The sequence below is a fragment of the Janthinobacterium goodfellowi genome (assembly GCF_051380695.1).
Taxonomy (GTDB): Bacteria; Pseudomonadota; Gammaproteobacteria; order Burkholderiales; family Burkholderiaceae_D; genus Janthinobacterium.
On the sequence record NZ_JBNYXN010000004.1, the window covers coordinates 173015 to 230685 of the forward strand.

General features: G+C 59.2%; 49 protein-coding genes and 2 tRNA genes (2 of these 51 running past the window's edge). 37 read left to right on the forward strand and 14 right to left on the reverse strand.

The genetic code is table 11. The annotated features are described in order from the left end of the window. From ACQ4WQ_RS16735 to ACQ4WQ_RS16815, 17 genes are all read left to right on the forward strand, one after another. Positions 1 to 1542, forward strand: the 3' portion of a protein-coding gene (locus ACQ4WQ_RS16735) for an ABC transporter ATP-binding protein (RefSeq protein WP_436498543.1). 150 nt of this gene lie to the left of the window's left edge; only the last 1542 of its 1692 coding nucleotides appear in the window; its start codon lies beyond the left edge, outside the window; it ends in the stop codon at positions 1540 to 1542. A 27-nt stretch (positions 1543 to 1569) separates the two neighbouring features. After that, positions 1570 to 2532, forward strand: coding sequence for a VTT domain-containing protein (locus ACQ4WQ_RS16740; RefSeq protein WP_070219237.1), 963 nt, complete (start codon positions 1570 to 1572; stop codon positions 2530 to 2532). 377 nt (positions 2533 to 2909) lie between these two features. Next, on the forward strand, positions 2910 to 3929 hold the full coding sequence (locus ACQ4WQ_RS16745) for a glucokinase (RefSeq protein WP_230538714.1): 1020 nt from the start codon (positions 2910 to 2912) through the stop codon (positions 3927 to 3929). Between the two features lie 398 nt (positions 3930 to 4327). Beyond that, positions 4328 to 5122 (forward strand): SMC-Scp complex subunit ScpB, encoded by a 795-nt coding sequence (gene scpB / locus ACQ4WQ_RS16750; RefSeq protein WP_326457792.1) that lies wholly within the window; start codon positions 4328 to 4330, stop codon positions 5120 to 5122. Continuing rightward, entirely contained in the window at positions 5115 to 7190 is a 2076-nt protein-coding gene (gene rluB / locus ACQ4WQ_RS16755) for a 23S rRNA pseudouridine(2605) synthase RluB (RefSeq protein WP_436498546.1), read from the forward strand. Before scpB ends, rluB begins: the two co-directional genes overlap by 8 nt. A gap of 344 nt (positions 7191 to 7534) precedes the next feature. Continuing rightward, positions 7535 to 8023 carry a ribosome maturation factor RimP gene (gene rimP / locus ACQ4WQ_RS16760; RefSeq protein ID WP_035828693.1) on the forward strand — a complete coding sequence of 163 codons (489 nt, stop codon included), beginning with the start codon at positions 7535 to 7537 and terminating at the stop codon, positions 8021 to 8023. Then, positions 8020 to 9585 (forward strand): transcription termination factor NusA, encoded by a 1566-nt coding sequence (gene nusA / locus ACQ4WQ_RS16765; protein ID WP_070222358.1) that lies wholly within the window; start codon positions 8020 to 8022, stop codon positions 9583 to 9585. Before rimP ends, nusA begins: the two co-directional genes overlap by 4 nt. 46 nt (positions 9586 to 9631) lie before the next feature. Further along, the gene (gene infB / locus ACQ4WQ_RS16770; RefSeq protein ID WP_034760145.1) at positions 9632 to 12490 is read left to right on the forward strand and encodes a translation initiation factor IF-2; all 2859 of its coding nucleotides are present in this window, start codon (positions 9632 to 9634) and stop codon (positions 12488 to 12490) included. 120 nt (positions 12491 to 12610) lie between these two features. Further along, complete coding sequence (gene rbfA, locus ACQ4WQ_RS16775; protein ID WP_436498549.1) at positions 12611 to 13033, forward strand: 30S ribosome-binding factor RbfA; 423 nt, start codon at positions 12611 to 12613, stop codon at positions 13031 to 13033. A 2-nt stretch (positions 13034 to 13035) separates the two neighbouring features. After that, positions 13036 to 13971: a tRNA pseudouridine(55) synthase TruB gene (gene truB, locus ACQ4WQ_RS16780; RefSeq protein WP_436498551.1), complete on the forward strand. Its 936-nt coding sequence runs from the start codon at positions 13036 to 13038 to the stop codon at positions 13969 to 13971. Between the two features lie 207 nt (positions 13972 to 14178). Further along, positions 14179 to 16011, forward strand: coding sequence for a translational GTPase TypA (typA, locus tag ACQ4WQ_RS16785; protein WP_070223676.1), 1833 nt, complete (start codon positions 14179 to 14181; stop codon positions 16009 to 16011). 120 nt (positions 16012 to 16131) lie between these two features. Further along, positions 16132 to 17127: a tRNA dihydrouridine(20/20a) synthase DusA gene (dusA, locus tag ACQ4WQ_RS16790; RefSeq protein ID WP_076569141.1), complete on the forward strand. Its 996-nt coding sequence runs from the start codon at positions 16132 to 16134 to the stop codon at positions 17125 to 17127. Continuing rightward, positions 17127 to 17588, forward strand: a complete 462-nt coding sequence (locus ACQ4WQ_RS16795; RefSeq protein WP_436498553.1) for a hypothetical protein — start codon at positions 17127 to 17129, stop codon at positions 17586 to 17588. The genes dusA and ACQ4WQ_RS16795 overlap by 1 nt, the downstream gene beginning before the upstream one ends. Before the next feature lie 535 nt (positions 17589 to 18123). After that, on the forward strand, positions 18124 to 19869 hold the full coding sequence (locus ACQ4WQ_RS16800) for a methyl-accepting chemotaxis protein (RefSeq protein WP_436499164.1): 1746 nt from the start codon (positions 18124 to 18126) through the stop codon (positions 19867 to 19869). A gap of 60 nt (positions 19870 to 19929) precedes the next feature. Continuing rightward, on the forward strand, positions 19930 to 20277 hold the full coding sequence (locus ACQ4WQ_RS16805; protein ID WP_070218202.1) for an energy transducer TonB: 348 nt from the start codon (positions 19930 to 19932) through the stop codon (positions 20275 to 20277). Positions 20278 to 20445: 168 nt separating this feature from the next. After that, complete coding sequence (locus ACQ4WQ_RS16810; protein ID WP_436498555.1) at positions 20446 to 21018, forward strand: hypothetical protein; 573 nt, start codon at positions 20446 to 20448, stop codon at positions 21016 to 21018. A 150-nt stretch (positions 21019 to 21168) separates the two neighbouring features. Further along, positions 21169 to 21552 carry a hypothetical protein gene (locus ACQ4WQ_RS16815; protein ID WP_436498557.1) on the forward strand — a complete coding sequence of 128 codons (384 nt, stop codon included), beginning with the start codon at positions 21169 to 21171 and terminating at the stop codon, positions 21550 to 21552. Between the two features lie 356 nt (positions 21553 to 21908). Here the strand turns inward: ACQ4WQ_RS16815 and ACQ4WQ_RS16820 are convergent, their stop codons facing one another. From ACQ4WQ_RS16820 to ACQ4WQ_RS16830, 3 genes are all read right to left on the reverse strand, one after another. Next, entirely contained in the window at positions 21909 to 22358 is a 450-nt protein-coding gene (locus tag ACQ4WQ_RS16820) for a hypothetical protein (RefSeq protein ID WP_436498559.1), read from the reverse strand. A gap of 258 nt (positions 22359 to 22616) precedes the next feature. Continuing rightward, on the reverse strand, positions 22617 to 23276 hold the full coding sequence (locus ACQ4WQ_RS16825) for an FxDxF family PEP-CTERM protein (protein ID WP_436498561.1): 660 nt from the start codon (positions 23274 to 23276) through the stop codon (positions 22617 to 22619). Positions 23277 to 23604: 328 nt separating this feature from the next. Continuing rightward, on the reverse strand, positions 23605 to 25710 hold the full coding sequence (locus ACQ4WQ_RS16830) for a TonB-dependent receptor family protein (RefSeq protein WP_436498563.1): 2106 nt from the start codon (positions 25708 to 25710) through the stop codon (positions 23605 to 23607). 287 nt (positions 25711 to 25997) lie between these two features. Here ACQ4WQ_RS16830 and ACQ4WQ_RS16835 point away from each other — a divergent pair, with 287 nt between their 5' ends. From ACQ4WQ_RS16835 to ACQ4WQ_RS16845, 3 genes are all read left to right on the forward strand, one after another. Continuing rightward, positions 25998 to 26444, forward strand: coding sequence for a response regulator (locus ACQ4WQ_RS16835; RefSeq protein ID WP_436498565.1), 447 nt, complete (start codon positions 25998 to 26000; stop codon positions 26442 to 26444). A 150-nt stretch (positions 26445 to 26594) separates the two neighbouring features. Then, entirely contained in the window at positions 26595 to 26981 is a 387-nt protein-coding gene (locus tag ACQ4WQ_RS16840; RefSeq protein ID WP_436498567.1) for a BPSL0067 family protein, read from the forward strand. Positions 26982 to 27010: 29 nt separating this feature from the next. After that, positions 27011 to 27445 carry an STY0301 family protein gene (locus tag ACQ4WQ_RS16845; protein WP_436499166.1) on the forward strand — a complete coding sequence of 145 codons (435 nt, stop codon included), beginning with the start codon at positions 27011 to 27013 and terminating at the stop codon, positions 27443 to 27445. Between the two features lie 82 nt (positions 27446 to 27527). Here ACQ4WQ_RS16845 and ACQ4WQ_RS16850 read toward each other — a convergent pair. The 4 genes from ACQ4WQ_RS16850 to ACQ4WQ_RS16865 form a co-directional block, all read right to left on the reverse strand. After that, positions 27528 to 27603, reverse strand: a tRNA-His gene (locus ACQ4WQ_RS16850). Positions 27604 to 27745: 142 nt separating this feature from the next. Then, positions 27746 to 28591 carry a glutamate racemase gene (murI, locus tag ACQ4WQ_RS16855; RefSeq protein ID WP_436498569.1) on the reverse strand — a complete coding sequence of 282 codons (846 nt, stop codon included), beginning with the start codon at positions 28589 to 28591 and terminating at the stop codon, positions 27746 to 27748. Between the two features lie 67 nt (positions 28592 to 28658). Continuing rightward, positions 28659 to 30200, reverse strand: coding sequence for a fumarate hydratase (locus ACQ4WQ_RS16860; protein WP_070218188.1), 1542 nt, complete (start codon positions 30198 to 30200; stop codon positions 28659 to 28661). A 71-nt stretch (positions 30201 to 30271) separates the two neighbouring features. Continuing rightward, the gene (locus ACQ4WQ_RS16865) at positions 30272 to 30892 is read right to left on the reverse strand and encodes a TIGR00645 family protein (RefSeq protein ID WP_096234101.1); all 621 of its coding nucleotides are present in this window, start codon (positions 30890 to 30892) and stop codon (positions 30272 to 30274) included. 294 nt (positions 30893 to 31186) lie between these two features. Here ACQ4WQ_RS16865 and acs point away from each other — a divergent pair, with 294 nt between their 5' ends. The 7 genes from acs to ACQ4WQ_RS16900 all read left to right on the forward strand — a co-directional run bounded on the left by acs (position 31187) and on the right by ACQ4WQ_RS16900 (position 39893). After that, a complete protein-coding gene (gene acs, locus ACQ4WQ_RS16870) occupies positions 31187 to 33193 on the forward strand; it encodes an acetate--CoA ligase (protein ID WP_436498571.1) in 2007 nt (668 codons plus the stop codon). 210 nt (positions 33194 to 33403) lie between these two features. Further along, positions 33404 to 33494: transfer RNA gene (locus ACQ4WQ_RS16875), tRNA-Ser, on the forward strand. A 221-nt stretch (positions 33495 to 33715) separates the two neighbouring features. After that, positions 33716 to 35005 (forward strand): tyrosine-type recombinase/integrase, encoded by a 1290-nt coding sequence (locus tag ACQ4WQ_RS16880; RefSeq protein ID WP_436498573.1) that lies wholly within the window; start codon positions 33716 to 33718, stop codon positions 35003 to 35005. Between the two features lie 10 nt (positions 35006 to 35015). Beyond that, on the forward strand, positions 35016 to 35639 hold the full coding sequence (locus tag ACQ4WQ_RS16885) for a DUF4102 domain-containing protein (protein WP_436498575.1): 624 nt from the start codon (positions 35016 to 35018) through the stop codon (positions 35637 to 35639). A gap of 601 nt (positions 35640 to 36240) precedes the next feature. Beyond that, complete coding sequence (locus ACQ4WQ_RS16890) at positions 36241 to 38220, forward strand: AAA family ATPase (RefSeq protein WP_436498577.1); 1980 nt, start codon at positions 36241 to 36243, stop codon at positions 38218 to 38220. A gap of 1 nt (position 38221) precedes the next feature. Further along, the gene (gene mcrC, locus ACQ4WQ_RS16895; protein ID WP_436498579.1) at positions 38222 to 39286 is read left to right on the forward strand and encodes a 5-methylcytosine-specific restriction endonuclease system specificity protein McrC; all 1065 of its coding nucleotides are present in this window, start codon (positions 38222 to 38224) and stop codon (positions 39284 to 39286) included. 457 nt (positions 39287 to 39743) lie between these two features. Next, positions 39744 to 39893 (forward strand): hypothetical protein, encoded by a 150-nt coding sequence (locus ACQ4WQ_RS16900; protein WP_436498581.1) that lies wholly within the window; start codon positions 39744 to 39746, stop codon positions 39891 to 39893. A 134-nt stretch (positions 39894 to 40027) separates the two neighbouring features. Here the strand turns inward: ACQ4WQ_RS16900 and ACQ4WQ_RS16905 are convergent, their stop codons facing one another. Further along, entirely contained in the window at positions 40028 to 40345 is a 318-nt protein-coding gene (locus tag ACQ4WQ_RS16905) for a helix-turn-helix transcriptional regulator (protein ID WP_436498583.1), read from the reverse strand. A gap of 1380 nt (positions 40346 to 41725) precedes the next feature. Here ACQ4WQ_RS16905 and ACQ4WQ_RS16910 point away from each other — a divergent pair. Both ACQ4WQ_RS16910 and ACQ4WQ_RS16915 read left to right on the forward strand, forming a co-directional pair. Beyond that, positions 41726 to 43324: a DUF6119 family protein gene (locus tag ACQ4WQ_RS16910; protein WP_436498585.1), complete on the forward strand. Its 1599-nt coding sequence runs from the start codon at positions 41726 to 41728 to the stop codon at positions 43322 to 43324. A 304-nt stretch (positions 43325 to 43628) separates the two neighbouring features. Further along, positions 43629 to 44552 (forward strand): hypothetical protein, encoded by a 924-nt coding sequence (locus ACQ4WQ_RS16915; RefSeq protein WP_436498587.1) that lies wholly within the window; start codon positions 43629 to 43631, stop codon positions 44550 to 44552. A gap of 451 nt (positions 44553 to 45003) precedes the next feature. Here the strand turns inward: ACQ4WQ_RS16915 and ACQ4WQ_RS16920 are convergent, their stop codons facing one another. From ACQ4WQ_RS16920 to ACQ4WQ_RS16930, 3 genes are all read right to left on the reverse strand, one after another. Next, the gene (locus ACQ4WQ_RS16920) at positions 45004 to 45222 is read right to left on the reverse strand and encodes a hypothetical protein (RefSeq protein WP_436498589.1); all 219 of its coding nucleotides are present in this window, start codon (positions 45220 to 45222) and stop codon (positions 45004 to 45006) included. Positions 45223 to 45879: 657 nt separating this feature from the next. Continuing rightward, complete coding sequence (locus ACQ4WQ_RS16925; protein WP_436498591.1) at positions 45880 to 46299, reverse strand: addiction module antidote protein; 420 nt, start codon at positions 46297 to 46299, stop codon at positions 45880 to 45882. Positions 46300 to 46330: 31 nt separating this feature from the next. Further along, the gene (locus ACQ4WQ_RS16930) at positions 46331 to 46660 is read right to left on the reverse strand and encodes a type II toxin-antitoxin system RelE/ParE family toxin (RefSeq protein WP_436498593.1); all 330 of its coding nucleotides are present in this window, start codon (positions 46658 to 46660) and stop codon (positions 46331 to 46333) included. A 141-nt stretch (positions 46661 to 46801) separates the two neighbouring features. Between ACQ4WQ_RS16930 and ACQ4WQ_RS16935 the strand changes: the two genes are divergently transcribed. Together ACQ4WQ_RS16935 and ACQ4WQ_RS16940 are read left to right on the forward strand one after the other, a co-directional pair. Beyond that, on the forward strand, positions 46802 to 47188 hold the full coding sequence (locus tag ACQ4WQ_RS16935) for a BPSL0067 family protein (RefSeq protein WP_436498595.1): 387 nt from the start codon (positions 46802 to 46804) through the stop codon (positions 47186 to 47188). A gap of 10 nt (positions 47189 to 47198) precedes the next feature. Continuing rightward, positions 47199 to 47633 (forward strand): STY0301 family protein, encoded by a 435-nt coding sequence (locus tag ACQ4WQ_RS16940; RefSeq protein ID WP_326458611.1) that lies wholly within the window; start codon positions 47199 to 47201, stop codon positions 47631 to 47633. Positions 47634 to 47814: 181 nt separating this feature from the next. Here ACQ4WQ_RS16940 and ACQ4WQ_RS16945 read toward each other — a convergent pair whose 3' ends face one another. Together ACQ4WQ_RS16945 and ACQ4WQ_RS16950 are read right to left on the reverse strand one after the other, a co-directional pair. Further along, a complete protein-coding gene (locus tag ACQ4WQ_RS16945) occupies positions 47815 to 49395 on the reverse strand; it encodes an isocitrate lyase (protein ID WP_326458610.1) in 1581 nt (526 codons plus the stop codon). A 337-nt stretch (positions 49396 to 49732) separates the two neighbouring features. Next, a complete protein-coding gene (locus tag ACQ4WQ_RS16950; protein WP_436498597.1) occupies positions 49733 to 51037 on the reverse strand; it encodes an MFS transporter in 1305 nt (434 codons plus the stop codon). A 152-nt stretch (positions 51038 to 51189) separates the two neighbouring features. Between ACQ4WQ_RS16950 and ACQ4WQ_RS16955 the strand changes: the two genes are divergently transcribed. Continuing rightward, positions 51190 to 51906 (forward strand): SDR family oxidoreductase, encoded by a 717-nt coding sequence (locus ACQ4WQ_RS16955; RefSeq protein WP_436498599.1) that lies wholly within the window; start codon positions 51190 to 51192, stop codon positions 51904 to 51906. A 13-nt stretch (positions 51907 to 51919) separates the two neighbouring features. Here ACQ4WQ_RS16955 and ACQ4WQ_RS16960 read toward each other — a convergent pair whose 3' ends face one another. Continuing rightward, positions 51920 to 53089 carry an Lcl C-terminal domain-containing protein gene (locus tag ACQ4WQ_RS16960; protein ID WP_436498601.1) on the reverse strand — a complete coding sequence of 390 codons (1170 nt, stop codon included), beginning with the start codon at positions 53087 to 53089 and terminating at the stop codon, positions 51920 to 51922. Positions 53090 to 53261: 172 nt separating this feature from the next. Here ACQ4WQ_RS16960 and ACQ4WQ_RS16965 point away from each other — a divergent pair, with 172 nt between their 5' ends. From ACQ4WQ_RS16965 to ACQ4WQ_RS16985, 5 genes are all read left to right on the forward strand, one after another. Continuing rightward, positions 53262 to 53690: a hypothetical protein gene (locus ACQ4WQ_RS16965; protein ID WP_436498603.1), complete on the forward strand. Its 429-nt coding sequence runs from the start codon at positions 53262 to 53264 to the stop codon at positions 53688 to 53690. 82 nt (positions 53691 to 53772) lie between these two features. Next, the gene (locus tag ACQ4WQ_RS16970; RefSeq protein ID WP_436498605.1) at positions 53773 to 54729 is read left to right on the forward strand and encodes a bifunctional helix-turn-helix transcriptional regulator/GNAT family N-acetyltransferase; all 957 of its coding nucleotides are present in this window, start codon (positions 53773 to 53775) and stop codon (positions 54727 to 54729) included. Positions 54730 to 54836: 107 nt separating this feature from the next. Next, positions 54837 to 55484, forward strand: a complete 648-nt coding sequence (locus tag ACQ4WQ_RS16975; RefSeq protein ID WP_436498607.1) for a TetR/AcrR family transcriptional regulator — start codon at positions 54837 to 54839, stop codon at positions 55482 to 55484. A gap of 107 nt (positions 55485 to 55591) precedes the next feature. Continuing rightward, positions 55592 to 56386, forward strand: a complete 795-nt coding sequence (locus tag ACQ4WQ_RS16980; protein ID WP_436498609.1) for an alpha/beta fold hydrolase — start codon at positions 55592 to 55594, stop codon at positions 56384 to 56386. Between the two features lie 147 nt (positions 56387 to 56533). Next, on the forward strand, positions 56534 to 57671 hold the 5' portion of the coding sequence (locus tag ACQ4WQ_RS16985) for a TonB-dependent receptor (protein ID WP_436498611.1). The gene runs 1064 nt beyond the window's last position; only the first 1138 of its 2202 coding nucleotides appear in the window; the start codon lies at positions 56534 to 56536; its stop codon lies off the right edge, out of view.

Genomic DNA, 57671 nt, shown 5'->3' on the forward strand with positions numbered 1-57671 from the left:
TCCGTCAGCTCCCTGGCCGTGATGGGCTTGTTGCCGCCGGATAACACCATCATCGACAAGCAATCGCGCATCCATTTCGGCGGGCGCGACCTGCTGCAACTGTCGATCGCCGAGCGCCGCACCATGTGCGGCAAGGATATCTCGATGATCTTCCAGGAGCCGATGTCGTCCTTGAATCCCGTGTTTACGGTCGGCTTCCAGATCGCCGAGGTATTGCGCCAGCACATGGGCATGAACCGCAAGCAGGCAAGGGCGCGCACGCTGGCGCTGCTCGAGGAAGTGGGCATACCCGACCCCGCCACGAAGATCGACGCCTACCCGAGCCAGATGTCGGGCGGCCAGCAGCAGCGCGTGATGATCGCCATGGCGATCGCCTGCGAACCGAAGCTGCTGATCGCGGACGAGCCGACGACGGCGCTGGACGTGACGATCCAGAAGCAGATCATGGACCTGATCGCGGCGCTGCAAAAGAAACACCAGATGTCCGTGCTCTTCATTACCCACGACCTGGGCCTGGTGGGGGAGATCGCCGACCAGGTGATCGTCATGCGCCATGGCGAAGTGCGCGAGACGGGCGAGGTACGCCAGGTCTTCGAGGCGCCGCAAGACAGTTACACGAAAGCGCTGTTGCATTGCCGCCCCTCGCTGGACGAGCGCCCATGGCGTTTGCCCGTCATCGCCGATTATATGGAGGGCAAAGCGGGCCCCGGCGTTGAGGTGAAACAGCGCACGCGCGGCTATACGCCGGGCGACGAGCCCGTGCTGGTGGTCAATAACCTCAGTAAAAGCTTTTATACGCGCGAGGGCCTGTTCGGCAAACGCGAATTCCAGGCCGTCAAGGATGTGTCGTTCACTTTACCGCGCGGAAAAACCCTGGGCGTGGTGGGCGAATCCGGCTCCGGCAAGACGACGGTGGGCCTGACCCTGTTGCGCCTGCATCAGGCCACGGGCGGCACGGCCATGTTCCATGGCAAGGACCTGATTGCCATGCCGAACAAAGAGTATTTGCCGTATAAACGCCGCATCCAGATCATCTTCCAGAATCCGTACGCCTCCTTGAATCCCCGCTTTACCGTGGGGCAGATTCTGCTGGAACCGATGCGCATCCACAAGATCGGCGCCGATGACAAGGAACGCATCGCCAAGGCCTACTGGCTGCTGGACAAGGTGGGCTTGCCGGAGCAGGCTTTCCACCGCTATCCGCACGAGTTCTCGGGCGGCCAGCGCCAGCGCATCGCCATTGCCCGCTGCCTGACCATGCAGCCGGAGATTCTGGTGTGCGACGAATCCGTGTCGGCGCTGGACGTGTCGGTGCAGGCGCAGGTGCTCAATCTGCTGCAGGATTTGCAGGATGAATTCGGCCTGTCCTACATCTTCATCTCGCACGACTTATCGGTGGTGAAATACATCGCCGACCAGGTGATGGTGATGCACAAGGGGCAGGTGGTGGAACTGGCCGATTCGGATGAGCTGTACCGCAATCCCGTGCATCCGTACACGCGCACCTTATTGAGCGCCATACCGAAGGGCGTGCAAATCTAAACACGCTTTTACGGTAAGATAGCGGCCATGCCCAACCTCATTTACCTGCTCGAACATTACGGTGTCCTGATTGTCTTTGGCATCGTGCTGGTGGAGCAGCTCGGCCTGCCGATTCCCGCCTTCCCCATTCTCGTGGTGGCGGGGGCGCTGGCCGTCGATGGTGACATGAATGGGGGACTGGTGCTGGCCGCCGCGCTGGGCGCCTGCCTGATCAGCGACTTCACGTGGTTCCGCGCGGGCCGCCATTTCGGCAAGCGCATCCTGCGGCTGCTGTGCCGCATCTCGCTGTCGCCCGATTACTGCGTCAGCCAGACGGAAGACAAATTCAAGCGCTGGGGCCCGAAAGCCCTGATCGTCTCCAAATTCGTGCCGGGATTCAATACCGTGGCCGCACCGATGTCGGGCGCGCTGGGCACGCCGCCGCGCCTGTTCTTCCTGTATGCGGGCCTGGGCGCCTTGCTGTGGAGCGGCACGGGCATCGCCGTCGGCGTGATCTTTCACGCCAGCGTGCAGCAGGTGCTGGACCTGCTCAGCACCATGGGCAGCACGGCCTTGCTGATGCTGGCCGCCTTGCTGGGCTTGTTCCTGTTGTACAAATTCCTCGAACGCCGCCGTTTCCGCCAGGCCTTGCAGATCGAGCGCATCGGCATCGATGAATTGCTCGAACTCATAGAGCAGGGCGAGGAGCCGCTGATGGTCGACGCGCGCAGCGCCACGGCGCAGGCGCTGGAACCGGCCGTGCCGGGCGCCTTGTTCTTCAATGGCAAGGAACCCGTGCCCGCCATGATCGCCATGGACAAGGACCGCCACATCATCGTGTATTGCAGCTGTCCCAACGACGTGACGGCCGCGCAAGTGGCCAAGCTGCTGCATCAGCACGGCTTTCACCGGGCCAAGCCCCTGCATGGCGGCCTCGATGCGTGGAATGCCGCCTACCGCTCGGACCAGCCGGCGCCCGCCAGCCTGCTGGGCGAAGGCTTGCCCTCCTGATTTGCGCATGCCTGCCGCATCGCGGGCAGGCAGTAAAACCGGTAGTAATAATACGAAAACACCGCCACCGGGCGACCAGGACGGCAGCGCCGCACCAGCGCCGCGCCATACAAAGCGGCTTTGCGCAAACTGCGGCATACTCTGTTTTCCAGGCGATTCCTGCTGCTGTGCAGCATGCTTTTGGCGGGCCTGCCGAGTGCGAGTACTCACTATAAAACATTCTTTGTGAGCAACTTTGGCCTTGCCTGTTGCATTTGGAGTGGAACTACCAATAAAGGCTTGTTTTGATGTACTTAAACTACAAACTTTGCTTGCCTCCGGGCGCATTCATCCTTTAAGCTTGGCGTCCCATGCGTCCCACTTCATCATTTAAAATCATGAGCGCTTCGTCTTCCCCCGTACTGCCGACTTCCGCCTTTGCCGATGGACCGCGCCTGCTGGCCGACGTGGGCGGCACCAATGCCCGTTTCGCCCTGGAAGTGGCCGCCGGCCACATCACCCTGGTGGAAGTGCTGCCCTGTGCCGACTACCCGAGCCTGTCCGCCGCCCTGCAAGCCTACCTGGCCTTGCCGCACATCGCTGCCGCAGGCGGGCAAGCCGTGCGCCATGCCGTGATCGCCATTGCCAACCCCGTCGACGGCGACTTCCTCAGCATGACGAACCACCACTGGTCGTTCTCGATCCGCGCCATGCGCGAAGAGTGCGGCTTCACGACCCTGGACGTGGTCAACGATTTCACGGCCCTGGCGCGTTCCCTGCCGCAGCTGTCGAGCGAGCAAAAACACCAGGTGGGCGCGGGCACGGCCCGTCCGAACACGGCCATCGGCCTGATCGGCGCGGGCACGGGCCTGGGCGTGTCGGGCCTGATTCCTTCGCACGGCGGCTGGATCGCCCTGCAAAGCGAAGGCGGCCACGTCAGCTTTGCGCCGTTCAATGAAACCGAAGTGAGCATCCTGCAATTTGCCTGGCGCGAATATGAGCACGTCTCGGCCGAGCGCCTGATTTCCGGCGATGGCCTGGAATTGATCTACCGCGCCCTGGCCGACCGCGCGGGCGTGCCGGCCGAAGACTTGCCGGCGGCGGAAATCACGCGCCGCGCGCTGGCCGGCGAATCCCAGCTGTGCGACGACGTCATCGAAGCGTTCTGCTGCATGCTGGGCACGGTGGCGGGCAACGTCGCCGTCACCCTGGGCGCGCTGGGCGGCATTTATATCGGCGGCGGCATCGTGCCGCGCCTGGGGGCGCGTTTCGACCGCTCCGGCTTCCGCGCCCGCTTCGAGCGCAAGGGCCGCTTCGCCAATTACGTGTCGCAAGTGCCGACCTTCGTCATCACGGCGCAGTACCCAGCTTTCCTGGGCGCATCGGCCATTCTCTCGGAGAAACTCGCCTCCCTGTGATGCGGGCAGCGGACGATGTGTCGTGCCAGGACCGGGTAAACCATGTGTTTTGCCCGGTTTTGCGCTTTTCCGCTTTTTATCAGGTACAATTGGCATCGTTGGATGAAACGACGACTGTCGCTCTCCTGTCTGGCTGCATCGTCGCCACGGGAAAAGCAGCTGCTCCGGAGTTCGTTTCATTGCTGGTTATTTAAGGCCAGCACCATGGATGGCAGGACTTTCACTGCATCCGCTTTAATCCCGCTTTGCGCGCATCGGCCAAGGCGTCGGAAAAACAGCCTCAACTAGTAACCCAGCACGGCGTCATCATCGATGTCTGCCATCTGTTACGTTGAAATGAACGTTTTTGATTTCTTTCTCTGCATACGAATTGCAACACACATCCGCACAGAATTGCTATGAATACAATTGAGGCTAAAAAAGTCCTCGAAACCGCGTTGCTGTGCGCTCGTGAATCGCTGACGATCCACAGCTTGAAGAAGCTGTTCGTCGATGCGGACGAGAATGGCCGCGTGCGCGGTGTCGGCGTCGGTGCCGACACGATCAAGCAGTTGCTGGAGGAGTTGCGGCAGGAGTGGGAAGGGCGCGGCATCGAGATCGTCAGTCTGGCTTCGGGCTGGCGCTTTCAAAGCCGCCCGGAAATGAAGATGTATCTCGATCGCATGACGCCCGAGCGGCCGCCCAAGTATTCGCGGGCGACCCTGGAAACCCTGGCCATCATCGCCTACCGCCAGCCGGTGACGCGCGGCGATATCGAGGAGATTCGCGGCGTTGCCGTCAATTCGCAGACGATCAAGATGCTGGAAGACCGTGGCTGGGTCGATGCCATCGGCTACCGCGACGTGGTGGGACGGCCGGCCTTGCTGGCCACCACCAAGCAGTTTTTGGATGATCTGGGTTTGCAATCGCTGTCCCAGCTGCCGCCTTTGCAGCAAATCAGCGAGATGCAGGGCAATGGGCTCGAAGCCCTGGAAGCGGCCCTGCAAGAAAATTTTGATAAAGCAACGAATGACGTTGCCCACCAGCTTGGTGCAGGTAGCAATACGGCTGTGACAGATGTAGATGTGACAGCAAGCCTTGATGCCGGCCCCGATGCTTCGCCCACGGACGAAGCCTACACTCACGACCCTGCGCCAGAACTAACGGTTGACGCTGCGCCAGGTCAGCACAGCCAAGAAACGAAGAATGAATAATCCGAACACACCCGAGACAGTAACCGCCAGCGACGAAGCCATCGTTGCCAAGCCCAAGCGCCGCACCAAGGCTCAGATCGAAGCCGATGCAGCCGCTGCTGCAGTTGCCGGCGACAGCGCCGCCGCCAAGCCGAAGCGCCGCGCGAAAGCCGACGTGGCCGCCGATGCGCCCGTCGCTGAAGCTGTCGCCGCCGACGCTGCGCCTGCCGCCAAGAAATCCCGCGCCAAGCCGGCCCTGAAGGCCGTGGCTGATGCCGCGGAAGCCGCTGCCGAAGCCGTTGCCGCCCCGGCGCCGCGTCCGCCGCGCGCCCGCGCCGCCGCCAAGGCCGCTGCCGCTGTCGCTGAAGTAGCACCGGAAGCCGTCGCCGACAAGCCGGCCGAAGCACGCCCGACCCGCGGTCCGCGCCAGATGCGCGGCGTGCAGGCGGAACGCGCGCTGCGCCAGCCGCCGCGCGCCGAAGCGCCGCAGGCGGCCGAAGCCGTTGCAGCAGCGCCGGCCGCCGAGCAGGCTGCCGCGCCTGTCGCCGATGTGTTCGATGCCGAAGGCAACCTCGTGTCCGGCCCGCGCCTGCCGCGCGGTCCCCGCAACGACGTGCCGGGCGCCGGCAAGAATGCCGGCAAGAGCCGCAAGAAGGGCAAGGGCCGCCAGGCTGCGCCAGGCAAGCTCAGCGACGCTGATGCCGTCTTCTCGTTCGTCACTTCCGACGCCTTCGACAGCGAAGAAGGCGGCACGGGCCGCGTACAGAAAGCGGCCGTGCGCCGCGATCTGACGTCCGACGACGATGCGCCGAAGCTGCACAAGGTGCTGGCCGAAGCCGGTCTCGGTTCGCGCCGCGACATGGAAGATCTGATCATTTCGGGCCGCGTCTCCGTCAATGGCGAGCCGGCCCACATCGGCCAGCGCATCCTGCCGAGCGACCATGTGCGCATCAATGGCAAGTTGATCCAGCGCCGCGTCAGCAAGAAGCCGCCGCGCGTGCTGGTGTACCACAAGCCGGCCGGCGAGATCGTCAGCCATAACGACCCGGACGGCCGTCCATCCGTGTTCGATCGCCTGCCGACCATGAAGGCCGGCAAGTGGCTGGCCGTTGGCCGCCTCGACTTCAACACGGAAGGCTTGCTGCTGTTTACCACCTCCGGTGATCTGGCCAACCGCCTGATGCACCCGCGCTACGGCATCGACCGCGAGTACGCCGTGCGTACCCTGGGCGAGCTGGAAGAGGGCATGCGCCAGAAGCTGCTGGCCGGCGTCGAGCTGGAAGACGGCCTGGCGCAGTTCTCGAAGATCGCCGATGGCGGCGGCGAAGGCATCAACAAGTGGTACCGCGTGGTGATCGGCGAAGGCCGTAACCGCGAAGTGCGCCGCATGTTCGAAGCCATCGGCCTGACCGTGTCGCGCCTGATCCGTACCCGCTACGGCGCCATGACCCTGCCGAGCGGCCTGAAGCGCGGCCGTTGGGAAGAGATGGATGAAAACACCGTGCGCGACCTGCTGGCCGCCTACGGCATCGAAAAGAAAATGCCGGTATCGGGCGATCCCCGTGCCGCTGGCGCCGCCAAGGGCCGCGAAGCGCGCAAGGTCAGCCGCGATGACGAGCCGAATGGCAACCGCATCGATGTGAGCAACCGCAACGCCGATCCATTCCCCGTCGCGCCGCGCCGTGGTCAGCCGCAAGGCCAGTTTGCCCGTCCGCAAGGCCAGGGCCGCCCGGGCGGCGCCGGCCGTCCAGGCGACGCGCGTGGTCCGGGCCGCGGCCAGCCGCAAGGTCCGTTCCAGGGCGGCCAGCCCCGCTCGTCGGCTTCGTTTGAAGGCGCGCCGCAAGGCCAGGGCCGTCCGCCGCGTGCGGCAGGCCAGGGTCAAGGCCGTCCCGGTGGCGAAGGCCGCGCGCCGCAGCGCGGTCCGCGCCAGCCCGATCCGCTGCAAACGGCCTTCGGCTTCGCCAACACGGGTCCGCGCCGCAATGCCGGTGGTGGTGCCGGTGGGCAAGCGCGTTCCGGCGGCCAGCCGCGTGGCGGCATGGATCGTGGCGGCATGGATGGCATGCCGCGCCGCCGCAGTAAAGGTTAATCGGGAAGAGTTTCTTCTTGCGCGCCTGCCGATCTGCGGCGGGTGCGCGCTCTTGTAACTGTTGTAAGCCGGGCCGCTCCTCGTGTGCGGCATTGCGGCGAAGTTAATAAGAGGTTATAATCTGCAGCCTAATAAAAGTTCTCCGCAGGGTTGTTTGGTGGGGAGTGCTTTCATCTGGTTGGGGAAATACAAGAAGATGGGCAGATGCCCATTTTTTTTTTGTTGAACCGTTTGTCATGGCTCCGCAAGGAGCCATATATGACTTGAATGCGTGTTTTTGCATGTTGTCGGCGCCCAATGCGGCGCTGTCATGCCGAAAACGGGCCTTATTTCTGGAGAATTTCTTGCAGCAGTTGGGATTAATTGAAAAGACAGTTACAGGTCTGGGCTATGAGCTCGTTGATGTCGAACGTGCCGAGCGCGGACTGCTGCGCGTCTTTATTGATTTCAGCGCCGCCGATGCCGCTGAAAAAGGTCCGATCACGGTCGAAGACTGTGCCACGGTGAGTCACCAGTTATCGCATGTGTTGACGGTAGAGAACGTTCCTTACGAGCGTCTCGAGATTTCTTCCCCGGGTCTCGATCGTCCGGTGCGCAAGCTGGAAGACTTCGTCCGTTTCGCAGGTCAGGAAATCATCGTCAAGCTGATGGTGGCGATGCCGGGTACGAACAACCGGAAATCGTTCCAGGGGATCTTGCAAGAACCCGTGGGCGATAAATTGTCGTTGGAATTTGAAGGTAAGGATGGTCCGGCGATGTTGGAGTTTACGCTCGCCGATGTGGATAAGGCACGCTTGGTGCCGCAGGTGGTTTTTAAGGGACGCAAAGCATGAGCCGCGAAGTTTTATTATTGGTTGACGCGCTGGCGCGCGAAAAAAACGTCGATAAAGATGTCGTCTTCGGCGCCCTCGAATTCGCGTTGGCGCAAGCCACGAAGAAACGGTATGAGGGTGAAGTAGACATCCGCGTTTCGATCGACCGCGAAACGGGCGAATTCGAATCGTTCCGCCGCTGGCACGTGGTGCCCGATGAAGCGGGCCTGCAATTGCCGGATCAGGAGATCCTGCATTTCGAGGCAAAAGAACAGATTCCCGATATCGAAGTCGATGACCACATCGAAGAACCGATCGAATCCGTCGAATTCGGCCGCCGTTTCGCCCAGGATACCAAACAGGTGGTCCTGCAGCGCGTGCGCGATGCCGAACGTGAACAGATCCTGGTCGACTTCCTGGAGCGCGGCGATTCGCTCGTCACCGGCACCATCAAGCGCATGGAACGCGGCGACGCCATTGTCGAATCGGGCAAGATCGAAGCACGCCTGCCACGCGACCAGATGATCCCGAAAGAGAATCTGCGTATCGGCGACCGCGTGCGTGCCTACATCTTGCGCATCGACCGCAATATGCGCGGCCCGCAAGTGATCCTGTCGCGCACCGCGCCGGAATTCATCATGAAGCTGTTCGAGCTGGAAGTGCCGGAAATCGAGCAAGGCATGCTGGAAATTAAATCCGCAGCCCGCGATGCCGGCGTGCGCGCCAAGATCGCCGTCTACACGGCCGACAAGCGCATCGACCCGATCGGTACTTGCGTTGGCATGCGCGGTTCGCGCGTGCAGGCCGTGACCGGCGAGCTGGGCGGCGAACGCGTCGACATCGTGCTGTGGTCGGAAGATCCGGCGCAGTTCGTCATCGGCGCCCTGGCGCCGGCGAACGTGTCGTCGATCATGGTCGATGAAGAAAAACACGCGATGGATGTCGTCGTGGATGAAGAAAACCTGGCAATCGCGATTGGCCGTTCCGGTCAGAACGTGCGCCTGGCCTCGGACCTGACCGGCTGGAAGATCAACATCATGACGGCCGAAGAATCGGCCGACAAAGCTGCCCAGGAAACGGCTGCCGTGCGCATCCTGTTCATGGAAAAGCTCGATGTCGACCAGGAAGTGGCCGATATTCTGGTGGAAGAAGGTTTCGCCAGTCTGGAAGAAATCGCTTACGTGCCAATTTCCGAAATGCTGGAAATCGAATCGTTTGACGAAGATACCGTCAATGAACTCCGTACCCGTGCGCGTGATGCGCTCGTGACCGAAGCGATCGCTTCGGAAGAGGGTCTGGAAGGCATGGACGAGGCGTTGGTGAATCTGGAAGGCATGGATCGCATCACCGCCGGCAAGCTGGGTCTGGCTGGTATCAAGACCGTTGAAGCATTTGCAGCACTGGCATACGACGAATTTGGCGCAATCCTGGCCTTGTCTGCGGACCGTGCGCGTGAACTGATTACAAGTGAATTTAAAGATGTGACCGACGATGAGATGAAGTTGGTTGACTCGAAATACGACGATCGTGCCAAGGCGTTGCAAGCCAAGGCATGGAGTCTGGCCGAATCCGCAAAGGCTTAATTTGAGTATCTTTATCATCTCCGCGACACATAGAAAAGAGGACTGAATGGCGAGTAACAACGTAGCCCAATTTGCCACCGAACTGAAGATGCCTGCAGATTTGCTGCTGACGCAGCTGCGTTCTGCCGGCGTCGAGAAAAGTTCGACGTCAGATCCATTGTCGAAAGATGATAAGGACAAGCTTTTGGATCATCTGCGCCGCACACACGGCGCAGCGGCTGACACAGAAAAGAAAAAAATCACCGTGACCCGCAAGGAAACGACTGAGATCAAGCAGGCTGACGCCACCGGCAAGTCGCGCACTATCCAGGTGGAAGTGCGCAAGAAACGCACTTTCGTCCAGCGTGACGAAGCTGCGCCGGTCGCGGCAGAACCGGTCGCGCCTGCCGCACCGGTGATCGATCCCGCCGACGTGGCGCGCCGTGAAGAAGAAGCCCGTAAACAGGCTGAACTGATCGCCCGCCAGGAAGCCGATCTGCGCGAAAAGCAAGAACGTCTGGCCAAGCTCGACGCGGAAAAAGAAGCCCAGGCGAAAGCCACGCAACAGGCTGAATTGGCTGCGAAGAAAGAAGCTGAAGCAGAAGCGAAGAAAGCGGCTGCCAAAGCTGCTGCCGCGCCTGCCGCCAGCGCCGCTGCGCCTGTCGTTGACGACGCCGCCGCCGAAGCGAAAAAAGCCGCTGCCGCTGAAGAAGCGAAAAAGAAAGCCGCCGCCGCTGCTGTTGCCGCCAAGGAAGCCGCTGACAAAGCGGAAGCCACCGAGCGCGCACGCAAGGCCGTTGCCGACGAAGTCGCCCAGATCAAGGCCATGATGAACGCGCCACGCCGCGCCATCAAGGCACCGGAACCCGTACCGGTTCCCGTCAAGCCGAAGGCGCCGGAAGGCACGCTGCACAAGCCTGCTGACAAGAAACCTGGCGACAAGCCGGGCGACAAGAAGCCTGCTGTTGCAGACAAGAAATCCATCAAGTCGGCCAATGTGTCGTCCACCTGGTCCGATGACGCGAAAAAACGCGGCACCACCGGTGGTCCTAAACCACGCGGCAATAGCGGCCCAGGCGGCCGTGACAGCTGGCGCGGTGGCGCGAAGGGCCGTCGCCCGACGCACCATGACGACCGTGAATCGAACTTCCAGGCACCGACGGAAGCCGTCGTCAAGGACGTGCACGTACCGGAAACGATCACCGTGGCCGAACTGGCACACAAAATGTCCGTCAAGGCATCCGAAGTCATCAAGCATTTGATGAAATTGGGCCAGATGTGCACGATCAACCAGGTGCTGGACCAGGAAACCGCCATGATTCTGGTGGAAGAAATGGGCCACAAGGCGTTCGCCGCCGAACTGGACGATCCGGAAGCGCTGCTGGCCGATGTGGGCGAACACGCGCACTTCGAAACCAAGCCACGCGCACCGGTGGTCACCGTCATGGGTCACGTCGACCACGGCAAGACCTCGCTGCTCGATTACATTCGTCGCGCCAAGGTGGCCTCCGGCGAAGCGGGCGGCATTACGCAGCATATCGGCGCTTACCACGTCGATACGCCACGCGGCATGATCACCTTCCTCGACACCCCGGGCCACGAAGCGTTTACCGCCATGCGTGCCCGTGGCGCCAAGGCAACCGACATCGTGATTCTGGTGGTTGCCGCCGACGATGGCGTGATGCCGCAAACGAAAGAAGCGATTGCCCATGCGAAAGCAGCCGGCGTACCGCTGGTAGTGGCGATCAACAAGGTCGACAAACCGGGCGGCAACGTGGACCGCGTGACGCAGGAACTGGTCGCCGAACAAGTCGTGCCGGAAGAATACGGTGGCGAATCGCCATTCGTGCCGGTCTCGGCCAAAACGGGCCAGGGCATCGACGACCTGCTGGAGCAAGTGCTGTTGCAAGCCGAAGTGCTGGAACTGACGGCACCGGTCGATGCGCCAGCGCGCGGCCTGGTAGTCGAGGCGCGTCTGGACAAGGGCCGTGGTCCTGTCGCGACGATCCTGGTGCAGTCCGGTACCCTGAAGCGCGGCGACGTGATTCTGGCGGGCTCTTCGTATGGCCGTGTTCGCGCCATGCTGGACGAGAACGGCAAGTCCATCGCTGAAGCGGGTCCTTCGATTCCGGTCGAAATCCAGGGTCTGACGGAAGTGCCGGTTGCCGGTGAGGAAGTCGTCGTCATGGCTGACGAGCGCAAGGCGCGTGAAATCGGTCTGTTCCGTCAAGGTAAGTTCCGCGACGTGAAACTGGCGAAACAGCAAGCTGCGAAACTGGAAAACATGTTCGACCAGATGGCCGAAGGCGAAGTGAAAAACTTGCCACTGATCATCAAAACCGACGTGCAAGGTTCGCAAGAAGCGCTGGTCGGTTCGCTGCAGAAACTGTCGACCTCCGAAGTGCGCGTACAAGTGGTTCACGCGGCCGTCGGCGGCATCACGGAATCGGACGTCAACCTGGCAGTCGCCTCGAAAGCGGTCATCATCGGCTTCAACGCCCGTGCTGATGCCCAGGCACGCAAGCTGGCCGAGTCGAATGGCGTGGACATTCGCTACTACAACATCATTTACGATGCGATCGACGAGATCAAATCGGCGTTGTCGGGCATGTTGGCACCAGAGAAACGCGAAACCGTCATCGGCCAGGTCGAGATCCGCCAGGTTATCCTGGTCTCGAAGGTCGGCGCGATTGCCGGCTGTCTGGTCACCGATGGCGTGGTCAAGCGTGCTTCTTCCGTCCGCCTGTTGCGCAACAACATCGTGGTGTGGAGCGGCGAGATCGACTCCCTGAAACGCTTCAAGGACGACGCGAAAGAAGTTCGCGCCGGTCTGGAGTGCGGCCTGTCGCTGAAGAACTACAACGACATTCAGGTTGGCGACACGCTGGAAGTGTTCGAAGTCCAGGAAATCGCTCGTACCCTGTAATCGCAGCAGCAATGAAAACCGCGCGGACATACCGTTGTCCGCGCAAACACGTGGGGCGCATTGGTCAACGGGCAACCGTTTGACTCATGCGCCCTGCGGCACTTAGGACAGCATAAAATCATGGCTAAACATAGCAAAACCATGCCAGCGCGCGGCTTGCGCGTGGCCGACCAGATCCAGCGCGATCTGGCTGAGATCGTCGCCTACGAATTGAAAGACCCGCGCGTGGGCACGATGATCACCATCACCGAAGTGCAGATCACGCCCGATTACGCGCACGCCAAGGTGTTTTTCACGATGTTGAAAGACAGCAAGGAAGCCATCAAGAACACCACCGAAGGCCTGATGGCCGCCTCGGGCTTCATCCGTGGCTTGCTGGGCAAGCGCCTGCACATCCACACTCTGCCGATGCTGCATTTCGTGCACGACAGCTCGACCTCGCGCGGCATGGAAATGTCGCTCCTGATCGACAAGGCCAACGCCACGCGCGCGGCCGACGCCGAGCCGGACGAGAAGTCTGCCGACAAAGCGGACGAGCAATAACAGTGGCGGGTCCGAAGAAACCACCGGGCATCAAGCGGGTGCGTGACCTCGTCGACGGCGTCTTGCTGCTCGATAAGCCTGTGGGCTGGTCCAGCAACGATGCCCTGATCAAGGCCAAGCGCGTGCTGAACGCGAAAAAAGCCGGCCATACGGGCACCCTGGATCCGTTCGCCACGGGCTTGCTGCCGCTGTGCTTTGGCGAGGCGACCAAGTTCTCGCAGGATTTGCTGGAAGCCGACAAGACCTACGAAACCCTGGTGCACCTGGGGCAGACGACGGATACGGGCGATACCGAGGGCGAAGTGCTGGAAACGCGCGACGTCAACGTCACCGAAGAACAGATCGAAGCCGTGCTGACGCGGTTCCGCGGGCCTATCCTGCAGACGCCGCCCATGTACTCGGCCTTGAAAAGGGACGGCAAGCCCCTATATGAGTATGCAAGGGCAGGCATCACCCTGGAGCGCGAAGCGCGCCCGGTGACCATCCACAAGCTCGAGTTCCTCGGCTATGAAGCCCCGTTCCTGAAATTGTCCGTGATGTGCAGCAAGGGCACATATATCCGCGTGCTGGGCGAAGACATCGGCCACGCGCTCGGTTGCGGCGCTCATCTGAACGCCTTGCGCCGTACGCAGGTGGGCAACCTGACGCTTGACGGCGTCGTCACCTTGGATGAGCTGACGGCGCATGCCACGCCGCTGAGTCTGCTGGCGCCCGTCGATGCATTATTGTCGAGTTTTCCCGCCGTCCAGCTGACGGAAGAATTGGCCAAGCGTTTCCTGCATGGCCAGCGCATCGCGCTGGGCAAGGAAGACGTCGCCGTGCCAGCCGAGCCGGGCAGGGTGCGCGTGTATCACGACAGCAAGCTGCTGGGCACGGGCCAGTTGCAGGAATACAGCATCCTGGCCCCGGAGCGCCTGATCGCCACGGCACACCAATAAGTCACAGCAACGTCATATTACCCAGCGACACTCTTCAAACAGTGTCGCTTTTTTAAACAATCCGTCCCCGACTGCGGGAGCCGCCAGCATTTTTAGATAGCGTTGCAACGCAACATGCTATACTACGCGGTTCCGGAAATAGATTAGCATTCGGGTATCTCGTACACCTTGTACGCACTCCGCAGTTTTTCAGTAACTACTACGACCATGTCAAATACAAAACGCGCAATTCGTAATATCGCCATTATCGCCCACGTTGACCACGGCAAAACCACGCTGGTGGATCAGCTGCTGCGCCAGTCCGGCACCTTCCGTGAAAACCAAGCGGTCGACACCCGAGTCATGGACTCGAACGACCTGGAAAAGGAGCGCGGCATTACGATTCTGTCGAAGAACTGCGCTGTTGAGTACGAAGGCACCCACATCAATATCGTCGACACCCCAGGCCACGCCGACTTCGGCGGCGAAGTGGAACGTGTTCTGTCGATGGTGGACTCGGTTCTGCTGCTGATCGATGCACAGGAAGGCCCGATGCCGCAAACCCGTTTCGTCACGCGCAAGGCGCTGGCACTGGGTCTGAAGCCTATCGTGATCGTCAACAAGATCGACCGTCCAGGCGCACGTCCTGACTGGGCCATCAACCAGACGTTCGAACTGTTCGACAAGCTGGGCGCAACCGACGAGCAACTGGATTTCCCTATCGTTTACGCTTCGGGCCTGAACGGCTATGCCGGCCTGACCGAAGACGTGCGCGGCGGCGACATGAAGCCGATGTTCGACGCCATCCTGGAACACGTTCCAGTGCGTGACGACAATCCTGAAGGCCCGCTGCAAATGCAGATCACCTCGCTGGACTACTCGTCGTACGTCGGCAAGATCGGCATTGGCCGCGTCAACCGCGGTACCGTTAAAGTTGGTCAAGACGTGCTGGTCATCAATGGCCCAGGCGCAACCCCGATCAAGGGCCGCATCAACCAGGTGCTGAACTTCAAGGGCCTGGAGCGCGTGCTGGTGGACGAAGCTGTTGCCGGCGACATCTGCCTGATCAACGGTATCGACGAAATCGGCATCGGTTCGACCCTGTGCGCACTGGACACCCCGGAAGCGCTGCCGATGCTGACCGTCGACGAGCCGACCCTGACCATGAACTTCATGGTCAACAACTCGCCACTGGCTGGCCGCGAAGGCAAGTTCGTGACCTCGCGCCAACTGCGTGACCGTCTGGAAAAAGAATTGAAAGCCAACGTTGCTCTGCGCGTAGCGCCGACCGACGACGACACGATCTTTGAAGTTTCGGGTCGCGGCGAGCTGCACCTGACGATTCTGATCGAAAACATGCGTCGCGAAGGCTTCGAGCTGGCCGTATCGCGTCCACGCGTGGTGTTCAAGATGGTCGATGGCGTGCGCCACGAGCCGTTTGAAAACCTGTCGGTTGACGTGGAAGAAGCCAACCAGGGCGGCGTCATGGAAGAACTGGGCCGTCGTCGCGGCGACCTGCAAAACATGGAATCGGATGGCAAGGGCCGCGTGCGTCTCGAGTACCTGATCCCGGCGCGTGGCCTGATCGGCTTCCAGGGCGAATTCATGACCCTGACCCGCGGCACCGGCCTGATGAGCCACGTGTTCCACGAATACGCACCAGTCGACAACACCCGTGGCGAAATGGCTGGCCGTCGTAACGGCGTGCTGATCTCGCAAGATGACGGCGCCGCCGTTGCCTACGCTATCTGGAAACTGCAAGACCGCGGCCGCATGTTCGTGTCGCACAATGACCCAGTCTACGAAGGCATGGTCATCGGTATCCACTCGCGCGACAACGACCTGGTCGTCAACCCGATCAAGGGCAAGCAGCTGACCAACGTGCGTTCGTCGGGTACCGACGAAGCGGTGCGCCTGGTACCGCCAATTCAGATGTCGCTGGAATACGCAGTCGAATTCATCGAGGACGACGAACTGGTGGAAATCACGCCTAAATCGATCCGTCTGCGCAAGCGCTTCCTGAAAGAGCACGAGCGTAAAAAAGCGTCGCGTGATGCGTAATCTGTTGTAGAGCATGGCCTGCGGGCCATGCCGCTTCCGGCCCGCTGCGCCGCGTCACCGTCACTGGTGAGGCGCGCAGCGGGTTTGTCATTTGCAGCTCCTGTTTTTTTTGTAGACACCATGACTTCCTCCTCTTTGCCCTCCCGCCGCCTGTCCGTCGCCCCGATGATGGACTGGACCGACCGCCATTGCCGTAAGTTCCACCGCGAAATCACGCGTCACACCTGGCTCTACACCGAGATGGTGACGACGGGCGCGCTCGTCTACGGCGACGTGGAGCGCCATCTGCGCTTCAACGAGGAAGAGCATCCGGTGGCGCTGCAGCTGGGCGGCAGCGATCCGACAGACCTGGCCACCAGCGCCAGGCTGGGCCAGCAGTGGGGCTATGACGAGGTCAACCTGAACTGCGGCTGCCCGTCCGAGCGCGTGCAAAAAGGGGCGTTTGGCGCCTGCCTGATGGCCGAGCCGCAACTGGTGGCGGACTGCGTGAAAGCCATGCGCGACGTGGTCGACATCGACGTCACCGTGAAACACCGCATCGGCATCGACGACAGTGAATCGTACGACTTCGTGCGCGACTTCGTCGGTACCGTGGCCGACGCCGGCTGCAAGACGTTTATCGTGCATGCGCGTAATGCCATCCTGAAAGGCCTGAGCCCGAAGGAAAACCGCGAAGTGCCGCCCCTGAAATACGATTACGCCTATCGTCTGAAGCGCGATTTTCCCCAGTTCGAGTTCATCATCAATGGCGGCATCAAGACCCTGGACGAGATCGATCTGCATTTGCAGCATCTCGATGGCGTGATGCTGGGCCGCGAGGCGTATCACAATCCCTACGTGATGGCGCAGTTCGACCAGCGCTACTACGGCGATGACGCGCCCGTGAAAACGCGCGAACAGGTGCTCGAGGCGATGATTCCGTACATTAGCGCGCAGCTGGAAAAGGAAGCGGGGCGCTTGAAGCTGAACAGCGTCACGCGCCACATGCTGGGCCTGATGCAAAACCTGCCCGGCGCGCGCGGCTTCCGCCAGACCCTGTCGGACTCGAAGAAGCTGGCCTCGGGCGACCCCCGCTTGCTGCTGGAAGCGGCGGCGCGTTTGTCGCTGCCCGCGTAATGGACGCCTGCCACGGCCTTGCGCGCGTGATCGAAGGCTACTTGCTGGCCGTCAGCGCCCTGAAGGATGACGGCAGCTTGTTTCTTTGCGAGTACCTGGGGCCCGTCGCGCCGCAGGCATCGCTCGACGCGCTGTGCCGCGCGCTGCGGATTGCGCCGGAGGGCTTGTCCTTGCAGCCGCTCGGGAGTGTGGTGTGCAGCGGCATCGCTTGCACGCCGCGCCAGTGGCTGCTCGAACGGTTCCGTCCCATGAGCGAGGCGGACCGCCAGCCGCTCGATGCGCGTTTATATGACGGTTTCGAGCGCGAACTGGCCGAACTGCTGCGCGGCGAGCCCCGCTGGTATCAACTGGTATCATCGGGCCAGATCAGCCTGGCCGGGCAATTGGGCGCCATCTGGAGCGTCTTTGTCTTCGGCACAGAGTGCCACGCCTATGTGATGCATTGCAGCTGGGACAGCTGATTCAACTTGTCTATACCGCTGCCGCTGCGCAGTGGTATTGTCCGTACTCCCCCTTCCTCTGAGTACCTCCTTCAAAACGATGCAATATGGCTACGCCATGTGTTGTAAATGCGCTGTTTCGGCGCACGCCCGCACTGTGATGGGGCATTTCTAAGAGGCAAGAATCGGCGTTGTTGCCATTTCCCCGAAGAAAGTTAATCTGCTATTTATTCAGGTACTTATTGCTTGCTTTGAGGCAAAATTTACACCTATAATTGATTATAGACAAATATTTCTCATATGAATGTTTGATGTTGATCTCACATCAACGGTGTCAAAAATTCAGCGTGTGGAGCAAGTTTGCATTCGCAGTCACTGGGTGTTTCAGGGCTGGCGAAGGACCAGGAAGTACCCCAGGCTGCGTGCAGCCGGATACCGCCAGCATACCAATGGGTAAGGGCGGATACCGGTGTACCGCAGCCTTCGTCTTGTCGTGCCGGGCAAAAATCCTTATCAATAGTTTCATTTACGAAGAGCCGAAATGAATTTAGCAAAAATGAAGGTTGGTACCCGCCTGGGCCTGGGTTTCGCCCTGGTACTGGTTCTGCTGGTGGCCGTGACCGTCCTCGGCATCGCGCGCATGGCGCAAATCCAGGAACGTCTCGATCACGTGATCAATGTCAACAACGTCGTCACCCGCCTGGTGATCGATATGCGTGGCAACGTCAGCGACCGCATCACCTCGCTGCGCATCCTCACCCTGATGACCGACGCGAGCGATATGGAGCCGGAAATGGCGCGTATCAAGACGCAGACCAGCACCTATCAGGAAACGCAGAAGAAGCTCGAAGAGAAATTCGCCGTCGAGTCGACTCCTGAAGAAAAAGCCCTGCTGACATCGATCAAGGAATACGAAGCGGCCGCCATGCCGGCCATCGCCAAGGCATCCGCACTGTGGATGGCCAACGAGGCGGAAGGCGCCACGCGCGTGATGATCAAGGAAATCCGCCCGGTACAGAAAAAATGGATGGAAGCGCTGGAGCAGCTGGCCACACTGGAAGACAAGCTCAATGAACAGATGCAATCGGATGCCCGCAAGGCCTTCGACAGCGCGCGCCTGTTCATGATCATCCTCGGCGTGCTGGCCGTGGCGATGGGCGTGGCGGCGGCACTGGTGATTACCCGCGGCTTGCTGAAACAGCTGGGCGGCGAGCCTGACTACACGGCATCGATCGCCGGCAGCATCGCCAATGGCGACCTGTCGATCGGCATCCACACCCAGCCTTCCGATACGTCCAGCCTGCTGGCGGAAATGAAGGAAATGCGTAACAGCCTGGTGGGCATCGTCGGCCAGGTACGCGTCGGCACGGAAACCATCGGCACGGCGTCGCGCGAGATCGCCGACGGCAATATCGACCTGTCGTCGCGTACGGAAATGCAGGCCAGCGCGCTGGAAAAAACGGCGTCGGCCATGGAAGAGCTGACTTCGACCGTAAAACAGAATGCGGACAATGCGCGCGAAGCCAACAAGCTGGCCGCCACCGCCTCGGACGTGGCCCTGAAGGGCGGCTCCGTGGTGTCGCAAGTGGTCGACACCATGAGCTCGATCAATGAATCGGCGAAGAAGATTGTCGACATCATCGGCGTGATCGACGGCATCGCCTTCCAGACGAATATTCTGGCGCTGAACGCGGCCGTGGAAGCGGCACGTGCCGGCGAACAAGGCCGCGGCTTTGCCGTGGTGGCGTCGGAAGTGCGCAACCTGGCCCAGCGCTCCGCTGGCGCCGCGAAGGAAATCAAGATCCTCATCGACGATTCGGCCGAGAAGACGGAACGCGGCACGCGTTTGGTCGGCCAGGCTGGCGTGACGATGGGCGAAGTGGTCGACAGCGTGCGCCGCGTGACGGACATCATGAGCGAGATCGCCAGTGCCAGCCAGGAACAAAGCGCCGGCATCGAACAGGTCAACCTGTCGATCATCGAGATGGATGGCATGACGCAGCAGAATGCGGCGCTGGTGGAGCAGGCCGCCGCCGCGGCGCAAAGCCTGCAGGACCAGGCGGCCGAACTGGCCCACGTGGTCAGCATCTTCAAACTGGTCGAAGGCGAAGAGAAACCGGCAGCGTATGTACCGGCACCCGTGGCCGCCGCGCCAGTGGCCGTGCGCAAGCCCGCGCCGGCATTGCGTCCGGTCAAGTCGCTGACCCGCAAGACGGAAGCGTCCGCTCCCGTGGCTGCCGCGGCGCCACGCAAGGCGGCAAGCGCCGGCAGCACCAGCAATGACGAGTGGGAAGAGTTTTAAGCGCGGCCAACAGCGCACAGGAAATTGTAATTACCGTATCTGATAATCATGGGGAAGCACATGTTTGAGAATAAGCGTTTGATGAGTGTTGCAGCAGCCTTGCTGGTGTCCGTTTCTTCCGCAGCCTTCGCTGCCGAAGTGCCGGCGTCGTTCGATGCCAAGAACTGCAAGGCGGACTATCCGAAAGCCTCGCTGATGAACGAAGAGCAGGGCACCGTGTCGATGTCCTTCCTGGTCAATGCCGATGGCAGTGTTGCCGATTCGAAAGTCGAGAAGAGCAGCGGCTTCAAGAACCTGGACAAGGCTGCCATCAAGGCCCTGTCCGCTTGCAAGTTCAAGCCGGGCACCAAGGATGGCTCCCCTGCGCAAACCTGGACCAAGGTCGATTACGCCTGGAAGCTGGACTGATCCACGCATTGCCGGGAGCGCCGCTCCCGGCATGACCATATCCGCTACGGGCGGCGCCTGCGAGGGTGCCGCCCGTATTGTTATGTGCGGCAGCCAACGGCGCTGTCGCCCCCGATTCTGTTACCCTCGAAACATACCTTCGGGATCTCTCACCACAAGAGGCTTATCATGCAGCGCATCCTGACACTTTCTTCCCTGGCGGCCACCGGCTTGCTGCTTTCCGCCTGCGCTACACTGGGCACGCCTGTGGGCTTGCAGGCGGGGCAGACCGTCGCCGTCGTCAACAGCTTGAGCTGGGACAATCCGCTGACGGGCAAGCGCGACGGCGTGCGCACCAGCTGGCCTATCAAGGATGGCAAGATTGCCCCTGAGTATTTTCCGCTGGCGCAATTGAAGCAATGCGATGCCGGCGGCAAGACCTGCGCCTGGGGCGTGATGCGCGCGCAGCGTAGCGTACCGACGCTGAACTATGTGGACGGCGGCGTGGACCTGGCCGTGAGCGTCTCGATCGACGTGGCGCGGCGCCAGGATGCGCGCCAGGGCGAGACGCAAACGGCGATGGCGATACCGCAGGATGTGGCGGCCCTGGCGGGCAAGCAACGCGTGCAGCCCAGCTGGAAATTGAAATATGGCAAGGTCGAGCAGGTCGAGCTCGATTACGGCATGCGCTACCAGGTGTGCGTGCAGCGCTACGATGCCGCCGGCAAGGCCATCGATAGCTGCGCGATTCCATTTATTTGAGGAAACATGCCGCGCGGGCCGCTTGTGGCGCCATCGCCACATTTCATGTTGCGGCGTGCGTCGGGGTGTAACAATCGGTAAAAGCACAGCAAAGCACGGCGTAATTTCTTATAGTACTTACTTGAGGTAGTACATATTAGGAGAATTGCGATGAAAACCCTGTTGGCAGTAATTTCGCTGGCCGCTTTGGGTGGCTGCGTCGTGGCCCCGCCAGGGCCCGCGTATTACGGTTCGCGCGCGCCGCAGGGAGCCTACAATCCCTACGACTGGCATACGGTCTCGTCCGAACCGGTGCAGTCGGGCCGCGTGATGAGCGAACCGCGCGTGGAATACACGAATGAGCCCGTCTACGTGCAGCAGTCGCCCGTCTACGTGCAGCAGCCCGTGTATGTGCCGGCGCCCGTGTACGCGCCGCAACCGTATTATTACAATCCTCCCGTATCGATCGGGCTGGACTTCATGTTTGGCTTTGGGCGCTACGGGGGACACCGCGGCGGCTGGGGCGGCTATGGGCGTTACCACGGCCGCCGCTAGACGCGGGGCGTAGTCCTTCTGGCGTGAGAAAACGCGCCGTGCTTCGTAAAGCACGGCGCGTTTTCTCATTGGCGACGACAAGCAGCGCCGCGCAGCGGAATCAGTGGAAATATACCGAACTCTGGTGCAGCACGTCCGCCGAGCACAGGATATACATCGCCGCCGCTGCCAGACCTATTTGCAAGGCGCCAAAGCTGATCGGGATGAGGCGGGACATGTCGTACTCCTGAGTGGTGTGAGGTGGGTTGTCAGGCTTTCATCATAGGTCGGATAGATGCTCTCGGGCATCGGATGAATGTCCGCTGCGATGTAGGACAACACCTCGTCGCTGAGGCCCCGCCTCGCTCTCTGGCGGCTTACCGATTTTTCCAGCGCAGCACCGGCTCTTCCGGCGCCGTGTCCGGCACGTTCGAGATCGCCAGCCAGTGCGTCAGGCGTTCCGGATGCTTGAGATTGATGCCCATGCCGTCGATGATGCCCACCTGTTCCAGCATGCGCGCGTCAATCTTGGCCTTCGACACCGTGGGCGCGCCCATGACCATGCGGTCATACGCCTTGCGCGCCTTGTGTTCCCATTTGTGCAGATTGCTTTCGTCGAAACGGTTCGCTTCGAAGTACACGGTCAGGGTGCCATCGAGGTTGCCAAAGCCGACAATGCCCGCGCCCTTGCGGATGGTGGTGGTGTTATCGATGTCAAATTCCGCCGTGGGCACGAAAATGCCGGCGCGGCCATCGATGTCGGGACGTCCCACGGGCGTTTCCTTGCCGTAGGAACTGGTTTCAGTAATGGTTTTTTCTGCGGACATGGTGCGTGTGTGGTGGCCGTGCCGGGAGCGCAATCGGGCCCGGCAGCGCCAGTCATCCTGTTCAAAAAATGCGTGCTGATGATCAGGGCGGGGTAGGGGCCCTGGCGGAGCGATGCTTGGCATTGCTTGATACCCCGCTATTGTAGCTCCAATTTAATTCTTCTTGGCAACATTTGATGGACTAATGCAACCGTTCCCCCATGAAAAAAGCCGCCCGGCCAGATGGCGGGGCGGCTGTTGCGCGGCGACTGTCCGGGTTCAGGCGGCTGTCTTGCGGCGTGCCATGAAACCAAGCAAGCCCAGGCCCAGCAGCATCATGGCGTAGGTTTCCGGTTCCGGCACGGCAGCCATCACCGAGACGTTGTCCAGATAGGAACCATAGGTCGGTGCGGAGACGGGGCCGATCGATTCGAAGCGCAATACGGTCGATGAGCCGAGCGCGGTCAGGTTCTGGCTGTAGGTTTGCCACACGCCGCTCGTGGTGCCGACCAGTGCCGTTGGCGTCAGCAGGGTCGAACCCCAATAGACATTCATCAGGCTGTTCGCGCCGCCAGCCGTATCGGGACGGCCCGAGTAGGCGAACGACAGCGCATAGGTGCCGCCGGCCGTGGTGGCGATGGCTTGCGATACGGAGGTCAGCCGGTCGGTATTGAGTTCCAGGTATTGCGTGCCGTTGGCGGCGACGGGATTGAATCCGCCCTGGCCGCCTTGCGTGGCGCCTTTCTGGATTTCAAAGGCCGAATTGCCGCTGGCAGATGACGTCCAGCCGGTGACGCTGCTGAGCGGAGCCCAGGCCGAGGCGATGACATTGTTTTCGAAACTGCCATTGACCACCAGTTCGGTCGCGGCGTTGGCGGCGCCAGCGGTGACCAGGGTGGCCAGTGCGGCGATTTTCAGGAGGGTGGCTGGCGTCTTCATGGTTTCTCTTTGGTTGGTTAAAAGATAATTTGATTTCTTAAATGACATTTAAAGAATATCACCAAAACTCACACAAAGAACAAGCGCTCGTTAAAAATATTTGTAATTGTGAAATCATTTATGTCTACAGGGAAATTAAATTTCATCGCGAATGAATTGCGGCGGCGGTCCAAGGTGAACGCGAGCTTGCAGTTACTTGCGTCACGGTATTTTTGTGACATCGGAACGTAAAAAAAACCTGCATCGGAACAACAACGATGCAGGTTTTTTCAGGTCGCTGCCATGCGCAGCGGCATATCGATTCGATAGGTACCCGCGCGCGCAGGGATCAGAACGCCAGCCGGCCCTGCAGGTAGACCATGCGCGGCGCGCCCACCAGCTTGCCCAGGTTGCCGTCCGAGGTGCGCGTGAAGTAGCGCTTGTCGGCGAGGTTGTTGACACCGGCCACCAGTTCCAGGCCCTTCTGGCCCGGCACTGTCCATTTCACCTGCGTGTTCCAGGTACGGAAGCCGGGAATGACGCCCAGGCTGCCGGCCGCGTTTTCCGCCACGGTATTGGCTTCGTCGGCGAACTGGCGGCTCTGGTGGCTGCTCGACAAATCAACACCCCAGGCGCCCAGCTGATAGTGGGCGCCGACGGTATCCGTGGTGCGCGAATAGAAGGGCACGTCGTTGCCCGCGTTCGCGCCATCTTGCAAGGTCGCCTTGGTGTACGTGTAGGTGGCGTAGGCGTTCAAGCCGGCCAGCGGGCCCGACTTGTCGAAGCGGTAGTCGATGGCCGTTTCCAGGCCACGGTGATGCGTGGCGCCCACGTTGTAGAAGACGACGTTCTCGCCGCTGCCGACGGACTGGATCTGGTTGTCGAATTTGATGTTGAACAAGGTCGCTTCGGCCGACAGCTGGCCGCTCTTCCAGCGTGCGCCCAGCTCGGCCGTCTTGGCCAGTTCCGGTTGCAGCGGGTTCTTGCTCGACTGCGCATTGAGCTGCGTATTTTGCACGGCGCCAAATGAGCTGTTGTAGTTGCCGAACAGGGTCACGTTGTTATTGAGCAAATAGGCCACGTTCAGCGAGGGCAGGGCCTTGTTGTTGAGCAACTCGATCTTCTGGTCGACCGGCAAGTGGTTGAAGCGTTCCGTCTTGATGTGTTCATAGCGCACGCCGGGCGTGATGCGCCAGGCGTCGATGGCGATCTTGTCGTCGATATACACGGCTTGCGCATCGGTCGAGTTGTCGGCGAAGCGCGTCGGCGCTTGCCGCACGCCGCTGGCGATGACCACGTTGTAGATGGCCTCGTCGGCGCGCTCGGCCAGGTAGCGGTAGCCGACGGTGACGTCTTGCGAGACCTTGCCGGTAGTAAACCGCTGCGTGTAGCGCGGCTCGATGGCCGTCGTTTCATAGTTGCGCGGCTGGTGGCCCAGGTTTTTTCCGCTGATCAGCGTGCTTTCGCGCGAGCTCTTGTTGTAGTAGGCGCGCACCTCGAATTCCTGCGTGTTCGACATAGCATTCAGGTAGCCGATGTCGAAAGCCTTGCGCTCGCCGCTCCAGAAGTCGGTCGGGCGTGTGTTCTGGAACGGGTCCTGCTTGTATTGCGCCGCGGTCAGGCCGCCCGGCGTGCGCGACGTCACGTCGTAGTAGGACAGCTTGCCGTACACCTCGGCCGTCGGGCTCAGGTCGTAGCGGAACTTCAGGGCGAAGTCGTTGACCTTCTCATCGCTGCCGACGCGCCAGTCGCTGCCGCGGATGCCGGAATACAGCACCGCCAGGCCCAGGCCGCTGTCGAGCTGGGTGCCGGCAAACACGCTGGCCTGCGTATTGTGACCCACTTCGCTGTACGTGTTGTAGCGCACGGTGGCGTCGCCCGTGATACCTGGCGTGGTGGGCACGCGGCGCGACTTGAAGTTGATGATGCCGCCCACGTTTTGCGGGCCGAAGCGCACGGCGCCGCCGCCGCGCACCACGTCGACCGTCTCGACATTGGCGAGGCTGACGGGCGCGAACGACAGTTGCGGCTGGCCATACGGCGCCACCGACATCGGGATGCCGTCGAGTAACACCGTGCTGCGCGGCGAGTAGCGCCCGGCCAGTCCGCGCACGCCGATATTCAGGGAAATGGCGCTGCCGGCGCTGCCCGAGTTGTCGCTGATCTGCACGCCGGGAATGCGGCGCATCACGTCGCTGAGGCTGGACGCGCCCGAGTTTTCGATGTCATCCTTCTGCACCACGGTGCGGGCGCCCGCGAAATTCTTCGTGCTGGCGGCCATGCTGGTGCCCAGCAGGTTGCTGCTGACCTGGATCGACTCCAGGATGGGACCGGCATTCTCGGCGCTGTTGGCATCCTGGGCCTGCGCGGCAAGCGGGGCGCCCAGGCAGGCGAGGGCGATGGCCAGCGCGCACGGGCGCAGCGTAAAGGGCAGTGCGAAAGGGGTGACAGCCATGCATGGATCTCCGTAATGACAATGTTTGCGCGGGCAATCGGGCGGCGCGACAACATCGTGGCGTGGACATCCGGCGCAAGGGGATAAGAATGATAATGATTCTCATTTTATCCGTCAATTGCGCAAACTGCTTAGGATGGGCTTTGCCCGGAGAAAGGCGGGAAATGTTGCTGGCGCGGTACAGGAAGGAGTCTGGGTTGCCGCTTGGCACCATTGCTGGGGTGCGGCGGCATTTTGCGTGCTTCTTGTATACTGCCGCTTTTGCAGACGTCAGATGTGAACGTACAATGAGCCAGACAACTGAAACGACACCAGGCAGTTCCTCCGTGGAACGCCGTCAGGGCGACCAGCCGGCAAGTGCTGTGCGCAAATTGAATCTGCTGGTGGTCGACGACAACCAGGAAGTGGGCGAATCGCTGGCCATGCTGCTCGAAGCGCTGGGCCACCATGCGGTGGTGGTGCGCAACTGGCAGATGGCCGTCGAGCAAGTCAAGCTGTGCGTACCCGACGCCGTCTATCTCGATATCGAGATGCCCGGCATCAGCGGCATCGAAATCGGCCGCCGCCTGCACCACAATCCCGAGACGGCCAACGCCGTGCTGATCGCCGTCACGGGCCACAGCCTGCCCATGTACATGGATGACGCGCTGGCCGTGGGCTTCCGCCACTTCCTCGTCAAACCCGTGCGCCTGGACGATCTGGCGACGACGGTGCAGTCGGTGCTGGCGGGATAGGTATCCTGCAGTAAAAGACGAAGAGAGCCGGCTGCAGCCGGCTTTTTTGCAAGAATGCGCCTGGGATTGGAAAAACAGTTGTGCTTGCTTAAAAGTGCCGTCCCTGATCCGGCATAGAGTGGCATGACATCTATCTCAAGGAGATGATTCATGCCCTATATTTATTCCAATGTCGCCGAGTTGAAAGGCAGGCCCGTTGTCGGTAGTCGCCACTGCGTCGCTTTGGTGCAGTACTATGCTCGCGCGCCAGTCACGGCAAACTGGCGCGAGGGTGAAGCGGTGTTGGGGAACGCCATCATCAAACCGGGAACCGCGATCGCCACATTTGTCAGGGGGTGTTACCCGAACCGACCACATGGCAATCATGCCGCCTTGTTCATCGGCCAGGCGATAGGCGGCATCTATATTGCAGACCAATGGAAAGCCGACGGCAAGACCGAAATTTCGGTGCGGCTGATACGCTCGCAAGGCAAGGACAAGCGCGGTAATTACATCCACGCCAGCGATAACGCCGATGCATTTTCCGTGATTGAATGAGGTTGGTCATGGCATACTCAAAAACGACAATGGCAGCACGGACCTGCTGGCCTGCAATGGCACTGCTGGCCATATCGTGCCTGCAATCGACAGCCAGCGCCGCGCCCGTTGCCTGCCCAGTGTCGATTTCCCAGGGCTCGCTGCAGCTTGCCGATGTACCGCAAGGCTGGACCAGCTATGTCGGTTCGCCACTTTACCTGCATGCGGCGGTGCCGATGAACGGGCCACCGGAGCAGTTGGGCGAGCTGTCGGACTTCCGGCAAAAGCGCTTGAAAAAAGGTTGGGTAGATACTTATCGGCTCGATGGCAAGTTTCCGGAGGGGAAATGGCTGGCCTGTCGTTACGGCGGCACGGGTCAGCTGACTTTGGCGATGCGGCTCGACGACAGTATCGACAGCTGTACTTTTACTTATCGGCAAGGTGAGCATGTCGGTGAGCGCAACATCGCCATCTTGTGCAGATAGCCATGGTGTTTGATTTACGCCATAAAAACCTGCTCTGAAATAGAAAAAGCCCGGTTCGAAAACCGGGCTCTTCTTTATTCTGTGGGGTGGCTGATGGGGCTCGAACCCACGACAACAGGAATCACAATCCTGGACTCTACCAACTGAGCTACAGCCACCACTGTCTTACTTACCTGTTTAGCTGTTTTGCTGAACAGGTGCCGAATTATACAAAGAACTCGGCAAAGTGGCAAATCTAAATGCAGTCTTTTTTAAAGAATCGAAAGATTGCTTGAAAACGCCCGCTTTTGCTCGCACCGCTCACACGGACAGGTGCGCGACGGGCGGCTGCAAGTCCAGCAAACCGGAGAAGGCTTGCGCCAGGGATTCGACCTTGGCCGTCGTGTAACCCTGCAGCTGGGGCGCATCGTTGCCGGTGCGGCGCAGGCTGGCAGCATCGAGCAAACGGGTCAGCTGGCGCGCCACGGCGTCGCCCGTGTCCACCAGGGTAATCGTTTCCTGCGTATGCGCACGTACCGTGCGCACGATGGCGTCCTGCACGAACGGGTAATGCGTGCAGCCGAGCACGAGGGTATCGACGCCTTGTTCCAGCATGGGTGCGATGTAGCGTTCCAGCATGGCGCTGGTGGCGTCCAACGGGTCGTTGCCCAGCTCGCACTGCTCGATACGGTCTGCCAGGCCGATGCAGGGCTGCAAGATGAAGGTGGCGCCTGTGGCGGCGCTCACCTGCTCGCGCAGGGCCAGCAGCTTGTCGCCGCGCAAGGCGCGTTCTGTGGCCAGCACGGCGATCTTGCCGTTGCGGCTGATGGCGGCTGCCGGTTTCAGGCCCGGTTCGACGCCGACGATGGGCAGGTCGGGATAGCGCGCGCGCAGTGCCTTGATGGCGGCAATGGTGGCCGTGTTGCACGCCACGACCAGTGCCTTCGCGCCTTGCTGCAATAGAAAGGCGGTGATCGCCAGCGAACGGTCGATCACTTGCTGTTCCGTCTTGTCGCCATACGGGGCGTAGCCGGAATCGGCAAAATAGATCAGGTCTTCCTGCGGCAGCTGCGCGCGGATATGGCGCAGCACCGACAGGCCGCCCACGCCGGAGTCAAAAATGCCGATGGGCGCGTCTGGGCGGGCAGTGCTTGCAATAGAAGTCATATAAAGCCGAAGAAGATAAAAAAACGCCGCGCTGGTGTTGCCGCGCGGCGTCTATGGTAGAGCTTGTTTAAGCAACCGTCACGGGAATCTTGCTGACGCTATTGAGTTGCTCGATCTTCGCCTGCCACTCTTTCGGGCCCGTGTTGTGCACCGACGTGCCCTTCGCATCCACGGCCACCGTCACCGGCATGTCGACGACGTCGAATTCGTAGATCGCTTCCATGCCCATGTCGGCAAAGCCCAGCACCTTGGCGTGCTTGATGGCTTTCGACACCAGGTAGGCGGCGCCGCCCACGGCCATCAGATAAGCCGACTGGTGCTTCTGGATCGATTCGATGGCGACCGGTCCCCGTTCGGCCTTGCCGATCATGGCGATCAGGCCCGTCTTTTCCAGCATCATGTCGGTGAACTTGTCCATGCGCGTGGCGGTCGTCGGGCCGGCCGGGCCGACGGCTTCGTCGCGCACGGGGTCGACCGGGCCGACGTAGTAGATCACGCGGTTCTTGAAGTCGACTGGCAATTCTTCGCCACGGGCCAGCATGTCCTGGATGCGTTTATGGGCGGCGTCGCGGCCCGTCAGCATCTTGCCGTTCAACAGCAAGGTCTGGCCCGGCGTCCACGAAGCGACTTCTTCTTTCGTCAGGGTGTTCAGGTCGACGCGCTTGGATTTTTCCGTGTCCGGCGTCCAGTGCACTTCCGGCCACGACGACAGCGATGGCGGCGTCATGTAGGCAGGGCCGGAGCCGTCGAGCACGAAGTGGCCGTGGCGCGTGGCGGCGCAGTTCGGGATCATGGCAACCGGCTTCGATGCGGCATGCGTCGGGTGCATCATGATTTTCACGTCGAGCACGGTCGTCAGGCCGCCCAGGCCCTGCGCGCCGATACCCAGCGAGTTGATCTTGTCGCACAGCTCGATGCGCAGTTCTTCCAGCTTGTTCTGCGGACCGCGTTGCTTCAGCTCAAACATGTCGATGTCTTCCATCAACACTTCTTTTGCCATCAGCATGGCTTTTTCGGCCGTGCCGCCGATGCCGATGCCCAGCATGCCGGGCGGGCACCAGCCGGCGCCCATGGTCGGCACCGTTTTCATGACCCAGTCCACCAGCGAATCGGACGGGTTCATCATGATCATCTTCGATTTGTTTTCCGAGCCGCCGCCCTTGGCCGCCACTTTCACGTCGACGGTATTGCCTTCGACCAGTTCCATGTGCACGACGGCTGGCGTGTTGTCCTTGGTGTTCTTGCGGTCGAAATGCGGGTCGGCCACGATGGAGGCGCGCAGCTTGTTGTCGTCGAAGTTGTACGCGCGGCGCACGCCTTCGTTGACGGCGTCGGTGACGGTGCCGCTGAAACCTTCGAAGCGCACGCCCATGCCGATTTTCAGGAAGACGTTGACGATACCCGTGTCCTGGCAGATAGGACGCTTGCCTTCCGCGCACATGCGCGAGTTGGTCAGGATTTGCGCGATCGCATCTTTTGCCGCCGGGCTTTGCTCGGCCGCATAGGCGCGCGCCAGGTGCTCGATGTAATCAGCAGGGTGGTAGTAGCTAATGTACTGCAACGCTGCGGCGACGGATTCGATCAGGTCTTCTTGCTTTATGACAGTCATGGTGTTCTCGCGGTGGATAAGAAGGGTAAGACTTTGATGCTGTTTGCTAATCAGTATAGGAGCGCCAGAACTTAGTGGGGCGCCCTGGCTTGGTTCTGCGTCACGGTCATGATGCGGTCCGTGTACGCAATCGCCATGGCCGACAGGATGAAGACCATGTGGATCGCCGTTTGCGCGATGACCACATTCGGTTCCTTGGCATACGCGGTGGCGTTGATGAAGGTCTTCAGCAGGTGGATGGACGAAATGCCGATGATGGCCATTGCCAGTTTCGTCTTCAGTACGGACGCATTCACATGCGACAGCCATTCCGGCTGGTCCGGATGGTCGTCCAGGTGCATGCGCGAGACAAACGTTTCATAGCCGCCGATGATGACCATGATCAACAGGTTCGAGATCATGACCACGTCGATCAGGCCCAGCACCACCAGCATGATGGTGGCTTCATTGAGCTTGACCGGTGGCGGCACGCCCGCCACGGTGACGGCGCTGATGACGTGCTGCAGGGCCGCGTCATTGCCGAACACGGCGCCGATCAGGTCCGACAGTTCCACCCAGAAATGAAATACGTATACGCATTGGGCAAGGATCAAACCCAGGTACAGCGGCAGCTGCAGCCAGCGCGACATGAAGATGAAGGCGGACAGGGGATGCAGTTTGCTATGTTTGGGTTTTTGTGAATGGTCGATCATCTGGAGTTTCCTGGGGGTAAATACCAATTTTTGGTATGCCCGACATTTTACACTTGCTGCTGATCACTGCGCATGCCCTCGATTTGGATTCTTGGGCTTGATGAAACACAAAGCGACGCCAACTAATTGACTTGTTATCAGTTTTTCCATCCAGAATGCTGGGCGGCGTCCGCTTGACGCCCGTCGCCTGTGGCGATTATGGTTAGAATTGATCAGGGAAAACGCCGACTGTAAGGCGTCCGTAAGACAGCAGGAATATTGTGTTAGCAAACAATTACTACACTGGAGACTAGCATGGCCGCTATAGAGAACCAAGGGCAGGGCACAGAGCAGCAGGGACCGGAAGAGTCGCGCGTATTTGAACCGTCGGCAGCATTTGCCGCACAGGCAACGATTTCCGGCATGGACGACTACCGCGCCATGGTGGCCGACGCCGAACGCGACTACGAAGGCTTCTGGGCCAAGCTGGCGCGCGAGAACCTGAGCTGGAAAAAGCCGTTCACCCGCACCCTGAACGAAGACAACGCCCCGTTCTACAAATGGTTCGAAGACGGCCAGCTGAACGTGTCGTACAACTGCCTGGACCGCAACATCGAAAATGGCCTGGGCGACAAGACGGCCATCATCTTCGAAGCGGACGACGGCACCGTTACCAAGGCAACTTATAAAGAGCTGCATGAAAAAGTCTGCAAGTTCGCCAACGGCCTGAAATCCAAAGGCATCGCCAAGGGCGACCGCGTCATCATCTATATGTCGATGTCCGTCGAAGGCGTGGCCGCCATGCAAGCCTGCGCGCGCATCGGCGCCACCCATTCCGTCGTGTTCGGCGGCTTTTCGGCGAAATCCTTGCAGGAACGCATCATCGATGCGGGCGCCGTGGCCGTCATCACGGGCGACGAGCAATTGCGCGGCGGCAAGAAGCTGCCATTGAAATCCATCGTCGACGAAGCGCTGGCGCTGGGCGGCTGCGATTCCGTGAAGAACGTCATCGTGTATCAACGCACGGGCAGCAACCTGCCGATGGTGGCCGGCCGCGACACCTGGCTGCACGATCTGGTCGAAGGCCAGAGCGCGCAATGCGAACCGGAATGGGTCGATGCCGAGCATCCACTGTTTATCTTGTACACCTCCGGCTCGACGGGCACGCCGAAGGGCGTGCAGCACTCGAGCGGCGGCTACCTGCTGTGGGCCGCGCTGACGATGAAGTGGAGCTTCGACATCAAGCAGGATGACGTGTTCTGGTGCACGGCCGACATCGGCTGGGTGACGGGCCACAGCTACATCGCGTACGGCCCGATGGCCGTGGGCGCCACGCAAGTGGTGTTCGAAGGTATCCCGACCTACCCGAACGCGGGCCGTTTCTGGGAAACCATCAAGAAACACAACGTCAGTATCTTCTACACGGCGCCTACCGCCATTCGTTCGCTGATCAAGGCGGCCGACGTGGATCCGAAAGTCCACCCAAGCAACTACGACCTGAGCAGCTTGCGCCTGCTGGGCACCGTCGGCGAGCCGATCAATCCGGAAGCGTGGATGTGGTACTACAAGCATATTGGCGGCGAGAAATGCCCGATCGTCGATACCTTCTGGCAAACGGAAACGGGCGGCCACATGATCACCCCGTTGCCTGGCGCCACGCCGATGGTGCCCGGTTCCTGCACCCTGCCATTGCCAGGCATCATGGCCGCCATCGTCGACGAAGCGGGCCAGGACGTGCCGAACGGCCAGGGCGGCATTTTGGTGGTAAAGCGTCCATGGCCATCGATGATCCGTACGATCTGGAACAACCCCGAGCGTTTCAAGTCCAGCTATTTCCCGGAAGAGCTGGGCGGCAAGATGTACCTGGCAGGCGACGGCGCCATCCGCAACAAGGACACCGGCTACTTCACCATCACGGGCCGCATCGATGACGTCTTGAACGTGTCGGGCCACCGCATGGGCACGATGGAAATCGAATCGGCCCTGGTGGCCAACCCGCTGGTCGCCGAAGCGGCTGTGGTGGGCCGTCCGGACGACACGACAGGCGAATCGATCTGCGCCTTCGTGGTGCTCAAGCAGGCGCGTCCGACAGGCGAGGAAGCGAAGAAGCTGGCCCTGGAGCTGCGCAACTGGGTCGGCAAGGAAATCGGCCCGATCGCGAAACCGAAGGAAATCCGTTTCGGCGACAACCTGCCAAAAACCCGCTCCGGCAAAATCATGCGCCGCCTGCTGCGCGTGCTGGCCAAGGGCGAGACGATCACGCAAGACGTGTCGACGCTGGAAAACCCGGCGATTCTGGATCAGCTGAAGGAAGCGTCGTAAGAAGGCAAGTCCCTTCAGGATCGGCCTGCGCTCCACTGGCGCGCAGGCCCCCTCAAGGGCCGACCCCAGCCCTTACCGGCTTGCTGTATCGCGCTACTTTTACCCCAGGGTAAATAACTTTGGCAGTCCGTAGAATCTTTGCTATAATCTGCGGCTTCGCGACAAGCGAGAAATAGTACGCAATGCGAGCAAGTCGACGCATTGCCTGCAGGAGAGGTGGATGAGTGGTTGAAGTCGCACGCCTGGAAAGCGTGTATAGGTTCATAGCCTATCGGGGGTTCGAATCCCCCTCTCTCCGCCACGGATACAAATTGGCCAGTTCAAGGAAGTCCCAGAACGTCCACAAAAAACCGTTTTAGCCCGTGCTAAAGCGGTTTTTTTGTATTCTGGCGTCCAGTACTGTCCAGCTGCAGCCAGTAAAAATCGGAGCTAGATACAGATCAGCTTACCCCAAGTCTGGCAACCAAGCCCTCATTCGCCGGTCTAAAGTGATTTCTGACGCATATGCTGAGGAGACCAGCCATGGCCAAGATTATCCCTCCCCTGACCGAGTTCCAGGTCAAAAATGCCAAGCCCAGGCAAAAGTCATACAAGCTGTTCGATGGCGGCGGCCTGTACGTTGAAGTGATGCCCAGCGGTTCGCGGATCTGGCGTATGAAATTCCGTCAATCGAACGGCAAGGAAAATACGCTGACCTTCGGGCCTTATCCGGAGATTTCGATCATGGTGGCGCGTGAAAAGCGCACGGAAGCGCGCCGCTTGCAGCTGCAGGGAATCGACCCCGGCAAGCACCGCGACGACGCCAGGCGGCTCGCTGCCGAAAAAGCATCCAATACCTTCGAGAAAATTGCCCGCGAATGGTACGCAAACAAGGTGCCGACGTGGAGCGAGCGCACTGCACGGAACATGCTGCAGCGCCTGGAGGCCGATATATTTCCAAGCATCGGCGACCGGCCGATCACGGAAATTCGGCACCGCGAACTGATTGCCACGCTGCGCAAGATCGAGGCGCGCGGCGCGACCGAGATTGCGCATCGCCTGAAGGCCGTCTGCTCGCAGATATTCAGCTACGCCATCCAGTGCGGCCTGGCGGACCGCAACCTGGTGGTGGACATGAAAGACGTCCTGAAGACCAAGCGCGCCTCGCACTATGCCGCCATCGATGCCGATGAATTGCCCTCCTTCCTGGACGCGCTGGCGCGCAACGAGGCGCGCATGTTCGAGCCGACGCGCATCGCGCTGCGCCTGATGCTGCTGGTCTTCGTGCGCACCAGCGAACTGATAGAAACGCCATGGAGCGAAGTCGATCTGGAGAAGGGTGAGTGGATCATTCCCTGGCAGCGCATGAAGCGCGGCAAGCTGACCGTCAATCCGGATATGACCAATCACCACGTTTGTCTTTCGCGCCAGGCGCTGGCTTTGCTGCGCCAGCTGCACACTATCACGGGCCGCGGCACGTACCTGTTTCCAAACCAGCGCGACCACGATAAGCCTCTGAGCAACAACACGCTGCTGGTGGCGCTGGCCCGCATGGGCTACAAGGGCCGCATGACCGGCCACGGCTTCCGTGCGCTGGCCATGAGCACCATCAAGGAGCGCCTGGGCTACCGCCATGAGGTGGTGGATCGCCAGCTGGCGCACGCGCCCAAGGACAAGGTGGCCAGCGCCTACGACCGCGCCCAGTTCCTGTCGGAGCGCCGCAAGATGATGCAGGAGTGGGCCGACTACCTGGAAGCAGTGGAACGCGGTGATGCGCCGCAGCCAGGCCATCATGGATTGCTGGAACTGGTGTGGCCAGCGCCGCGTCGTTAAGGAGACAGCCATGCCAAGACGAATTGAACCTCTGACAGAGCAACAGCTGATACAGGCGGAGCCTGGGGACAAACCATTCAGGTTATTCGACGGCTACGGCCTGTATGTTGAAGTCATGCCGACTGGCTCGAAGGTCTGGCGCATGAAATTTCGGCAAAAAGACGGCAAGGAAAATGCCCTGACATTCGGCCACTACCCGGAAGTCTCGTCGGCGCTTGCTCGATGCCGCCGCGCAGTCGCCCGCCAGATGTTGCATGACGGGCTGGACCCGCGCACAGAGTTCGACGCGGCCCACATGCGTCTACCGAAGCCCGTCAGGCGGCATTGCCTGCTTCCCGTTGCCATGGACGATAGAAAGGTGGAGCGCTGCGTAAGCCAGGTTGGCAGGCAAGCGCTGGAGCGGTTGCACGGCCTTGTATTCCCGGCACTGAGCCGCGTCGTGGCCGACGAAGGCGCGAGAAGCGACATGCAGATCATGCTGGAGAAAATCCAGAAGGAGCGCAGCGCCGAAGTGATTGATTTGCTGTACGACTACTGCGCCGACATCATCTTTGGCTGCCTTGGATTGGGCATTGATGAAGATGATTTGATCGAGGCCATGAGGGATGCCAGGGTGGCGCAGCGGCGGAAGTGAACGGCTCTATGCCGCAGGTATCCCGGTATCTCCCGGCTTCATTCGGCTCTGGCCCCTTTGTTGCCGATTGGCCTGGTGCTTGATGAAGTGACGATTATCGAGCATACCGTGTCTGCAGGTCTGCAGGTCTGCAGGTCAGCGGGCCTCGATACACGCTTGCATCCAGCTTAGCACCTCGCTCCTGAGCCATGCAGAGGAGCGTCCTTGCAGCTTGACAGGGGCAGGGAGGCCCGTGACTACACGCCGACGGCGGGCATGCGGGAAGGCCACAATGTTATACCTTGTTCCAACCCTTACCGACCTCGTACTGATCTCGCCGGCAACGGTCGTGCTCTGAAGTACATAGGCATTGGAATGAGAATCAAAAAACAGATAATGGCTGCAGGGCCAACTTACTCACGCGCTGCGCCCCACCTTCGCCAGCCACTTTATGTTGAATAGTGGGAACATCTTGGCGCTGCAAAAGGTGCTAGGCCATTCGCACGCAGCCCGGTTATTGCGGCGATCTCATGTTGACGAACAAGTAACTGAACTCCATACTTGCAAATGTGCATATATTTCCGTTTTTCAACGGTCCATCATTGGTTTTTAAGGTTCAAACGTGACGCAAAACCTCTTCGCATTCACGGCCGCCGATTCTGCGGCGCAAGCCAACCTCGACGTCTCAATCACTCGCCCCATCCCTGCTTCATTGATAATGCAACATGTGGGGGAGAAAGATGCGGTCGCGTTGCAGGCACTTGAGGAAAATATAGGTGGACTGTATGCCTGGGGCGCCGTCCCTGGTTTCATGAACGACAGGTATTACAAGGTGCTCAAGGAAGGCGACCATGTAATCTGCGTCTTCGGTGGCCGCTGTCGATTTGTCGCGACCGTCACCTACAAACTCGACAACGCGGCGCTCGCACGTGCACTTTGGGGGGAGGCGCAGCCAGGCACGACTTGGCGATGCATGTTTTTCATGACGAGACCCGCTCCTGTGGATGTCCGGCTGAGCGAACTCGACGGTTTCTTGCCTTCGCAGTTCTTTGGATTCGCCCGCGTGGGCGACAATAAAATTCAACATATCATCGATACCTATGGCACGTTGAGCGCATTCATCGAAGCGAAATTGTTGTTGTCTGCGTCCGCGCAGTCTAGCTCCCCGCCCTCCAACGCCAACACTGGCGCAACTGGCGCAGCCACGGCCTTGTGCCTACTCGGCACCGAGAAAGACCCAACCGCGATCGATGACCTTGCCGCCCGCGTGCGGGAAAGAGGCGCAGTAGCGGTCTGGTGGAGCTTCAGGGTCCAATCCGACGCAATACAGCAGTTACCTACACCTTTTCATCTCTACCTTAACGCCGGCTCGGGCAGGATCACACATCGACTGCTCTGTGTGGATCTCGCGGTGGCTGATGATGCTGCGGGTATGCAAACGCCCTGGCCGAAATACACTGCACCGTCGGAATTGGGGCGCACGAACGTCGGTCCCCGACAAAGCGAAATTTTCAAGACCTGGCTCCTCATCGAGGGCGTCGAACAACTCATGCCAGCAGCCAGTCTCAGCGACTTCGAACCGGCCGCCCCTTGGTCGAACCTGACCAATCTGCTGAATCAGAACGCCTTTGGCTACGCCTACCTGATACGCCCCTTCGTCGCCACGCCGTGTGCCGGTTCGATCGCACAAAATAAGGCGCCACTGTCCGTACAGGAGGAGCATGTGCCGTATGGCGTCGACGATGCGATGAGCGACCTGTTCATGGATCTAGGCGACTTTCAAAAGGCATTACGCCTGCTGACACACAAAAAGAACCTGATCCTGCAGGGCTCACCCGGCGTTGGCAAGACATTCGTCGCGAAACGGCTGGCGTATAGCCTCATCGGAATCAAGGCCGATGTAAACGTCGAGACGGTGCAATTTCACCAAGCCTACTCGTACGAAGACTTCATCCAGGGGTTTCGTCCAAAGCACGACGGTTCCGGTTTCGAGATCCGTAACGGCGTGTTCTACCGGTTCTGCGAACGTGCGCGTGCGTATCCGCAACAGAGACACGTGTTCATCATCGACGAGATTAACCGCGGCAATCTATCGAAGATCTTTGGCGAGTTGCTACTGTTGATCGAGGCCGACAAGCGCAGTGCCGACTGGGGTGTGCGTCTGGCTTACGCCGACGAGAAAGCGGTGCCGTTTTATGTACCCGCCAATGTACACCTGCTTGGCATGATGAACACAGCAGACCGTTCGCTGACCTCGATCGATTACGCTCTGCGCCGCCGCTTCGCATTTATCCACGTCAACCCCGGCTTTACACATCCGAAATTTACGTCTTGGTTGGAACAGCAGGGCTGGACAAGCGCTTACACCACCCATATCCGCGACAAGTTCATCGGCTTGAACGGCATTATCGCGGAGGACGAGGAGCTGCGTGAAGGCTTCTGTGTCGGCCACAGTTACTTTTGCGCTGCCAGACCCGCAGGGATGAGTGACTCGGAATACTATTCGGACATTATCGAAACTGAGATCCGTCCCTTGTTGGAAGACTACTGGTTCGATAAGAAGTCGGAACACATCGACGACATCATTGATGACCTGATGTGACATGATTCCGGTCGCAAATCTCTACATGATGCTGGCGTACGCGTGGAACCGTCTGGACCAAGCAAGCGTCGTCGATGTCGCCGCGCTGCATCAGCAGAACCTACCGAGTCTTTTGGCGCATGTTCTCGTCACCGGCGTCTCGCACCTGACGAAGCGCGGCCTGCACAAACAATACCGTGAGCTGGTTGAAGAATCGGGAACGTTACGCGGCAGGGTCGATACGGCCGCGTCAGTCAAGCGCGCCCTATTCCAGCGCGCACGCGCCGTGTGCCAACAGGACGACTACTCGGCCGACGTGATCCACAACCAGATCGTCAAGGCGACGCTGCACCGCTTGGTCAAATGCAGCGACGTCGCACCCCAATTACGCCGCGAAGCCGGCCGACTCGTTCAGCGCCTTCCGGGCGTATCCGACATCGATTTGACCGCGCGCGCTTTTCGTGGCGCGGTAGTGCATCGGCATACGGCCGTGTACGCGTTTCTGCTGGATGTGTGCCAGTTGATCTATAACGAAACCCTGCCGAGCGAAGAAGCAGGAGGATTCTGCTTCCGCGACTTCACGCGCGACGAAAAAAAGATGTGGAGGCTATTCCAGGATTTTGTCCTTAATTTCTATAGAAAGGAACTCTCGGGATTTTCGGTAAACGCCAGCCATGTCAACTGGAGCATCGAGCCTAACGCTGCCGACGGACACCTTTTGCCATCGATGCGAACTGACGTCTCGTTGAAGTCGACGTCGCGCCACATAATTCTCGACACAAAGTACACGGCGAAGATCTTCCAGCGCCACTACCAAAAAAAATCCTTTCGGTCGGAGCACTTATACCAGTTACTCACCTATGTTCAACAGCAGGCCGCATATAACGCCGCGCAGAGCATGCCAGCGCCAGAGGGTATTCTGCTCTACCCGCTGGCTGCCGAGGCAGCCGAGACCCGCTATGTCATTTCTGGGCACCCGCTCTCCATCGCGACCGTCGATTTAGGGCAGCCTTGGCCCCACGTGCGGAAGCGGTTGATATCACTCATTCTGGGGGAGGAAACCGCGATGCCGGTGTATATCGGGTAGACGTTCGCGCCGGCGATTTGTGCAACAAAACCACCTGTATATAGTTGCTCACTGCGCAACTGCTCGGCCGCAGTTCTATCAGGCGGTGACGGGAGCACAAATGCCAGCCAATCACACAAGTGATCGAGGGCACCGGCAAGCAGTTGTTGCTCTGCCTGGTCCTTTTCGACCTGGCGTGCTAGTTTGGTGAACGACGTGCTAATCGCTGCTTGGACTTCGCCTTAGTAGTCCTTCTCTTCCTGCTGACGTAGGTAGTTGCGTATTTCGGTCATCGTGACCGCGCATTCCGGTGCATCGTGACCGATCCGCATGTGGTGGTGTTACGCGGTTAAATTTTAAAGCCTGCGGTCACGATGGGTCCATATTTTTCTCCTTTTTCATGGTTTTCGGCTTTTGCATGCGCAGGGAGTCACCGGTCAGCGTAAAGCGGTGACTGCGCTGCATGAGACGGTCTAGGATGGCGTCGGCGATGGTGCGGGCGCAGGCCTTCCCGGCGCTGAGCCGCGTTTCCGCCGATGAAAGAATGCGAAGCGACATGCTGGCCATGCTGGAGAAAATCCAGAAGGAGTGCAGCGCCGAAGTGATTGATTTGCTGTACGACTACTGAGCCGACAGCATCTTTGGCTGCCTTGGATTGGGCATTGATGAAGATGATTTGATTGAGGCCATGAGGGATGCCAGGGGGGCGCAGCGGCGGAAGTGAACGGCGCTATGCCGCAGGTATCCCGGTATCTCCCGGCTTCATTCGGCTCTGGTCCCTTTGTTGCCGATTGGCCTGGTGCTTGATGAAGTGTCGATTATTGAGTATAGCGTGTTTGCAGGTCTGCTGGCCTCGATACACGCTTGCATCCAGCTTAGCACCTCGCTCCTGAGCCATGCAGAGGAGCGTCCTTGCAGCTTGACAGGGGCAGGGAAGGTGCCCTTCTTGATGCCCGCATAAACGCTGCTGCGCGATTTGCCGCAGGTTGCCAGCACTTCGCCCAGGCGGATGAAGCGCTCTTCGCCCATGCGAGGTTCCACGCGGCGCTCTTTCAGGTATTCGGCTGTCGCTGCTTTCATGGCGTCCCCCTTCGTGAATCAAAAATGCCAGCGGCAGCACCGGGGCGAATGGCATATACCGCAGGCCTTGCCCTGTGACCGATTCGTCCTTCGTCTAGACGCGCTCGCAATCATTATTCCGAAAACATGGGGCCAGTATCGAATGCCGTAATCGCTGGTGCAACAAGAATCGGCCTGCCATGCCACTTGGATCAAGCCTGCCGCGCACTTTGTGTGAGATCAAAGCTGGACACAGGAGCGGGTTCGTGGAAGCTTTAGCAGCTAAAAATTGGACAATCGACAGCGCATTCTTCATGCGATAGATGCATTGGCGCGGCCCCGATTTCATTGGTCCTGTTGCTGTATCGCCGGCACATGTGCATGCGACTGCTGGCATCTCACGCCATCAATACCTATCAGCAATTGTTTTGACCGCCTCTAGGGAGGGGAGCTCTTTCTGTCCACGCGGAAAGGCGCAGCCATCGGATGAGCAGCGCGCTATTGCCGTGCAGTACTCGTACAGCAGACTATGAAAATTTGTTGCTGACATTGATCAAGGTCGGCCCAGATGCATGTCAAATGTTCCCACTTCGGCGCTGCCTATTACCGCTGATTAACCGTGCTACTTTCGGCATACATTCCTGCTAAATCTGCTCCCGTACCGGCAAAAAAATGGTTCAACCGAGGTATTACCCGGTGATTTAAGGGTTCAGTCGCTGCACGGGGCGGAACTACCGTGCTAGTTTCGGCATACATTCCTGCTAAATTTGCTCTCGTACCTGCAAAAAAATGGTTCGGTCGAAGTTGCGTCCGATGATTTTTGTGGTTTAGTCGTTGTGCGAAGCGGGGCAGGATAGGTGAAGTTAGCTAACCTTCGGTTAGCTAACTTCCCACCTGCTTATTCGCACTTCGTGCTCAACGTAACACCCCACATTAGACTTTCGAATGAGCATGCATCTACTGCACCTTTGCGTGAGTCCGTGTCCGTATGGCAGCCTGCCCCTTGCTCCTCGGCAGTCCGACGCGCCTGCGGCGCGCGTTCGTGGTTCTAATCAGGTTTTCGACCGAGCATGCTTCTAAGGCGCTCAATACATCAGTCTGTGTCTAAATGGCGGACCTGACCCTCGCTCCCTCGCTTCGGTTTTCCTATGCGCAAAGCTTCGTGCGAGAGACCTTAGCATCGCCGACGCCAAGTCGTGCCTCTAGCGCGTTGACAGGCGCTGAATGGTGCATTGCCACAATTTCGGAACAGTTGAGCGGCGGACGGTGGACAAGTATTGGCCATCTTTTGTTGCAAGCATCGTTTCGCGGTGACACTTTATGTATTTTTCTACTGGGCAAGATGCTATCCTGATCACATCTGTTAATTTTTTTAGACTCATGCGAATTGAGAGGGTCATTATGCACAATACCTACAACATATATAAGATTCGTCATGAACGATTAAATGATCTAAAACAAAAGTTAGAAATGGTCGGCCTTTTCGAACAGAAGACATTGCAGTCTAAAGAATACGAAATGAAATTTTACTTTTCTGAAAAGGTGGAGGGGAATCCTATTTGGTGGTGGCAAACATACCGTGATTTTTTCAAAGATGGACTGGATGAACCTAAAAATTATTTTTATTTTGGTGTCCTGCTTTGCTCGGATACTAAGAACGAGGAAAGAATATATGCCATCAGTTTAGGTAAAGCTCACTTCTATTTATCTAAGTTCATTAGTTCGGATTTCGGCATAAATTTAGCAGTTCGTATGGCTGACGAAAATACTATTCTTTTAAAGAAAAGTCGATATTTCGCGGGTTCCAAACGACAAGATGTTTCTTCGTACGAGAAATTTCAAAAAGATAGTTATGAGCCAGGGGAGTCAGTAGACCATTTAAAACTCAAAGCGTCGGATAAGGAAATATGGGGAAAGAAAAATATAATTTTTGCTGATTCCATACAAATGGATATGGACATTCATCCGTCGAATCTATCATCTGTTTTCGAACAGATTGACGCTCATTCTGTTAAGGAAGAAATAATTCAGTTGCCAAAACTTGAACAGGTGGAAAATGAATTGGGGGATGATTTAGATGGTTTGCTGCTTGCATGTCTAAGGGATGAACAGGGGAAGGTAAATGTTGAAGAATTTTCCGTTCACGGAGTAGCGATTTGCTTTAGTTTTCACGACTATGAGTATAGACTGTCAGCCAAGAATCCAGGTCAAGATAAATATCATAAGAAAAATATCGGAAACACGTTGGAAATTTCTGCCATTCGTGAATTCCTTGAGGAAAACAGGGATATTGTTGATGTTAATTCAATTCGAGTCCAGTTTCAGAATGATGAACTTGGAAGTTTTACAAAAGGACTCAAGGAGGTCCTAGATCTTCCAATATTCCATGATAATTCATACTACTTCCTCCGAAATGGAGAGTGGTATAAGTTCAATCAAATATTCATGGATTATCTTAAGCGCTCGCTTGAGAGCATCGAGTTAGTTAAAATGATTGATCTGAGCGAAAAAGATTACCTTGCGTGGAAGGCCGAGAAGGAAAGGAAGATTTTAGCAAAAGAAGATGTTGATGATAAGGTGGTATATCGAGAAAGTTATTTCAATAAAAAACTATGTACTGACCATGGTTATGAATTGCTGGATCGGCAACTTACGCAAATGCGGTCATTGAGCGAGGGAAGGCAGAAATATAAGGTTGAAATTGCTGACCTATATAAAGAAAATGAAATAATTTCCGTTAAAATATCTGAAGCTAACCATGATCTTATTTATAATATCGAGCAATCAAAAGACTCGGTTGAGTTAATAATGAGGAAGTCTGTTGATTTTGAACATCAGTTGGTTTCTGCAGGATTGTGGTTCGTATTTGAAGGCGATGTTGAAAAAATTACGGATATAAATTCAGTTCAGTTTTTATTGGCAATAGAAGCTTGGCGGAAATTAGTGAAAAGTTTTAATCTTAAACCGAGACTTTATATATCGAAACATGACTTGACCTAGAATTTTATAAAGTGAAATACGGAAGGTCTAGGTGCCGGTGAGGGTATGTTTTGGGGTATGCGGCAATCTGAACATAGCCGACAATTATGCGCCACAATGGATTCGTTTATGATAGTAATCCCTCCCCCGCCAGGATTTTGAGCAATCTGTAAGTAATTGAATTTAAATTGTTTTTCCGCTTTGCGCTACTCCATTTTGGCGTAGTAGTTTGGAGTAGGGAAAACGCTTTTTTCTTTCGCTTCACCATTCCTTCCCAACGCTTGTTCAGTTGGGAAGTGACTGGCAACGTACTAAGGTGGTGTAGATGATCAAGGATATACCGACAAAGAGCGACTTCGATGCAATTGGGTGCGCATTATTGGATCAGTCCTGGGACATCGTGGCAGTTCTGCTCACACAGTTACAGGATGCCAAAGACTGGATCGATGTTGAAGAAGAAGACGCTTATTGGCGGTTGTCGAATACAAAACTTTCCACAGCTTTAGCGATTGCGCATCAGGGCGCAGAATTCCTGCTAAAGGGTCGAATCGCTGATGTAAGCCCTCTTCTATTGATCTTAAATGCACCGCGAGAATGGCCGAAACCGGGTCCCGATGGCAATATTGCGTTCTCGCAGTTTCGAACTGTTGACGCTCAAGATATCGTGCGCTTGCACGATAGTTGCGCTGCTACCCCACTTGACAAGGATTTCGCGACAAGTTTCGAAGCCCTGCGCATAAGGCGCAATTCTATTATGCATTCCGTGAATCCTGACTTAAAGGTGAACGCTACGATGCTTATAGACGAAATACTAAAAATTTACAACTCACTGATGCCAGCCATCAGATGGGTAGATGCTCGGCGTGAGGCTCTATCCGATTCGTCTGCGTCTCACCTGTGGACTGCAGAGGGCGTAGAGGTAAGCGTTGTACGTGAATTTAATGCGATCAAAGACCTATTGACACCAAAGTCAGTGCTGCAGAATTTTGGCTTTGATAAAAAACGTCGCGCATATCTATGTTCTAACTGTACTTTTTCTACTTGCGCTGAAGATGGTTTTCAGTCTCGCTCCGCAACGCTTTTGACCAAATCGCCGACTTGCGAAGAGTTGAATTGCTTTATTTGCAACCAAACCGAGAATGTCGAGCGAACTGAATGTACTGACGCTGACTGCAATGGTAACGTGATCAGTACAGAATGGGACAAATGCCTTACCTGCGGGGGCGAGTTTGAACGACCAGAGGGTTAAGCTTGAAATTGAAGGGTTAGCAGATCAACCTCTGGGTTTTTCACGAATCACGGCGGACCGCGCGCGCTGGGGCCAAGCTTAGGTACTGGACGAATCTTCGGGCAAAGAAAAATTTGCTGCTGAGGCGGCTGGCCTTGCGTTCTCAGTTCTGCAAGTCGACGAAGCAGTACAAATAGTACGCTACTAACAAATGGCGAATCCTTCACCTCGACATTAACGTATTGTTGACGCTGGACGAGATGTTCGTAAAGTGATAACCAATGAGTCAATTCTGCCCACACAACTTCGTGCCGGTCATCATTGCCGATTCTCAAAGGTAACAGTGGATTTATCATTGGTCACGTCGATTGCTAAATACCCTAACTACACTACCGCTCTGTGCCGCTGTCTAAGCCGCGCAGTGGTTTGGAGGTTCAACCTCCGAGCACGAAAAGCTTAACGGGTGGAAGTGCTAGGTCTTTGGTTTTTCATCGAAATCCTTCTGTCGTTTGATGCGACTAATGGCGGCCCCGAATACAGTTCGGAGGATGACAGCCTTCAGGCAGGCAAGCGCGGTGGGGTAGTCTTCGTTAAACAATGCTCCAATCATGGTTAAGTAGATCGTGGTGTTGCTGTAGGCATGCTTCAGAACCGAGTCAGTGACCCGCTTCAAGCGATTAGTTTTGTTCAAGTAATCCTCCAATTTTTTAGGTTGGAGGTTGCTGCTCTCTTACATGCTGCCGGGTGTAGTAGGACCGGCCTTCTAAATTTATGGGCGTGTGTCCAATTTTGCAAGGACTAGTTTTTGGGATTTCTAGCGACAATTGCTATCGAAACGAGGACCGTACCATTCTGCCTCTTGTGAGACAGGGCTTACGGTTGGCGTTCTTTTTGAAGCATTCTTGGTGGCCGGGGCGGAATCGAACCACGACACAAGGATTTTCAATCCTTTGCTCGAATGGATATTTTTTCGCATTAATTCGTGGTGTTTTATGTAATTTTTTGTTAAGGTCATCGTTGAGGGCATTCTTCAAGTTAATATCCGTCGAAATCGGCTATTCATGCGCATTTTCAGCCATGATTCGAATCCCCCTCTCGTACACGGGCTGAGGTATTGTGCACGGTATAGGCCCTCACAGTTGAGAACGTGATCAAAACCGAGAATGTACGCCCTTGGCGTGTGAAGCTACTCGCGCAGCAGACAGCAGTTGCTCGATTCGACGAAGACCTGGCCAGTATGTCCGCCCCTTCAACTTCCTCGATAGGCTATGAAATTATGCCAACAAGGCCCCAATAGGTTTCTACGGCGCCCAACGCATCAGTCCGTCTCCGAATGGCAGGCCTAGCCCTAGGCAGCTGCTGGCTTCGCTGCCGCCGACTTGCCCCCCGAGCGCGGTTTCACCGCTGCCTCTTTTTTTGCAACGCCACTCACCTTTTCCCCCTTCCCAGACCCAACAACCTCCGCCACCAGCCTCACCCCAAGCGCACCCAGTACGCGGGTCATGGTTTCCATGCGCGGCTGACTATTCGGGCGCAGTGCCTTGTACAGACTCTCGCGCCCCAGGCCAGCCGCCTTGGCGATTTCCGTCATGCCGCGCGCACGCGCGATATCGCCAATGGCGGCGGCAAATATGGCGGCGTCGTTGGTTGCCAGTGCTTGTGTGATGTAGGCGGCGGCTGCCTCATCGCTGGTGATGTATTCCGCTGGGTCGAAGTCTTCCAGATCCAGCCCTTCAAGGTCGGACAGCGTGATGTTGTGCTCAGTCATGATGCACCTCCTGTATTGTTTCGGGTCGCTATTATTTTGTCGGTTTGGCGACGGTTTTCTCTGCGGCAGACTTCTTCAAATCGTTGACCATTTGCCTGGCCTTCTTGATGTCGGCAGCCTGGGTGCTCTTGTTGCCTCCCACTAGCAACACAATCACGTAGCCTTCAACTTCAATGAAGTAGACGCGCCATCCTGGCCCTACATCAATGCGTAATTCACGCATGCCGCCACCAACTGCCTTCACGTCACCCAGCCCGTTTTCCAACCGGACAATGTGCTGAGCGATGATTGCCTTTGTCTTGGAATCCTTGATATCGGACAACCAGTCGCTGAAGTACTTGGTTTTTTTGACCGTCTTCATGAAATCATTGTATTCATTCGAATACAGATGCGCAATCAGATTTGCGTAACCCTTACTCCCCCGCAAACCTTATCCCATCTCAAACCCCGCACAGTTTCCCACATGTATCGTAAGCCTCTCCCACCAAGCCCGGAGAGTCCCGTGCCCTATGCCTACACCAAAGTCGACGACCTGGAAAAAACCTCCATGGTCGGCAACCATCAATGCGTCGCGCTGGTCCGTCATTACGCAGGCGCCCCAGCCACCCTGGCCTGGAAGCAGGGGGAGGCAGTGCTGGGAAATCGCCTGCTGCGCAAAGGCACGGCCATTGCCACATTCGTCAATGGCAAGTATGCGAATCATCAGCAAGGCAATCACGCGGCCCTGTATATGGGACAGACGCTGGACGGTATTCTCGTCATGGACCAGTGGAGAGGCAAGCGCCCGGGCATCGTGACTTCGCGCACCTTGCGTGCCAAAGGCCAGTACAAGAATGGCTTGCATATCGACCCCAGCAACAATGCCGATGCTTTTTTCGTCATCGAATAAGGGGGCATCCATGCAACATCGACGTTTGTTGACCGGCGCCGCCTGCTGCCTATTTCCTATGCTTACTCAGGCTGCGATGCCCGCCGCTTATGTTTGTCCGGACAGCGTGCCCGAGGCGTCGATCAGCCTGAGCGCCGTGCCGGCCGGCTGGACGCCGTATATCGGCAGTCCGCTCTACCTGAGCGCCGCAGCGCCTATCGACGGCGCGCCGGCGCGCAGGGGGCAGCTCGTGCCCAGCAAGGAGCGCACGAAGCAAGGGCGCACGACGCTCAGCTACCGTCTGGAAGGCCGCTATCCAGGCGGCAAGTGGCTGCAATGCAGTTACGGCGTGCATGGCGAAGTCACGCTGTCGCGGAGGATGGACGACAGTGTCAGCCTGTGCGAGTTCACCTACAGGAAAGGCCGCAAGGCCGGGCAGAACGAGATCGATATTGATTGCCGGTAAGTGAGTTGGTATCAGCGGTATTGCTGGGTGAATCGCAGGCCGTTGCAATCAGCGCCTGCAGCTGTGCATGTCGGCTTACGCGTTCCGCTAAGGCGACCTACGCAACTGCCGCCCGCCGGCGGGCCAGACGCAAAAAAGCCCGCCGAAGCGGGCCTTGTCACTCTACCGTCAAGCCAAAAGCTCAGAACTGGTTCATGGTGTTGTCTTTGCCGGCAGCTTTAAGCGCCGCTTCGCCGCTGAAGTAATCCTTGTGATCGTCGCCGATGTCCGAGCCGGACATGTTTTGATGTTTGACGCAGGCGATGCCCTGGCGGATTTCCTTGCGCTGCACGCCGGCCACGTAGCCCAGCATGCCCTGGTCGCCAAAGTATTCCTTGGCCAGGTTGTCGGTCGACAAGGCGGCCGTGTGGTAGGTCGGCAGGGTGATCAGGTGGTGGAAGATGCCGGCTTCGCGGGCCGAGTCGGCCTGGAAGGTGCGGATCTTCTCGTCGGCGGCGATCGCCAGTTCCGTCTGGTCGTATTCCACGCTCATCAGCTGGGCGCGTTCGTAGGCGGACACGTCCTTGCCGTCGGCCTTCATGGTGTCATACACCTGCTGGCGGAAGTTCAGGGTCCAGTTGAACGATGGGCTGTTGTTGTACACCAGCTTGGCGTTCGGGATGACCTTGCGGATTTCGCTGACCATGCCGCCGATTTGCGCGATATGCGGTTTTTCCGTTTCGATCCACAGCAGGTCGGCGCCGTTTTGCAGCGAGGTGATGCAATCGAGGACGCAACGCTCTTCGCCGGAACCGGCGCGGAACTGGAACAGGTTGCTTGGCAGGCGTTTTGGACGCAGCAGCTTGCCTTCGCGCTTGATGATGACGTCGCCATTGCCCAGCGCGTCGGCCGACACTTCTTCGCAGTCGAGGAAGGAATTGTATTGGTCTCCCAGGTCGCCTGGTTCATTCGTCACGGCGATCTGCTTGGTCAGGCCGGCACCCAGCGAATCGGTGCGGGCGACGATGATGCCGTCGTCCACGCCCAGTTCCAGGAAGGCGTAGCGGATGGCGCGGATCTTGGCCAGGAAGTCTTCGTGCGGCACCGTGACTTTACCGTCCTGATGGCCGCATTGTTTCTCGTCGGATACCTGGTTTTCGATCTGGATGCAGCAGGCGCCCGCTTCGATGAACTGTTTCGCCAGCAGGTATGTTGCTTCGGCATTGCCGAAACCGGCGTCGATGTCGGCGATGATGGGCACGACGTGGGTGACGTGGCCGTCGATCTTGGCCTGGATCGCTTGCTTTTCAGCACCTTGGGCAGCGTCCAGCTGGCGGAACAGGCCGCCCAGTTCGCGGGCATCGGCCTGGCGCAAGAAAGTGTAGAGCTCCTTGATCAGGGCCGAGACGGCGGTTTTCTCGTGCATCGACTGATCCGGCAGCGGGCCGAACTCGGAGCGCAGGGCGGCGACCATCCAGCCGGACAGGTAGAGGTAGCGGCGGTCGGTGCTGTTGAAGTGTTTCTTGATCGAGATCATCTTCTGTTGACCGATGAAGCCGTGCCAGCAGCCGAGCGACTGGGTGTACTTGGATGGGTCCGCATCGTAGGCGGCCATGTCGTTGCGCATGATCTTCGCCGTGTACTTGGCGATGTCCAGGCCGGTCTTGAACTTGTTCTGGGCGCGCATGCGGGCGGCGGACTCGGGATTGATGGCGTTCCATGCGCTGCCTTGTTGGTCTTTCAAACCAGCAACAGCCTTGATGTCGTCTTGATATTGGGACATGTGAATCTCCTAAAAAGAAAAGCTATGTTTGAGAAAATCGCCGAGTGCGCCACAACGTCTTGTCGAAGCAAACTGCATGACTAAATAGTAGGCCGATTTGCGCTGATCTTCAAGTCTTATATAAGACATATAACTTAAATTAAGTCTTTGTTTTTAAAGGGCTTAATTATTATTTTTCATGATGTGAAATGAATTTTCAAAAAGTGAGAGAATTAATTGATGAGTCCGCTGTTCGAAATTTCGCGATGTGAAACGTCTTTTCAGAATTTGGTGCAGCGCGACAAATCGGGGCGTAAAAAAAGCCACCCGAAGGTGGCCTGGGCCGCTGGCGGCTGATTTAGCGTCCCACGGTCTGCCGCTGATCCTTGATGAACAGGGCCGTCAGCATGCCGATCACGCACACGCCGATCACGTAATAGGCGGGGCCCAGCACATTGTTCTTCAGCATCAGGGTCACGACCACGGGCGTCAGGCCGCCGAATATCGCGTACGACAAGTTGTAGGAAAACGACAGTCCCGAGAAGCGCACCTGCGCCGGGAATGCTTGCACCAGCACGTAGGGCACGGCGCCGACGACGCCGACGAACAGGCCCGTCATCGCGTACAGGGGCAGCAGCAGGTCGGGACGGCTGCCGACGGTGGTGTAGAAGAGGTACGTGGAAATGGCCAGCAGCACGGAACCGACGAAGATCACGCGCTTGCCGCCCAGGCGGTCGGCCAGCATGCCGGCGATGATGCAGCCGAAGGCCAGACACAGGGTTGCCACGGTATTGGCCACCAAGGTAGTGCGCGGGGCGATGTGGTGGATTTTTTGCAGCAGGGCCGGCGTCATCAAGATGACGACGACGATGCCGGCCGATAGCATCCAGGTCAGCAGCATGGACACAACGACGGCGCCGCGGTGGCTGCGCAGCACGGATTTCAAGGGCATTTCCGTCGCCAGCGCCTTGCGCTGCTGCATTTCCGCAAACACCGGCGTTTCATGCAGCCAGCGGCGCAGATACATGGCGCCGAAGCCGAAGATGCCGCCCAGCAGGAATGGATAGCGCCAGGCGCCATCGCTGATTTCTGCCGGCGTGTAGATGGTGTTGAGGCCCGTCGCCACGAGCGAGCCGAGCAGGATGCCCACCGTCAGGCCGGCCGTCAGCACGCCGCAGGCAAAGCCCGTGTAACGGCTCGGCACGTGTTCGGACACAAACACCCAGGCGCCCGGCACTTCGCCGCCCACGGCCGCGCCCTGGAAGATGCGCATCAACAGCAGCAGCAGCGGGGCGGCCAGGCCGATGCTGGCGTAGGTCGGCAGCAGGCCGATCAGCAGGGTCGGCACGGCCATCATCAGGATGGACAATGTGAACATGCGCTTGCGGCCAAGCAAGTCGCCGAAGTGGGCCATGACGATGCCGCCCAGCGGACGCACGACGTAGCCGGCGGCGAAGATGCCGAAGGTTTGCAGCAAGCGCAGCCATTCCGGCATCTCCGGCGGGAAGAACAATTGCCCGATGGCGTTGGCAAAGAAGACGAAGATGATGAAATCGTAGAATTCCAGCGCGCCGCCGAGGGCGGCCAGCGACAGGGTCTTGTAGTCTTGTTGCGTGAGGGGACGGCTTGCGGCGTGGAGTGCGGCGGTGTTGGAAGTAGGCATGTGTCTCGTTCTTGTGTGTTATCGGAGATTGCCAGATCTAGCATACGCATTTCCGCCGCGTGAGTAAACGCGGCGCGTATGGGGATCAGCCTCAGCTGTGCTTAATACAACGCCGCTATCATCCGCGTTGACTTCATTGGAAAGGACACAGTATGCACATCATGATCGTGGGCGCCAGCCGGGGCCTGGGACGCGCGCTGGTGGACGGTTTGCTCGCTGACGGCCATGCCGTCATCGGCGTATCGCGTCAGCAACCCGCCGACTTGCCTGCAGGTCCGGGCGTGCAGTTGCAATGGATCGCGGCGGACCTGGCCGCACCCGCCGAGGCCGTCGAACGCATCGCGCGCGTAGCGCCGGCCGCGCTGGACGCGGTGATCTACAACCTGGGCGTGTGGGAAGAAAAGGCCTTCAGCGACGACTACGCTTTCCTCGGCGATGCGGACGACGCCATCGTCGACATGGTCAATACGAATATCACGGCGACGATCTTGCTGCTCAAGCACCTGGTGCCGCGCTTGCTGGCCAGCAGCAAGCCGCAGCTGATCCTCACGGGCTCGACGTCCGGCCTGCGCCAGAGCGGCCGCCCGGAAGTGACGTTCAGCGCGTCGAAATTCGCCCTGAACGGCATCGCCGACGCCTTGCGCGAGGGTTTCCGCGCACAGGGGCTGGCCGTGACGGCGCTGCAGCTCGGTTATCTGAATACCTACGACGGCTTGTCCGTGCCGCTGGCGGACGCTAGCGCGCGCGGCGAAGGCGAACTGATTCCCGTGCATGACGTCGTCGCCGTCGTGCGCATGCTGCTGAACCTGTCGAATGCCTCGTTCGTGCGCGAACTGGTGATGCCGGCGCTGCGCGACGAGCGTTTTTAGCTTACTCCAAGCTTTACGTGTCTTTGCCGTCGGCCTCGACAAGCACCCGGCGCACGCAGCGCGCATAGCCGTCAAATTCGCGCGCGTTCTGGTAGGCGACGCCCGTGTCGAAATCCTTGCACCAGGCTTCGCCTTCGATGTCGCCCAACTCGTTCGACCAGTACCAGTTCGGCCGGAACGCCTCTTTCAATGTCGCATACAGCAAGGTCTGCTCGCGCCGATCCGGCAGGCTGCGGCCCAGGCTGGCAGCCCAGTTGGATGCGGCTTGCCAGGACTGGAATTCCAGCTCCCGCTCGTCCGGCAGCAGCACCAGGTGGTAATCGGGCGCGCCATCCCAGCCGAGGATCAGGCCGGCATAGCGCTCGCCCTGCCGCAAGGGGACGGGTGCGGCCTCCGCTGGCGCCAATGTGACCCGGCGCACGGCGCTGGCGCGGCCTGAATACGTCTTGCGATAGTTGTACTGGGTGCCGTTGTCGAAATCGTGGCTCCAGGCCATGCGGGGCAGGATGGCGTCCGCTTCCGACGACCAGTACCAGGCATCCGGGAAGGCGTGGCGCAAGTTGGCGTGCAGCAAGGCCAGCTCGCTGCGCGTGGGCAGGCAGGCGCAGCGCGCCGCGGCCCAGTCGAGCGCGGCTTGCCAGGGCAGGGCGCCGCCTTCGCCGGGCAGCAGGAACAGCTGGTAGCCGGGGGCGCCAGCGTGGCCAGGCATGATGCCTGCGTAGCGCTCGCCGGCAACGGCGCCCAGCACGCCAGGGCAATGCCCGAACCAGCCATCGTCTTCTTCCTCGGCAATAAAGGCCGCGACCAGCGCCTGAGGCGCGGGCGGCGCGCCGGCCAGCAGGGAGTTGAAGCAGTTGATGGCCGAGGCGTGGGGCGTACCGGCGCCATTGGCGATACCGACGAGAAACTCGCCCGCCCAGTCGGGCAAGGTGGCGATCAGGCGCGGCAGTTCGTGCAGCAGGGCCATGCAATAGGCCGTCTCGCCGTAGCGCCAGGCGGCGCGGTTGGCTATCTGATAGGCGCCGTAATCGTGTTCGGCTTGCACGGATTGAAAGATGGCCAGTGCATATTGCGCGCCTTCCTTGCCCGTCAGCGCATCGAGCATGGCGCAGTAGCGCTGGAAGCGCTGCTGGGCTTCATCGGGCGGCGTGGCGTTGTCGTCGTCCTGGACGATGTTGCCCACAATTAGTAATTCGGCTTTCCAGAGTTCAAAGGCTGTTGGCATCGGTGTGACTGGCGAAAGTGACGAAGGTGATTATTATGCCCGCGCCAGCCGTGTTTTAGCGTGCCGCTTGAACATGCTACAGTCCGCCACTGCCGCCGGCCCAGCGCGGCTTTGCCTGGATCAATGCGCTATGCCCACCTGGACTTCCCCGCCCCAACTCGTCGCCCTTGCCGCCTTGTATGCGCAGGCGCAAGCCCATCCTGGAACGATCAGCGACGCGGCCTTCATCGAGGCCGTCAAGGCTGCCCACTGGCCCACCAATTGTTGGAGTTACGTGGAAGCGTCGTTCGCCATCATCGCGCCCGCCTGCCTGCTGCGTCCGCATCTGACCGCCGAGCTGATCGCCTTGCCCATAGCCGCCATGATCGCCGGCGGCCTGGACGATGCGGGGCAAGTCATCGCGATTGGCCGGGCCTGCGCCATGCGCGACGCGCCGTACGTGGAGGTGAGCGAGGAGGGCAAGCACTGGCTGACGCAGGTGTGGCCGGGATTGGAGGGGGTGGTCGAGACCGTTTTCCGGGCCAGGCTGCAGGTGGCGCTGGCCGATGATGATGAATAAGCGATCAACAAACGCTGAGGCTTGACGCCGAAAGCCCGTTTACGTTAGGGTATACGTAACTACTTACACATATCCTGATCTCATGTCTTCCAATCTGCAAACCTACGGCTCCCTGATGCTGGCCAGTCGCCTGCGCCGTCTTTCCGATCAACTGTATGCCGGCGTCGATACCAGCTATCTGGCGGCCGGCGTCGAGCTGACGTCGCGTTGTTTTCCCTTGTTATTGCTGCTGCGCGACAATGGCCCGACGGCTATCACGGCCCTGGCCGCGCAGATTGGGCAGACGCATCCGGTCGTGGTGCAGCTGGGGCGCAAGCTGCTCGACGCCGGCGTGGTGGCGGAGCTGCCGGATGTCAAGGATGAGCGGCGCCGGCTGCTGGCGCTGTCCGACGCCGGGCAAGCCTTGCTGCGCGACATGGCGCCCCTGTGGGACGACGTGCGCGCCGCCGTCGATGCGGTGTTCGAGCAAGGCACGCCGCAGCTGATGGCCAGCCTGGACCGGGCCGAAGCGCGCCTGCAGGCGCAGGGTTTCGGCGAGACGATCGCCGCGTGCCGGCGCCAGCGCGAGCGGGCGGCTGTGGAGATCATCGATTACGCCGCCCAGTACGCAGCCGACTTCAAGCGCCTGAATATCGCCTGGCTGGAACGCTACTTTTATGTCGAGGCGCTCGACGACAAGGTGCTGTCCGATCCGCAACGCTCGATCCTCGACGATGGCGGGCAGATTTTCCTCGCGCGTTTGGACGGCAAGATCGTCGGCACCTGCGCCCTGATCCGCGCCGGCGGAGACAGCATCGAGCTGTCGAAGATGGCCGTCACGCCCGAATGCCAGGGCCTGGGCATTGCGCGCCGGCTGATCGAACGGGCCTTCGACGCCTTCGAGGCCAGCGGCGCGAAACTGTTGTTCCTCGAGTCGAACAGCAAGCTGGCGCCCGCCATCCGCCTGTACGAAAGCAGCGGTTTTAGCCACGTGGTGCGGCCGGCCGGCGACGCCCATTACCAGCGCGCCGACGTCTACATGGAGTGGCAGGGCAGGTAGCGCGCGCCAGGGCGCCACGCGGCGCTCCCCATCGGTCGTCTCCCGCGTTACAATACGTGCTCCCATAACGGAACCGTGGTTCCACTATCGAGAGACGCCGACGCCGCATGCCTTCCTTCCCGATGCCCTTCCCGCAGATGATCGTTCCCCCGGAGCCCACCCAGGCGCGCAGCAAGCAGGCGTTCGAGCGCCTGCTGCTGGTGGGTGAACAGTTGCTGGCGGAAAACCGTTTCGATGAAATCGGCGTGGCCGACCTGGCCAAACTGGCGGAAACCTCAGTGGGCACGTTTTACCGTTTATTGGGCGACAAGGACACCCTGAGCCGCTTGCTGCTGCAGCGCTTTTTTTCCGACATGGTGGAAAAAGTCGAAACCCTGACGGAGTTGCGCCAGTGGGAAGGGCGCAGCCTGGAAGACTTCATCCGCGCCATGGTGGCCATGTTCGTGGCCGTCAACACGGGCCGGCGCGGCGTACTGCGCGCCCTGATCACGCGCGCGTCGCAGGATGCGCAATTTCGCGACAGGGTGCACCAGATCAATCATCTGATCTCGCAGCGCACGGTCGCCGTGCTGGCCAGCAAGTCGTCCAGCATCCGCCACCCGAACCCCACGCAGGCGATGATGGTCGTGCCGCCCGTGCTGCTGGGCATCCTGAACCAGCATACCTTGACGGGTTCGCTATCCTTTTTGTCGGGCGCGGCGCTCGAGGATGAGCTGGTGCGTGTTGCTTTAAATTACCTGACTTCAGATATTTAGCGATTTAACTTGAAATCGGAATTCGGATTCCGTATTATGTTTTCCAACAGCAGGAAAACATATTCCTGCACCTGAACACAAAGCATGTTCAACAGCAAGGAGACAGAATGCGGCGTCACACGACATCCGATGTTCCATTGCATTACCTCGACCTGGGCAGGGAGCAGGGCGATCCTGTGTTTCTGCTGCACGGCCTCGGTTCCTGCGCCGAAGACTGGCGCCCGCAAATCGACGCCCTCGGCAGCAGCTATCGGCTGATCGTGCCCGACCTGCGCGGCCATGGCGCCAGTCCCGCGCCAAATGGCGACTGGCAGATCGGCGACTTCGCCAACGACCTCTTCAATCTGATGGACCAGCTCGAGGTGCCGCGCGCACATATCGTCGGCTTTTCCCTGGGCGGCATGGTGGGCCTGGAAATGGCCAACCGCGCCCCGGACCGGGTGGCCAGTTTGTGCCTGATCAACTCGCAACCGTTCCAGGGCAGCAAACCCGCGTCCTTGCTGTTTGCCTACTGGCTGCGCCGCACGGTGATCGCCACTTTCGGCCTGAAAGCCATGGGCAAGATCATCGGCAAGAAATTGTTTCCCGAGCCGGCCCAGCAAGTGCTCGTCGAGCGCTTCGCCACGCAGATGGCGGGCATGGACAAGCGCGCCTACCTGGCCGCGCTGGACGCCATTTTCCACTGGGATATCGACATCCATTTCCAGGCCCTGGCCATGCCCGTCTTCATCATGGCGGCCGACCAGGATTACACGCCCGTCGCCAGCAAGCGGGCCTTTGCCGCACAGTTTCAGCAGTGCGAGATCGAGATCATCGCGAACTCGCGCCATGCCACGCCCCTGGACCAGGCGCAGCGTGTGAATACCTTGTTGCAGTCCTTTCTCGCCACACATTCAAAATAAACAGGCCACTCGCCGCACGGGCCGAGGGCCGGAAACAGTCATCGCAGGGCAGGTGCACGCTTCACGCGCGCGGGTGCCGTTACGTCTTGCGATTCTGTAAACCGGCCGTCTTCCCTGGTGGTAAGCAAGCCTGACATTGGAGACGCTATGAAACTTGCTTTGAAATTGATGCCCGCCGCCCTCGCCGTTGCCGGCGCGTTTGCCACCCAGGCCCAGGCGCAGGAGGCCACTCCCGCTGCTGTCAGCGCCCAGGAAGCCAGCGATGCGAAAGAACGCATGGAAACCGTGACGGTCTCCGCCCGCCGTCGCGAAGAACGGCTGCAGGACGTGCCGCTGGCTGTCACGGCGTTTTCCGCCAAGGCCCTGGAACGGGCGAATATCCAGAACCTGGCCGACTTGCAGGAGCGCGTGCCGAACCTGACCGTGTACGCTTCGCGCGGCACGAATACCACCTTGACGGCCTTCATTCGCGGCGTGGGCCAGGCCGATCCCGTCTGGGGCGTGGACCCGGGCGTGGGCATTTATTTTGACGACGTCTACATGGCCCGTCCGCAAGGCGCCCTGCTCGACGTGTTCGACGTGCAGCGCATCGAAGTGCTGCGCGGCCCGCAAGGCACCCTGTACGGCAAGAACACCATCGGCGGCGCCATCAAGTACATTTCGCGTCCGCTGGCGAAGGAAAACGGCGCCTCGGCGGAAGTGGGCCTCGGCAATTACAATCAGCGCAACTTCAAGGCCGCCTTCAATGTGGCCAACGAGAGCGGCACCTGGCGCGCGCGCCTGGCCGCTGCCAAGCTGGACCGCGACGGATTCGGCCGCAACACGTTTAACGGCGAACAGGTCAGCGACCAGGACAGCACGGCTGCGCGCCTGTCCGTCGGCTACTTTCCGCAGGACATACCGCTCACCGTCGTGCTGAGCCTGGACGCCACGGACGACAAGTCCGGCGTGCGCGGCTTCCAGCGCATGGGCGTGAGCGCGTTTGATCCGCTCAAGCGTCCCGCCAGCACCAGCGCCTACGATATCCAGAGCGGCATGCCGGGCAACAACTTTACGCATAACCGGGGCGGCTCGCTGGTGGCCAATTACACGCTGTCGAACGACTGGTCCGTGAAAGTGATCGGCGCCAAGCGGCGTAGTTCCTCCGAGCAAACCATCGACTTCGACGGCTTGCCGCAGCCGATTGCCGACGTCTTCGGCGACTCGCGCGACGAGCAGAAAAGCCTGGAATTGCAGGCCTCGTACAGCGGCGACTATGGCGCCGGCGTGATCGGCCTGTACCGCT

Bases quoted from the DNA above. Each gene is read 5' to 3' on its own strand.
- ACQ4WQ_RS16830 (WP_436498563.1), bottom strand. From the start codon at position 25,710: ATGGCTGTCACCCCTTTCGCACTGCCCTTTACGCTGCGCCCGTGCGCG.
- ACQ4WQ_RS16940 (WP_326458611.1), top strand. From the start codon at position 47,199: ATGCAACATCGACGTTTGTTGACCGGCGCCGCCTGCTGCCTATTTCCT.
- scpB (WP_326457792.1), top strand. From the start codon at position 4,328: ATGAATACAATTGAGGCTAAAAAAGTCCTCGAAACCGCGTTGCTGTGC.
- ACQ4WQ_RS16930 (WP_436498593.1), bottom strand. From the start codon at position 46,660: ATGAAGACGGTCAAAAAAACCAAGTACTTCAGCGACTGGTTGTCCGAT.
- ACQ4WQ_RS16795 (WP_436498553.1), top strand. From the start codon at position 17,127: ATGGACGCCTGCCACGGCCTTGCGCGCGTGATCGAAGGCTACTTGCTG.
- ACQ4WQ_RS16980 (WP_436498609.1), top strand. From the start codon at position 55,592: ATGCGGCGTCACACGACATCCGATGTTCCATTGCATTACCTCGACCTG.
- ACQ4WQ_RS16910 (WP_436498585.1), top strand. From the start codon at position 41,726: ATGCACAATACCTACAACATATATAAGATTCGTCATGAACGATTAAAT.
- dusA (WP_076569141.1), top strand. From the start codon at position 16,132: ATGACTTCCTCCTCTTTGCCCTCCCGCCGCCTGTCCGTCGCCCCGATG.
- rbfA (WP_436498549.1), top strand. From the start codon at position 12,611: ATGGCTAAACATAGCAAAACCATGCCAGCGCGCGGCTTGCGCGTGGCC.
- ACQ4WQ_RS16840 (WP_436498567.1), top strand. From the start codon at position 26,595: ATGCCCTATATTTATTCCAATGTCGCCGAGTTGAAAGGCAGGCCCGTT.
- ACQ4WQ_RS16865 (WP_096234101.1), bottom strand. From the start codon at position 30,892: ATGATCGACCATTCACAAAAACCCAAACATAGCAAACTGCATCCCCTG.
- ACQ4WQ_RS16970 (WP_436498605.1), top strand. From the start codon at position 53,773: ATGTCTTCCAATCTGCAAACCTACGGCTCCCTGATGCTGGCCAGTCGC.
- ACQ4WQ_RS16915 (WP_436498587.1), top strand. From the start codon at position 43,629: ATGATCAAGGATATACCGACAAAGAGCGACTTCGATGCAATTGGGTGC.
- ACQ4WQ_RS16955 (WP_436498599.1), top strand. From the start codon at position 51,190: ATGCACATCATGATCGTGGGCGCCAGCCGGGGCCTGGGACGCGCGCTG.
- ACQ4WQ_RS16825 (WP_436498561.1), bottom strand. From the start codon at position 23,276: ATGAAGACGCCAGCCACCCTCCTGAAAATCGCCGCACTGGCCACCCTG.
- ACQ4WQ_RS16950 (WP_436498597.1), bottom strand. From the start codon at position 51,037: ATGCCTACTTCCAACACCGCCGCACTCCACGCCGCAAGCCGTCCCCTC.
- ACQ4WQ_RS16905 (WP_436498583.1), bottom strand. From the start codon at position 40,345: ATGAAAGCAGCGACAGCCGAATACCTGAAAGAGCGCCGCGTGGAACCT.
- ACQ4WQ_RS16845 (WP_436499166.1), top strand. From the start codon at position 27,011: ATGGCAGCACGGACCTGCTGGCCTGCAATGGCACTGCTGGCCATATCG.
- ACQ4WQ_RS16925 (WP_436498591.1), bottom strand. From the start codon at position 46,299: ATGACTGAGCACAACATCACGCTGTCCGACCTTGAAGGGCTGGATCTG.
- murI (WP_436498569.1), bottom strand. From the start codon at position 28,591: ATGACTTCTATTGCAAGCACTGCCCGCCCAGACGCGCCCATCGGCATT.
- typA (WP_070223676.1), top strand. From the start codon at position 14,179: ATGTCAAATACAAAACGCGCAATTCGTAATATCGCCATTATCGCCCAC.
- infB (WP_034760145.1), top strand. From the start codon at position 9,632: ATGGCGAGTAACAACGTAGCCCAATTTGCCACCGAACTGAAGATGCCT.
- ACQ4WQ_RS16805 (WP_070218202.1), top strand. From the start codon at position 19,930: ATGTTTGAGAATAAGCGTTTGATGAGTGTTGCAGCAGCCTTGCTGGTG.
- acs (WP_436498571.1), top strand. From the start codon at position 31,187: ATGGCCGCTATAGAGAACCAAGGGCAGGGCACAGAGCAGCAGGGACCG.
- ACQ4WQ_RS16815 (WP_436498557.1), top strand. From the start codon at position 21,169: ATGAAAACCCTGTTGGCAGTAATTTCGCTGGCCGCTTTGGGTGGCTGC.
- ACQ4WQ_RS16740 (WP_070219237.1), top strand. From the start codon at position 1,570: ATGCCCAACCTCATTTACCTGCTCGAACATTACGGTGTCCTGATTGTC.
- ACQ4WQ_RS16880 (WP_436498573.1), top strand. From the start codon at position 33,716: ATGGCCAAGATTATCCCTCCCCTGACCGAGTTCCAGGTCAAAAATGCC.
- ACQ4WQ_RS16810 (WP_436498555.1), top strand. From the start codon at position 20,446: ATGCAGCGCATCCTGACACTTTCTTCCCTGGCGGCCACCGGCTTGCTG.
- rluB (WP_436498546.1), top strand. From the start codon at position 5,115: ATGAATAATCCGAACACACCCGAGACAGTAACCGCCAGCGACGAAGCC.
- ACQ4WQ_RS16835 (WP_436498565.1), top strand. From the start codon at position 25,998: ATGAGCCAGACAACTGAAACGACACCAGGCAGTTCCTCCGTGGAACGC.
- mcrC (WP_436498579.1), top strand. From the start codon at position 38,222: ATGATTCCGGTCGCAAATCTCTACATGATGCTGGCGTACGCGTGGAAC.
- ACQ4WQ_RS16745 (WP_230538714.1), top strand. From the start codon at position 2,910: ATGAGCGCTTCGTCTTCCCCCGTACTGCCGACTTCCGCCTTTGCCGAT.
- ACQ4WQ_RS16860 (WP_070218188.1), bottom strand. From the start codon at position 30,200: ATGACTGTCATAAAGCAAGAAGACCTGATCGAATCCGTCGCCGCAGCG.
- nusA (WP_070222358.1), top strand. From the start codon at position 8,020: ATGAGCCGCGAAGTTTTATTATTGGTTGACGCGCTGGCGCGCGAAAAA.
- ACQ4WQ_RS16945 (WP_326458610.1), bottom strand. From the start codon at position 49,395: ATGTCCCAATATCAAGACGACATCAAGGCTGTTGCTGGTTTGAAAGAC.
- ACQ4WQ_RS16800 (WP_436499164.1), top strand. From the start codon at position 18,124: ATGAAGGTTGGTACCCGCCTGGGCCTGGGTTTCGCCCTGGTACTGGTT.
- ACQ4WQ_RS16820 (WP_436498559.1), bottom strand. From the start codon at position 22,358: ATGTCCGCAGAAAAAACCATTACTGAAACCAGTTCCTACGGCAAGGAA.
- ACQ4WQ_RS16965 (WP_436498603.1), top strand. From the start codon at position 53,262: ATGCCCACCTGGACTTCCCCGCCCCAACTCGTCGCCCTTGCCGCCTTG.
- ACQ4WQ_RS16975 (WP_436498607.1), top strand. From the start codon at position 54,837: ATGCCTTCCTTCCCGATGCCCTTCCCGCAGATGATCGTTCCCCCGGAG.
- ACQ4WQ_RS16900 (WP_436498581.1), top strand. From the start codon at position 39,744: ATGGCGTCGGCGATGGTGCGGGCGCAGGCCTTCCCGGCGCTGAGCCGC.
- ACQ4WQ_RS16885 (WP_436498575.1), top strand. From the start codon at position 35,016: ATGCCAAGACGAATTGAACCTCTGACAGAGCAACAGCTGATACAGGCG.